The sequence below is a fragment of the Sorangium sp. So ce124 genome (genome assembly GCF_051525235.1).
In the GTDB taxonomy this organism is placed as follows: domain Bacteria; phylum Myxococcota_A; class Polyangia; order Polyangiales; family Polyangiaceae; genus Sorangium; species Sorangium atrum.
In genome coordinates this window covers 13,199,746-13,257,416 of record NZ_CP150312.1, presented here as the reverse complement: position 1 = coordinate 13,257,416, position 57,671 = coordinate 13,199,746, and the positions used below count along the sequence as shown (strand labels likewise).

The 57,671-nt window shown below is 71.4% G+C and carries 42 protein-coding genes and 1 pseudogene (2 of these 43 only partly in view); 17 read left to right on the top strand and 26 right to left on the bottom strand.

What is annotated here, in order from left to right; genetic code table 11:
* A protein-coding gene (locus WMF19_RS49650; RefSeq protein ID WP_437896765.1) for a serine/threonine-protein kinase crosses the window boundary here: on the bottom strand, positions 1-195 show its beginning. It extends 1,353 nt beyond the left edge of the window; only the first 195 of its 1,548 coding nucleotides appear in the window; it begins with the start codon at positions 193-195; its stop codon lies off the left edge, out of view.
* On the opposite strand from WMF19_RS49650, the gene WMF19_RS49645 reads away from it, so the two are divergent.
* The 3 genes from WMF19_RS49645 (at position 194) to WMF19_RS49635 (ending at position 6,930) form a co-directional block, all read left to right on the top strand.
* Positions 194-4,441, top strand: coding sequence for a serine/threonine-protein kinase (locus WMF19_RS49645; RefSeq protein WP_437896764.1), 4,248 nt, complete (start codon positions 194-196; stop codon positions 4,439-4,441). The two genes, WMF19_RS49650 and WMF19_RS49645, sit on opposite strands and share 2 nt — an antisense overlap.
* Positions 4,442-4,726: 285 nt before the next feature.
* Complete coding sequence (locus WMF19_RS49640) at positions 4,727-5,473, top strand: hypothetical protein (RefSeq protein ID WP_437896763.1); 747 nt, start codon at positions 4,727-4,729, stop codon at positions 5,471-5,473.
* Between the two features lie 92 nt (positions 5,474-5,565).
* Positions 5,566-6,930 (top strand): sigma 54-interacting transcriptional regulator, encoded by a 1,365-nt coding sequence (locus WMF19_RS49635; RefSeq protein WP_437896762.1) that lies wholly within the window; start codon positions 5,566-5,568, stop codon positions 6,928-6,930.
* 215 nt (positions 6,931-7,145) lie between these two features.
* Here the strand turns inward: WMF19_RS49635 and WMF19_RS49630 are convergent, their stop codons facing one another.
* From WMF19_RS49630 to WMF19_RS49620, 3 genes are all read right to left on the bottom strand, one after another.
* Entirely contained in the window at positions 7,146-8,612 is a 1,467-nt protein-coding gene (locus tag WMF19_RS49630; RefSeq protein WP_437896761.1) for a hypothetical protein, read from the bottom strand.
* A gap of 474 nt (positions 8,613-9,086) precedes the next feature.
* The gene (locus tag WMF19_RS49625) at positions 9,087-9,809 is read right to left on the bottom strand and encodes a cyclase family protein (RefSeq protein ID WP_437896760.1); all 723 of its coding nucleotides are present in this window, start codon (positions 9,807-9,809) and stop codon (positions 9,087-9,089) included.
* A gap of 154 nt (positions 9,810-9,963) precedes the next feature.
* The gene (locus tag WMF19_RS49620) at positions 9,964-11,358 is read right to left on the bottom strand and encodes a pyridoxal-phosphate dependent enzyme (protein ID WP_437901764.1); all 1,395 of its coding nucleotides are present in this window, start codon (positions 11,356-11,358) and stop codon (positions 9,964-9,966) included.
* A 294-nt stretch (positions 11,359-11,652) separates the two neighbouring features.
* On the opposite strand from WMF19_RS49620, the pseudogene WMF19_RS49615 reads away from it, so the two are divergent.
* The 3 genes and pseudogenes from WMF19_RS49615 to WMF19_RS49605 form a co-directional block, all read left to right on the top strand.
* Positions 11,653-12,108: pseudogene (locus WMF19_RS49615) on the top strand (hypothetical protein); the annotation flags it as partial.
* Positions 12,109-12,532: 424 nt separating this feature from the next.
* Positions 12,533-13,021, top strand: a complete 489-nt coding sequence (locus WMF19_RS49610; RefSeq protein WP_437896759.1) for a hypothetical protein — start codon at positions 12,533-12,535, stop codon at positions 13,019-13,021.
* A gap of 69 nt (positions 13,022-13,090) precedes the next feature.
* The gene (locus tag WMF19_RS49605; protein ID WP_437896758.1) at positions 13,091-15,325 is read left to right on the top strand and encodes a hypothetical protein; all 2,235 of its coding nucleotides are present in this window, start codon (positions 13,091-13,093) and stop codon (positions 15,323-15,325) included.
* Positions 15,326-15,594: 269 nt separating this feature from the next.
* On the opposite strand, the gene WMF19_RS49600 is transcribed toward WMF19_RS49605, so the two are convergent.
* Positions 15,595-17,325: a helix-hairpin-helix domain-containing protein gene (locus tag WMF19_RS49600; protein WP_437896757.1), complete on the bottom strand. Its 1,731-nt coding sequence runs from the start codon at positions 17,323-17,325 to the stop codon at positions 15,595-15,597.
* A 219-nt stretch (positions 17,326-17,544) separates the two neighbouring features.
* Between WMF19_RS49600 and WMF19_RS49595 the strand changes: the two genes are divergently transcribed.
* Positions 17,545-20,769 carry an esterase-like activity of phytase family protein gene (locus WMF19_RS49595; protein WP_437896756.1) on the top strand — a complete coding sequence of 1,075 codons (3,225 nt, stop codon included), beginning with the start codon at positions 17,545-17,547 and terminating at the stop codon, positions 20,767-20,769.
* Between the two features lie 204 nt (positions 20,770-20,973).
* On the opposite strand, the gene WMF19_RS49590 is transcribed toward WMF19_RS49595, so the two are convergent.
* Entirely contained in the window at positions 20,974-21,678 is a 705-nt protein-coding gene (locus tag WMF19_RS49590; protein WP_437896755.1) for a helix-turn-helix domain-containing protein, read from the bottom strand.
* 321 nt (positions 21,679-21,999) lie between these two features.
* Here WMF19_RS49590 and WMF19_RS49585 point away from each other — a divergent pair, with 321 nt between their 5' ends.
* On the top strand, positions 22,000-22,872 hold the full coding sequence (locus tag WMF19_RS49585) for an NAD(P)-dependent oxidoreductase (RefSeq protein WP_437896754.1): 873 nt from the start codon (positions 22,000-22,002) through the stop codon (positions 22,870-22,872).
* A 37-nt stretch (positions 22,873-22,909) separates the two neighbouring features.
* Here the strand turns inward: WMF19_RS49585 and WMF19_RS49580 are convergent, their stop codons facing one another.
* The 4 genes from WMF19_RS49580 to WMF19_RS49565 all read right to left on the bottom strand — a co-directional run bounded on the left by WMF19_RS49580 (position 22,910) and on the right by WMF19_RS49565 (position 26,851).
* Positions 22,910-23,998 carry a formylglycine-generating enzyme family protein gene (locus WMF19_RS49580; protein ID WP_437896753.1) on the bottom strand — a complete coding sequence of 363 codons (1,089 nt, stop codon included), beginning with the start codon at positions 23,996-23,998 and terminating at the stop codon, positions 22,910-22,912.
* 116 nt (positions 23,999-24,114) lie between these two features.
* Positions 24,115-24,696 (bottom strand): metallophosphoesterase family protein, encoded by a 582-nt coding sequence (locus WMF19_RS49575; protein ID WP_272096473.1) that lies wholly within the window; start codon positions 24,694-24,696, stop codon positions 24,115-24,117.
* A gap of 68 nt (positions 24,697-24,764) precedes the next feature.
* The gene (locus tag WMF19_RS49570; protein ID WP_437896752.1) at positions 24,765-25,970 is read right to left on the bottom strand and encodes an FAD-dependent monooxygenase; all 1,206 of its coding nucleotides are present in this window, start codon (positions 25,968-25,970) and stop codon (positions 24,765-24,767) included.
* A gap of 137 nt (positions 25,971-26,107) precedes the next feature.
* Positions 26,108-26,851: a pentapeptide repeat-containing protein gene (locus WMF19_RS49565; protein WP_437896751.1), complete on the bottom strand. Its 744-nt coding sequence runs from the start codon at positions 26,849-26,851 to the stop codon at positions 26,108-26,110.
* A 130-nt stretch (positions 26,852-26,981) separates the two neighbouring features.
* Here WMF19_RS49565 and WMF19_RS49560 point away from each other — a divergent pair, with 130 nt between their 5' ends.
* The 3 genes from WMF19_RS49560 (at position 26,982) to WMF19_RS49550 (ending at position 29,143) form a co-directional block, all read left to right on the top strand.
* Positions 26,982-27,992 (top strand): AraC family transcriptional regulator ligand-binding domain-containing protein, encoded by a 1,011-nt coding sequence (locus WMF19_RS49560; protein WP_437896750.1) that lies wholly within the window; start codon positions 26,982-26,984, stop codon positions 27,990-27,992.
* 258 nt (positions 27,993-28,250) lie between these two features.
* Entirely contained in the window at positions 28,251-28,586 is a 336-nt protein-coding gene (locus WMF19_RS49555) for a helix-turn-helix domain-containing protein (protein ID WP_437896749.1), read from the top strand.
* Positions 28,583-29,143 (top strand): sigma-70 family RNA polymerase sigma factor, encoded by a 561-nt coding sequence (locus WMF19_RS49550; protein ID WP_437896748.1) that lies wholly within the window; start codon positions 28,583-28,585, stop codon positions 29,141-29,143. Before WMF19_RS49555 ends, WMF19_RS49550 begins: the two co-directional genes overlap by 4 nt.
* 103 nt (positions 29,144-29,246) lie before the next feature.
* Here WMF19_RS49550 and WMF19_RS49545 read toward each other — a convergent pair whose 3' ends face one another.
* The 4 genes from WMF19_RS49545 to WMF19_RS49530 form a co-directional block, all read right to left on the bottom strand.
* Positions 29,247-29,735 carry a hypothetical protein gene (locus WMF19_RS49545; protein ID WP_437896747.1) on the bottom strand — a complete coding sequence of 163 codons (489 nt, stop codon included), beginning with the start codon at positions 29,733-29,735 and terminating at the stop codon, positions 29,247-29,249.
* Between the two features lie 6 nt (positions 29,736-29,741).
* Positions 29,742-30,176, bottom strand: coding sequence for a HEAT repeat domain-containing protein (locus tag WMF19_RS49540; RefSeq protein ID WP_437896746.1), 435 nt, complete (start codon positions 30,174-30,176; stop codon positions 29,742-29,744).
* A 167-nt stretch (positions 30,177-30,343) separates the two neighbouring features.
* On the bottom strand, positions 30,344-30,895 hold the full coding sequence (locus tag WMF19_RS49535; protein WP_437896745.1) for a hypothetical protein: 552 nt from the start codon (positions 30,893-30,895) through the stop codon (positions 30,344-30,346).
* 617 nt (positions 30,896-31,512) lie between these two features.
* The gene (locus WMF19_RS49530; protein ID WP_437896744.1) at positions 31,513-32,613 is read right to left on the bottom strand and encodes an IS1 family transposase; all 1,101 of its coding nucleotides are present in this window, start codon (positions 32,611-32,613) and stop codon (positions 31,513-31,515) included.
* Between the two features lie 373 nt (positions 32,614-32,986).
* On the opposite strand from WMF19_RS49530, the gene WMF19_RS49525 reads away from it, so the two are divergent.
* Entirely contained in the window at positions 32,987-33,841 is an 855-nt protein-coding gene (locus tag WMF19_RS49525) for an OB-fold protein (protein ID WP_437896743.1), read from the top strand.
* 98 nt (positions 33,842-33,939) lie between these two features.
* On the opposite strand, the gene WMF19_RS49520 is transcribed toward WMF19_RS49525, so the two are convergent.
* Positions 33,940-34,185 (bottom strand): hypothetical protein, encoded by a 246-nt coding sequence (locus WMF19_RS49520; protein WP_437896742.1) that lies wholly within the window; start codon positions 34,183-34,185, stop codon positions 33,940-33,942.
* A gap of 358 nt (positions 34,186-34,543) precedes the next feature.
* On the opposite strand from WMF19_RS49520, the gene WMF19_RS49515 reads away from it, so the two are divergent.
* Complete coding sequence (locus WMF19_RS49515; protein WP_437896741.1) at positions 34,544-34,747, top strand: hypothetical protein; 204 nt, start codon at positions 34,544-34,546, stop codon at positions 34,745-34,747.
* Between the two features lie 24 nt (positions 34,748-34,771).
* Here the strand turns inward: WMF19_RS49515 and WMF19_RS49510 are convergent, their stop codons facing one another.
* From WMF19_RS49510 to WMF19_RS49470, 9 genes are all read right to left on the bottom strand, one after another.
* Positions 34,772-35,410 (bottom strand): hypothetical protein, encoded by a 639-nt coding sequence (locus WMF19_RS49510; RefSeq protein WP_437896740.1) that lies wholly within the window; start codon positions 35,408-35,410, stop codon positions 34,772-34,774.
* A gap of 123 nt (positions 35,411-35,533) precedes the next feature.
* Positions 35,534-37,150 (bottom strand): hypothetical protein, encoded by a 1,617-nt coding sequence (locus WMF19_RS49505; RefSeq protein WP_437896739.1) that lies wholly within the window; start codon positions 37,148-37,150, stop codon positions 35,534-35,536.
* Entirely contained in the window at positions 37,147-40,242 is a 3,096-nt protein-coding gene (locus WMF19_RS49500) for a hypothetical protein (RefSeq protein ID WP_437896738.1), read from the bottom strand. The genes WMF19_RS49505 and WMF19_RS49500 overlap by 4 nt, the downstream gene beginning before the upstream one ends.
* A 117-nt stretch (positions 40,243-40,359) precedes the next feature.
* Positions 40,360-40,791, bottom strand: coding sequence for a hypothetical protein (locus tag WMF19_RS49495; protein ID WP_437326382.1), 432 nt, complete (start codon positions 40,789-40,791; stop codon positions 40,360-40,362).
* Positions 40,792-41,116: 325 nt separating this feature from the next.
* Positions 41,117-42,535, bottom strand: a complete 1,419-nt coding sequence (locus WMF19_RS49490; protein ID WP_437896737.1) for an SIR2 family protein — start codon at positions 42,533-42,535, stop codon at positions 41,117-41,119.
* A 143-nt stretch (positions 42,536-42,678) separates the two neighbouring features.
* The gene (locus WMF19_RS49485; protein WP_437896736.1) at positions 42,679-43,839 is read right to left on the bottom strand and encodes a hypothetical protein; all 1,161 of its coding nucleotides are present in this window, start codon (positions 43,837-43,839) and stop codon (positions 42,679-42,681) included.
* 191 nt (positions 43,840-44,030) lie between these two features.
* Entirely contained in the window at positions 44,031-46,157 is a 2,127-nt protein-coding gene (locus tag WMF19_RS49480) for a biotin carboxylase N-terminal domain-containing protein (protein ID WP_437896735.1), read from the bottom strand.
* 217 nt (positions 46,158-46,374) lie between these two features.
* Positions 46,375-47,682, bottom strand: coding sequence for a FecR domain-containing protein (locus WMF19_RS49475; protein WP_437896734.1), 1,308 nt, complete (start codon positions 47,680-47,682; stop codon positions 46,375-46,377).
* Positions 47,679-48,431, bottom strand: a complete 753-nt coding sequence (locus WMF19_RS49470) for an RNA polymerase sigma factor (protein WP_437896733.1) — start codon at positions 48,429-48,431, stop codon at positions 47,679-47,681. Before WMF19_RS49470 ends, WMF19_RS49475 begins: the two co-directional genes overlap by 4 nt.
* Positions 48,432-48,764: 333 nt before the next feature.
* On the opposite strand from WMF19_RS49470, the gene WMF19_RS49465 reads away from it, so the two are divergent.
* The gene (locus WMF19_RS49465) at positions 48,765-48,980 is read left to right on the top strand and encodes a hypothetical protein (protein ID WP_272096458.1); all 216 of its coding nucleotides are present in this window, start codon (positions 48,765-48,767) and stop codon (positions 48,978-48,980) included.
* Between the two features lie 293 nt (positions 48,981-49,273).
* The gene (locus WMF19_RS49460) at positions 49,274-50,356 is read left to right on the top strand and encodes a hypothetical protein (protein WP_437896732.1); all 1,083 of its coding nucleotides are present in this window, start codon (positions 49,274-49,276) and stop codon (positions 50,354-50,356) included.
* Positions 50,357-50,411: 55 nt separating this feature from the next.
* Here WMF19_RS49460 and WMF19_RS49455 read toward each other — a convergent pair whose 3' ends face one another.
* Positions 50,412-51,566 (bottom strand): ferritin-like domain-containing protein, encoded by a 1,155-nt coding sequence (locus tag WMF19_RS49455; RefSeq protein WP_437326375.1) that lies wholly within the window; start codon positions 51,564-51,566, stop codon positions 50,412-50,414.
* Between the two features lie 260 nt (positions 51,567-51,826).
* Entirely contained in the window at positions 51,827-53,200 is a 1,374-nt protein-coding gene (locus tag WMF19_RS49450) for a serine/threonine-protein kinase (RefSeq protein WP_437896731.1), read from the bottom strand.
* Between the two features lie 509 nt (positions 53,201-53,709).
* On the opposite strand from WMF19_RS49450, the gene WMF19_RS49445 reads away from it, so the two are divergent.
* Together WMF19_RS49445 and WMF19_RS49440 are read left to right on the top strand one after the other, a co-directional pair.
* Complete coding sequence (locus WMF19_RS49445; RefSeq protein WP_437896730.1) at positions 53,710-54,342, top strand: hypothetical protein; 633 nt, start codon at positions 53,710-53,712, stop codon at positions 54,340-54,342.
* 7 nt (positions 54,343-54,349) lie between these two features.
* Positions 54,350-57,671: the 5' portion of a serine/threonine-protein kinase gene (locus WMF19_RS49440; RefSeq protein ID WP_437896729.1), read on the top strand. It continues 983 nt past the right edge of the window; the window shows 3,322 of its 4,305 coding nt (coding positions 1-3,322); its start codon is at positions 54,350-54,352; its stop codon lies beyond the right edge, outside the window.

Here is a 57,671-nt window from a genome sequence, read left to right as displayed (position 1 = left end):
GACGCGAGCCCCCCGCGGCAGGGTGCGGAGCAGCGGATGGGACGACGGCTCCTCCTGCGTGCGCGTAGCCTCGGCCTCCCGTATCGGAAGTGTGCTGTCGTCGTCGGCGCTCGGCTGATGAGCCACGGCCGCCGTCGCCAGCGCGGAAGGGGTATGTGAGCTGGGGAGCGTGTCGTCTTCCGTGGTTCGTGCCATGCGCCGGGCAACAACGATATCATGGGCCCCGCTCACGGCCCCCGTCCGCGCCCGGCGCGAAGGGAAAACCGATTTGCATCGCTGTCCATCGTGCCACAGGCGGATCGCAGAGGCGGCCCCGTGCCCCCGGCACGGCGGGCCGCCGCCTGGGCCTGCACCCGCAGAGGCCCGCGGGGCAGCGCCGCGCGTCGAGGGCTTCCGTCTGACCGAGCTCCTCGGCCTTGGCGGCTTCGCTGCCGTCTGGGCAGGCTCGCGCGAGCGCGACGAGATGCCGGTCGCCGTCAAGGTCGGCCTGATCGACGCGGAGCAGAGCGAGCCGCGCTTCCGGCGCGAGGCCGGCGCCCTCGAGCGGATCGGCCCCCCGCACGTGCCGCACCTCTACGGGCAGGGGAGGCTCGACGATGGCCGGCCGTGGATCGCCATGGAGCAGCTGAGAGGGCGCACGCTCGCGGCGGACCTCGCGGCGCTGCCAGCGCCGCCGGACCTGGGCTGGGCGCTCGGGCGGGCCGATGCGCTGCTCGTCGCGCTCGAGGCGGCGCATGCCCGGGAGGTGATCCACCGCGACGTGAAGCCGGAGAACGTCTTCCTCGTGCCAGCGAACGGCAGCGGAGCGCGCGCCGGCGCCGCGGGGCGAGGCCTTCCCGGCGCGGAGGAGCGCGTGGTCCTGCTCGATTTCGGCCTCGCCAAGCGGGGCGCCGGCGCCGAGGCGACCAGCGCCGAGCTCACGCGCGCCGGGACCGTCGTTGGGACGCCCGTCTACATGTCGCCCGAGCAAGCGCGCGGGGACCTGGCGCTCGACGCGCGCGCCGATATCTACGCGTTCGGCGTGATCCTGTTCGAGCTCCTGACCCTGCGACCGCCGTTCGTCGGCGACGCGGCCGCCATCGAGCACGGCCACCTCGCGCTGCGTCCGCCGCGTCCGACCGAGCTGGTCGCCGTCCCGGCCGCGATCGAGGACGTCGTGCTCGCATGCCTCGCCAAGGATCCAGACCGCCGGCCTGCGAGCGTGTCGCTGCTCCGGCGCACCCTCGCCGAGGCGGGCGCTTGCCGCGCCAGCGGTGCTGTCGTGGGGGCTGGCCGCGAAGGCGGCGCTGTCGCCGTGGAGGCGGCCCTGCCCGCGGCCCCGGCCGAGCCGCCCGAGAGCGCGGGGAGCGCCCGGCTCATCGCGGACGGGCGCGAGCCGGTCGTGGTGCTGGTCGCCGACGTCAGCGGCGCCGTGCCGTCGGCCGTCGCCGCGTTGGCAAGCCGCAAGGGGCTCGTCGTCCGCCAGCGCGGACGCCGACTCGTGGCGCTGTTCTCGGGCCTCGACATCGAGCATCCGGCGCAGGCGGCGCTCGCCGCCGCGCGGGAGCTCGTCGGCCGGTGCGACGCGCGCGCGGGGCTCCACCTCGCGGGCGTCACCGTGCGCCGGAAGGGCAGGTGCCCGCCGGTCGCCTACGGCACGGCGGTGGATCGCCCGGAAGGCTGGCTGCCGCCCGAGCCCTGGTCCGGGGTCGTGCTCAGCGCGGAGATCGAGCGCGTGCTGGTGGAGACCGAACCCACGCCACCCTCGACAGGCGGCGCGGCCGCGATGGGCGCGGTCGACGGCGAGGTGCCCCTGCTCGGGCAGAGCGAGGTCGTCGAGGCGCTGCTGGCGAGCGCAGCCGCGGCCTTTGACGGCACGTGTCCCGGCCTGATGACGCTGCTCGGCGACGCCGGCCTCGGCAAGACGCGCCTCGCGAGCGAGGCGGCTGCCGTGGCGCGATCGCTCCATCCGGAGGCGCTGGTGCTCTCGATGCGCGCGGCGCAGCCGCTGTCGTGCGAGGTCGCGCGAGAGGTGGAGGAGATCCTGCGCGCAGCGCTGGGCGCGCAGGAGCGGCCGCCGGCCGACGTCGAGGCGTTCTGCGCGGAGCGGCTTGGCCAGGAGATCGGGCGCGCGGCGGGGCCGTCCGTGGCGGCGGCGCTCGGGTGGGGCGCCCCGTCCGGCAGCGCGTCGCACTACCACGAGCTCCGGCGGGCGATCGCGGAAGGGCTCCGCCGGCGCGCGCGCCGCGGGCCGGTGGCCGTGATCCTCGACGACGCGCACTGGGCGGACGACGCGTTGCTCGATGCCCTCGAGGTCGCGACGCTCGACGGCGCCGGCGTGGCGCTCTGGGTCGTGGTCGCCGCGCATCCGCGGTTCGAGCAGCTCCGCCCCGGGTGGGGTACCCGCACGCAACGCTTCGAGAAGAGGGCGCTTTTGCCGCTCGACGAGGGCGCCGGGATGCGGCTCGCGGCGGAGCTCCTCCTGCCGGCGGAGTACCCGCCGGCGGACACGCTGAGGCGGCTCGCCGCATGGGCCGGCGGCAATCCGGCGTGCCTCGCGGCGATCGTCGGGGCGCTGAAGCGGGCCGGAATCGTGCGCCAGCGGTCGAACACAGGCAGCTATTACGCGGCGACCGCGGCGCCCGAAGGCCTGGCGCCCTCGCCCGGGTGGCAGTGGCTGGCCATGCGGCGGCTCGAAGCGCTGCCGCCGGAGCTCGCGGCGTGCGCGCGGCTCTGCGCGGTGCTCGGGGCCTCGTTCACCAGGGCGGAGCTGGAGTGGGTCCAGGACGCCGCCGATCGGGCCGGTGGGGCCGGGTCGCCGGTGGACGCGGGCTTCGGCCTGAGCGCGCTGGTCGAGCGGGGCATCCTGGAGCGCGTGCCGCGCGCGTCGCGCGCGCCAGGCGAGCGGTACGCGTTCCAGAGCGGCGTCTTCCGGGACTCGGTGGTCGAGCTGATCCATCCGGAGCACCGCAGGGACACCCACCGGTACGCGCTGGCCTTCTGGCGAGCGCGGGTCTCCGCCGGGGATGCGACCCCGGAGACCCTCGCCTCGCTGGCGCGGCACGCGAGCGCGTGCGGAGCGAGCGAGGAGGCGGCGGAAGCCTACGTGAAGCTCGGGGACATCGCGCTCTCGGCTCACCGGCACGTCGAGGCCGACCAGCACTACACTGCGGCCCTCGGGCGCATCTCTGCGGCGGACCTGCGCCGGCGCGCGCTCGCGCTCGCGGGCCGCGGCAGGATACGCTACCGAGCGCACCGGACGCGGGAAGCCATCGAGGATCTGACCGCGGCGCGCGAGCTCGGCGAGCGCCTCGCCGACGAGGCGCTCGTCGCGGAGATCCTCCTGGAAGAGGCCACGCTGCTCGACTGGACCGGGGATTACGAGGGGTCGGCGCGGCGCGTGGAGCAGGCGCGCCCCCTCGTCGCGCGGTCGGGCTCACCGCGGCTCGCGGTCCGGCTCGCGGTGGCCGACGGGCGCAGGTGCGTGCGGACGGCGCATGTGGCGCAGGCGATCGCGCTCCTGGAGAAGGGCGCCGTCGAGGCGGAGGCGCTCGGCGATCACGACAGCCGGATCGTCGCGCTGCTGCTCCTGTCGGTCGAGCTGGCGCACGCGGGCTCGTTCAGCGAGGCAGAGGAGCGCGCGCGCGAGGCGATCGACCTCTGTGAAAGGGTCCACGATCTGCCGCACCTGTGCGTCGCGTACATGAACCGCGTCGTGCTCTGGACGCTGAAGAAGTCGCCGTCCCGGGCCACGGAGGATCTCCGGCGCGTCATCTCGCTTGCGCGCGAGATCGGCAACCCATGGCTGGAGCGGGTGGCGACCTACAACGTCGCCGAGCTGCTCTACTGGAGCGACCGGCGCGAGGAAGCGCTCGTGCTCGCCCGCAGGGCGCATGTCCTGGAGCGGCGGTTCATCGAGCGCCCGGTGCCCGAGTGCTCGCTGCTGCTCGCGCGGATCCTGGCCACGGCGGGGCAGCACGACGAGGCGCGCGAGCTCATCGCCTGGGTGGCGGGCTCCTGCCCGCCAGAGCCCGGGGCGCACGCTGCGTTTGCGTGCTTCCGGATGCTCCAGGCGCTGCTGATCGACGAGGTGGAGCGCACCGTCGGTCCCCAGGAGGGGATGGCCCATGAGACGGTGGCCCATGAGACGGTGGCCCATGAGACGGTGGCCCATGAGACGGTGGCCCATGAGACGGTGGCCCATGAGACGGTGGCCCATGAGACGGTGAATGGATCGATGGGCGCTGCTAATAGCGCGGGGAGCCTGCTGTTCGCCGATGAGCTCCTGGAGATCCTGTACTGGCGTGCTCGCCTCGCCCTGCGGGACCGGCGAGATGCCGAGGCATCTGCTGTCGTGCGCAAGGCGCAGGCCATGCTGGAGGAGCACCCGGCGTGGCAGGCTCGCTTCGATGGCCTCGCGCGCGCCCTCGAGAAGGTGCTGGCTGGGCCATGCAGCACCTGAGGGCTTCAACATGCAGGTACCGCCGGATCTCGGCCGCATGGGTGTTGTACGACTCAGGTGCTTCGCGCGGCGGCGCGGCCATTTCTCTTGCAGGGCCTGCTCCCGCCGGGGCGAGCCGCTGAAGCAGAGGGCCGGCCTGCACCTTGCACAGCTTGCTCGCCGAGCACATGCGTTCGGCGCCGCGCGCGCCCCGGGGGGATCATGTCCATTTCACGACCGTTCAGCGCTGTCATAACGGGGTTTTCTCTCTTCATCGCCGGATGTGGTGCGGAGCGGCACAGCGGCATGAGCTCGCGCACCGAGGAGCAGGACGCGATCATCGTCATGAACGGAGACGATCCTGCGTTCTTCTGGCGATCCGCGACGCAGCAAGCCTTGCGCGCCCTGGCTGAGGTCCCGCTCGAGGGAGCGAGCGGCGAGCTCACCGACACCCCGCTGCTCGCGAGCGCAGAGGGGCGGCGGCTCCTCTCCTACGCGATCCTCTGCGCGCTCCCTGGAGGCGAGGCGCTGCGCGGTGAGGCCGCGGGGGTCTCCTTCGAGGGCACGGTCGGCCTCGCGCCACGGTGGATATCGTCGCCTCTGGAGGACGTCGAGACACAGCGGTGGATGACGGCGTGCCTGCTTCAGACGCTCAACGGTCTCAGCATGGAAGTGGAGGTCCGGATGACGGGGAGCCACCAGGCGCTCGCCGGACGCGCGGGGGCCGCGCCGTCCGAGTTCACCACCCCGGATGCCACGATGTTTGGCAACCTCTTCCATCCGGACAGCCCGGCTGCGTTCGCCTGCATCGACAACACGGATGTGGCGGCGTGCGGCGTCGACTGGAGCGGACATTCGGTCCAGCGGATCTGCGGCATCTCGCCCACGTGCGGCGTCACCCTCCTTGGCCCGTGCTCCCTCGCCTGCGCTCGCGACGCGGACGGCCACTCCACGTGTGACACGCCGGGAGGCGGCCGCTACGTGGAGACCATCACCACGAGCCTGCATAGTAGCATCTCTCTCGACTCGTTCGCGCCCTGCAGCAGCCTCTGACGCACCGGGCAGGCGCGGCGCTTGCCTGCCTCGGCGTACGACGACGCGCTTCGGGAGCGCGGGTCGGTCGCTCGTGTGGTAGCTTGAGGTCGATGGCCTCGGAGCGACCCCCCTGCCAGGATGTCGGCGCGACAGCGGTGCTGGAGGCGCGCCCCCGCGAGGTGGCGTTCAGCCGGTTCCGCGTCCAGGTGCAGCTCGGCCCTGATCAGGGCGCCTCGCAGGTGGCAGATGCGCCGGAGCTCGTGATCGGCTCCGCCCGCGGCAACCAGCTTGTCCTGACCGACCAGGCCGTATCGCGGCACCACTGCGTCATCACCGTCACGCCACAGGGGTTTCTGCTCCGGGACCTCGGCAGCACCAATGGCACGAGGGTCTCGGGGATCCGCGTCGAAGCCGCGTACCTCGATCCGGGGGCGCTGATTGGCGTGGGCCAGTCCACGCTCCGCTTCGACGTCCTTCCGGACGAGATCCGCGAGCCGCTCGGCGATGAGGACCTCTCCGGGCGCGTCCTCGGGCAGAGCACCGCGATGCGGCGTATCTTTGCGATGCTGCCGCGGGTCGCGGCGTCCGACTCGACGGTGCTCCTCGAAGGGGAGACCGGCACCGGCAAGGGGCTCCTCGCCGAGCTCATCCACCAGCAGAGCCGCCGCGCCTCGGGGCCATTCGTCGTGATCGACTGCGGCGCCATCCCACCCACGCTCATCGAGTCCGAGCTGTTCGGGCACGCCAAGGGGGCCTTCACGGGCGCGCAGCAGGCTCGGGCGGGCGCCTTCGAGGCGGCGCGCGGGGGGACGGTGCTGCTCGACGAGCTCGGCGAGCTCCGGCTCGACCTGCAGCCCAAGCTGCTTCGCGCCCTGGAGGAGCGGACGATACGGCGCGTCGGCAGCCTAGACCCGATCCGCCTGGACGTGCGGGTGATCGCCGCCACGAACCGCGATCTGCGCCAGGAAGTGAACCGGGGTAACTTCCGCTCCGATCTCTTCTATCGGCTGAACGTGGTCCGGATACGCGTCCCGTCGCTGCGGGAGCGCCGCGAGGACATCCCGCTGCTCGTCGCGCACTTCTACCGGCAGTTCGCCGACGGCGCCAAACCGCCCCTGGGGCTCGTGGAGGCGATGGCGCGCCACGACTGGCCGGGCAACGTCCGCGAGCTGCGCGGCGCGGTCGAGCGGGCCGTGCTGCTAGCGGATCCGGTCCTCTGGCGGGAGGGTGCGGCGACCGAGGGCGAGGCCGCGCAGGGGGAAGCTCGCGAGAACGTGTTCAGGGAGGACGACCTGTCGCTGTCGTTTCGTGAGGCGAAAGAGCGAGTCATCACGCTCTGGGAACGCGCTTATGTCCATGCGTTGATCCGCACCAACGGTAGCAATGTCTCGCGCGCGGCGCGGGCGGCGCGGATGGATCGCAATTACCTGCGGGAACTGCTTCGCCGGCATGGCGTCCTGGCGACCGACGTCTGAGCGTCCGTGGACCATCCCTGGCACCGACGTGCCGGGCGGCCCCTGAAGTATCCCCTCGAATTTTCCGCCGAAAATGCCAACAAAATGAGGGAATTGTCAGGGGTGGCCCGGCAAGCGATCATGACACCGCATCCGACCAGGCGGAGGGCGGGGCAGGAGTCCCCCCGTTCGCCCTCCCCATGTTTACGGTCGAACCCGGCCGCGGCGACCTCGGATCACATCGGCGTGCGGAACATGATCTGTGCGGAGCAGAGGACCTGGGTCACCGCCTCCGCCTGCGCGTCGCTGGCGGCCGCCGCGGTGAGCGTCGGCGCGAGCGCCTCGATCCCCGCCGCGAACTTCGTGTAGGCCTCGACGATGCCGTCCAGCTTGGCGTCGAGGCTGGCTGACGCGCTCGCGCCGGCGTGCGCCTCGGCGTCGAGGTAGGCCGAGAGCGCGGCCTTCAGGTCGGCGTCGAGCTGCGCGTTGAGGTCGACCGTGGCATCGAGGACGGCCCGCAGCGCCGCCTTGGCGTCGACGGTGGTGCCCACCAGGAGGCCGAGCGCACCGTCGGCCTCAGGCTGCGCCTCGCCAGAGAGGCTCGTGACGAAGTCGGTGCGCGCCGTCATGATCGCGTCCATGCTGGCTGCTGCGGCCACGTCCACCTGCAGCTTGGCGCCTGCGTCCGCGATCGCGTCGACGGTGGCCTGCGCGGCGCCGCTCAGCTTGACGATCTCCGTGGTCGCCTGCGCGGTCGCGCGCGCCTCCAGCTGTGCGGCGGCGTGGGCGCAGGCGAAGAGGACCACCTCCACGTCCGCAGACGCGTCGAGCGCAGCGCTGAGCTCGGCGCGGAAGGTCATGCTGGCCGCGGCCTGCGCCTGGGCGCGCACATCGGCGGCGGCTCCTGCGGCGTCCAGTGCGGCGTCGACCTCCGCGAGGAACTGAGCGGTCGCCTCACCGGCGGGGACCTCGCTATCCAGCGCCGCGTTCAGGGTCTGGGCGGCCTCCAGCTCCGCGCTGGCGAGCGCGTCGGCGTCGATGTTCACGCCCGCGGCTGCGAGCGCGCGCAGCTCCGCGTGGTGCGCTCCCAGGGTCGCCCCGGCGATCGCCTTCACGACCGCCTTGGTCTCAGCGCCGGCCGACGCCGCGGCCGCGACCGCGGCGGCGAGCTCCGCGTCGACGAGCGCGCGCACGTCCGTCGCCACGGTGGCGTCCACCGCGACGCTGGCGGCGAGATCGATGAGCACGAGCGCCTCGACCGAGCTCTCGGTCGAGATCGGCGCCGCGACGGCGATCTCGCCCGCGGCGCTCCCTGCCGCATCGAGGAACGCGGAGCCGATCACCTGGCCCGAGCCGTCGAGGGCCTGCACGATGAGCGGCTTTGCGTCGACCGGGACCTCCGCGGAGAAGGCCCCCTCCGCGTCGATCGTGGTCTCTGCCAGCGACTCGAGTGCTCCGCTCTCGAGCAGATGAGAGACGCGGACCGTCTTCGTGCTCGCGACGGTGCTCTCGCCGGCGAGGCTGTGGTCGTGAGACCCAGAGCCCTCGTCGGTCACGTGCCCGTTGACGATCGCGAGCGCGCCGTCTCCGGTCTGCGGATCGCCGTCCGAGGACGAGCCACCGGAACCGGAAGAACATCCCAAGGTCATCGAGACGCCAATCACCAAGGCCAACACGCTGCACTTCGAAGAGATCGTTTTCATGCTCACTCCTGTGTTTGCGGTGTACGCTCCGCGCCGTCGGGCATGTCGTTCCGAGGAGCCGACGACCCTCCCTGCGACGCGATCACGACGTGATCACGAGGCGATTTGCGGAGGTGCTCGCCGGCCGGTGCCGACAGGAATCAGGTTTCGCGCTGCGCGCCTGTTGTCCTGACCTACAAGCAGGCTGCGTGCCGTCGGCGCTGCGCGCCTGGCCGGCGGGGAAGGCACCGCAGGCCCGCGCGTCTTCGGCATGGAATCAACGGATCTGAAGGTGCGAATCGACCGGGTGTGGCGAGCGCGAAGGGGTGTAGGTTGCTGGGGACAGCCAGCAGCGCTGCAGGCTGTCGCAAGCAGCGGCCGTCAACTTCCGTTCCGGATTCGACGTCCATGTAAGTGCGTTGATGTCGAGCTGCGCATACTCGGATGAACTCGGCCACGTCCTCCGCGCCGACGCGACGCGGTGCTGGTGCCGCGCTATCTCGCCGGCTCGCCGGAGGCCGGCACCAGCGCCAGCACCCTGGCGGGCGCGCCGCTGCCGCGCGCGAGCGGCAGCGGCGCGACCACCACGACGGCCCCGGCCTCCGGGAGCTGCTCCAGATTGGCCAGGTTCTCGATGTGATAGCCGCCCGCGCCAAGGAATGCCCTGTGCTGTTCGAATGTCTCGCTCTGCCCGGGGTCGGTCGACAGCGTATCGATACCGATGCAGCGCACGCCGCGCTCGCGCAGGTAGCGGCTCGCCTCCACGGACACCCCGGGAAAGCGCATGACGCCCTGGGCGTCCTGGTTCCTGTACTTCACCGGATCGGACCAGCGAGCCCCCCAGCCCGTCCGGATCAGCACGATATGCCTCGCGCCGAGCGCGCCGTGCCGCGCCTCCCAGCTCCGGAGATCATCCACCGTGACCCGGTGGTCCGGGCTCGCCGCAACAGCCGCCGTCACGTCCACGACCGCCGCCGCCCCCACGAGCTGCTCCGGGGCGATCTGCTCGACGGTCGCTGCCCCGGCCGTGAAGTGCGCCGGCGCGTCCACGTGCGTGCCCGCGTGCTCGGCCATCGAGAACCGATTGGAGCAATACGCGTCCTCCTCGATGGTGCTGAGCGTCTCCGACGCATAGGGCGTGTCGCCGGGAAACAGCGGCATCTCCGGGGTGATCGGGTGCGTCAGATCGACCACCCGCGCCGTGGCGAGGTCGATCACGAAAGCTCCGCGCGCCTCCTGCATGGCGCGCAGCTCACCACGAGCCCGCTGCCCGCACAAGGCGCGCCGACGGGCGCTCGCGGCGCAGCGCGCCCGCCCGACGCGACGACCGAGGCGGGGTTCGCCTGCGCGCGGGCCGGCGCCCGCGCGCGGCTCACACCTCGTGCAGCTTCACCCGGCGTCGCAGGTAGTTGATCAGGTCGATGCGGGTGACCAGCCCGACGAACTCGTCACCATCGGTCACGATCGGCACGAGCCCCGCGTCGAACATCGGGAGGAGATCCCGGATCGGCGTCCTCACGTCGACCGTCCGGAGCCGCGTCGTCATCGCAGACTCGACCGACTGGCGGAAGCGCGTCACGTCGTCGACGGCCGCGAGGAGGAGGTCGGACTCGTCGAGGATGCCGATGATCTTGCCGTCCTCCAGGACGGGCAGCTGCGACACGTCGTAGAGCTTCATCCTCGCATAGGCCACGAGGAGCGCGTCCGATCGCTGCACCGTGACCACCGCCCTGTCGGCGTGGCGGCGGGTGATCACGTCGCGCAGATCCCCTGTGGGCGCCCGATCGGTGAAGCCCTGATCGGCCATCCAAAAATCGTTGTACATCTTCGACAGGTACTTGTTGCCGCTGTCGCAGACGAGGGTGCAGACGCGCCTCGGCGACGACTGCTCGCGGCAATAGCGCAGGGCCGCCGCGAGCAGCGTCCCGGACGACGAGCCGGCGAGGATGCCCGTCCTGGAGAGCAGCAGCCGCGCCGTCTCCAGGCTCTCCCTGTCGGAGATCGTGTAAGCGTGCTTGACATGGGTGAGGTCGAGGATCGGGGGGAGGAAGTCCTCCCCGATGCCCTCCACGAGCCACGAGCCCGCCTTGCCGAGCTTGCCGGTCTTGACGTAGCCCGCCAGCACCGAGCCCTCCGGATCGGCGAGCACCATCTCACAGCGCGGCTGCGCCCTGGCGAAGTAGCGCGAGAGCCCGGTCATGGTGCCGCCGGAGCCGACGCCGCACACCATCGCGTCGATCCTTCGATCGAGCTGCGCGTCGATCTCGGGGCCGGTCCCTGTCTCGTGGGCGAGCGCGTTCGCCGGGTTCTCGAACTGGTTCACGTAGAACGCGCCCTCCTCGCGCGCGATGCGGGCCGCCAGGTCCTGGTAATAGCTCGGGTGGCCCTTCTCGACGTCGGAGCGCGTCATCACCACCTGCGCGCCGAGCGCCTTCAGGTGGAACACCTTCTCCTGGCTCATCTTGTCCGGGATCACGAGCGTGAGCCGGTAGCCCTTCTGCGCCGCGACGAGCGCCAGGCCGAGCCCTGTGTTGCCCGCCGTCGCCTCGACCACGTGGCGCCGCTCGCCCCCGAGCTGGCCGGCGCGCTCGGCCGCCTCGATCATCGACAGGCCGATGCGATCCTTGATGCTGCCGCCCGGGTTCTGGCTCTCCATCTTGAGGAAGAGCTCGCACGGGCCGGCGTCGAGCTGAGTCACCTGGATCATCGGGGTGTGCCCGATGAGAGCGACGATGTTCTCTGCAGGCGCAGGGGTCGGCATGTGCATTGGCATGACAGCTCAACGGTCACACGACGCGCACCGTCTGTCGAGGTGTTCGGCCGGGCATGACGCGCGCGTCAACACGGGCAGACGCGCGTCGACGAGGGCTGCCTTGGAAAATGGATAAAGGTCCGCTAGGATGGACTGCTCCTCGCGGAGCGCGCGAGGGGGCGCGTCAGATAAAGTAAAGAGAGTTTCTCATGCCTCGACCGCTCACAGGGGCCGTGGCGCTCGTCACGGGGGGCCCGCCGCGGCGTCGGCAAGGGAGTCGCGCTCGGGCTCGGCGAGGCCGGGGCCACGGTCTACGTGACCGGGCGGACGGTCGCGGAGGGCGAAGCGGCCATCCCGCTGCCCGGCACGGCCGACGAGGTGACGCGGCTCGGCGGGCGCGGGATCGCCGTCCGCTGCGACCACCGGGACGACGATCAGACCCGGGCCGTCATCGAGCGGATCCGCGCTGAGCAGCACGGGCGGCTCGACGTGCTCGTCAACAACGTCTGGGGTGGCTACGAGCGGCGCTCAGCCGAGGTCGATCCGGGAGGTCGACGCCGGCGGCGGCGCCGCACCCTAGAACCGCGGAACCGCGGATCAGAGTCCTGCGAGAGAAGTCGGTCGGTAACGAGCCGTCGCCGGAAGGCGGTGTGGCGAAGACCGCCGGGATGCTGGCGCAGGTGCTCCAGGTGCAGTAGCTCCAGCGTCGCGTGCGGGATGCACCAGCGCGATCACGAGCGGCGAGCCGCGCGATCAGGACCGTGATCCCGATGATCACGAGGGTGATCCTGGTGATCACGATGCGGTGATCTCGGTGGTCACGATGGCGCGAACTCCGCACCCCACCTCGCGGCGGGCGACGGTGACCCGGCGGATGCGAGCGAGCCCACGCGGCGTTCAGAACGGTGCGGCGAGCCGCACGCCAAGGAATTGGCAGTTTCGCCCGGCAAGTTGCGCCCACCGCTCCGGACATCCAAGGAGGCCCTCGCGCTCACGTGTTCAATCACCTTGAAATGGACGGAAATGAGCCATCTACACTCTCGCTTGACCACCTGCCAAAACAGGTAAAATACAATGACGAGAGACAATGAAAATCGTGATGTCGGGACGAAATTTGGTATTCACTGGACTCGCTTGGACGCTCTGGGCGGCGGGGCCCGGCTGCAATAGACCTGAGCGGACAGAGCCCATGTCCGATTCGCTCATTTCAAGCCCGTTGCCGCCAAAGCGCCTGCAAAACAAAGAACTGGGATATTCATTGCTCTACCCCGCGGACTGGCAGGTCCGGGGTCAGGTCGTGGCGACCGAGTTCGCAAGCGGCGCTCGCTGCGAATCGGTTGAAATCATCGATTCTCCGGTCCTGCCCGAGCCGGGCTCGACCGCCCTCGTGCTGCGCTCGTTCGTGCAGATCTGCAGCAAACGGCTCACGGATACGGCATCGCTCGACGAGTTCATGGGTGAGAGCTACGGCGGGGGGTTCCGCGCCCGGTTTCACCCGGTCGAAATCGGTGGGATCGCCGCTTACGAGATGGTCAGCGGCGGCGCGAACACACTCATCTTTCTACAGACGAACAAACACCGTTTCCAGATCGTCGCGGCGGTCGTGGCCAGAGCCGGCGAGGAGGCCAAACGCGCCGCTCAGGTTCAGCAAACCCTGAGGAGCCTTTCTTTCACATAGCTGCCTTGCCTGCTCGTGAAATATGCCTTGGCCCGCGCCATCGGCGCGGATCTGCAAGGGGGGGGGACCATGAAGAAATATGTTCTCGTGCGTGCGACTTCAATCCTTGGTTCGGCGGCGACAGTGGCGCTCGGCGCGGCTTCCTGCGGTTCTTCTGAAGATCTGGCCGAGGCGGTCTCTTCGGTCGAGCTCGATCAATCGAACAGCCCCTTCACCCAGCCCTCGCCCGCCGGCGAGATGTACCTCGACTCCAGGAGCGCATCGCTCCCGGCACCGCTGCCTCGCGCGACGTCACACGCGGAGGTCGCCTCGGAGCCACCACAGCTGATCTCCGGGGCGCCGGGCACGGACGTCCTCGTGAATGACCCAACCGATGACACACCGGAAAACACGACGCAGAGCGAGACTTCAATGGCCGTGCGAGGCAATACGATATGCGCCGGCTATAACAACTCCGGACCAGGCGGCTTCTCGGGCCTGTCCCGCTCCACGAATCTCGGGACTACCTGGACAGACCTGAACGGCATCGGCCAGAGCGGTGATCCAGTGCTGGCGGTGGATCAGGGCACGGGCACATTTTACTATGGAGAGATCGCGACGATCGGTGGAGATCCCGCCATCGGCGTGGCGCGTTCGACCGACGATTGCCAGACGTTCGGCGCCGCCGTGGACGCCAGCCCCGTGTCTTCGGGTCTCGCCGGTACCATTCTGAACGACAAGCCGTGGGTCGCGGTGGACAACACCGGCGGAGCGAATGACGGCAATGTCTACGTCTGCTGGACCCGCTTCTTCGACACGAACGGCGATGGCAACGCAGACAGCAGCGAGCTGCGCTTCTCGCGTTCGCTGGACGGCGGCCTCACCTACCAGGGTGAACAGATCCTCCAGCCGAACGGGACGGCGCCCTTCGGGTGCAGCGTGGGCGTCGGTCCCAACGGCGAAGTGCACGTGGCGTGGGCGGATCGCGCAGGAGCGACGGCCAACGACATTCGCTTCCGCAGCTCGGTGGATGCAGGCTTGACCTTCTCGACCACGATCTCGGTCTCGACGGGCAACCGGCATCCGGGCACGGACAACATCGTCAACTGCGGCGGCGGCGACATGCGGCCGGCGCTGAACGGCGACATCCGGATGCTCCACCAGGCCTGGATGGCGGTGGACACGACAGGTGGCGCCTTCGATGGCAATATCTACGTCACCTGGGCCAGCGACCCGGCCGGCGGGGTCGACCAGAGCGACGTCTTCCTCAGCCGTTCGACGAATGGGGGCGCTACGTGGAGCGCCCCGCTCCAGCTCGGCGCGGGCGGCGGAGCGACGGACCAGTTCGAGCCATTCGTCGCGGTGGGCGGGGCGGGCGCCGTCGGCGTGGCCTGGTACGACCGCCGCAACGACGCGGCGAACAACCTGAACATCGATGTCTTCCGCGCTTTCTCCACGGACGGCGCTGCTAATTTCGGGGCGCTCGCCCGGGTCACAGACGTAAGCTTCCCTGTTCCGCCCATCAACCCGAACTTCGACCCCGGTGTCGTCAATTGCTATATGGGCGAGTACATCTCCGTCGCCGCAGACGCGAACAATTTTTATTACATGTGGGGTGATAACCGCAATACCCTGGTCACGCCCGCGTTTCCCGGCGGTCGCCCCGACCCCGACGTCTTCTTCGACGCCGAGCTCGCGCCCAACTTCGCCCCCACGGCCGACATCTGCGCGGACGTCTTCGCCGAGTGCAAGGCGCAGAACAGCCCTGTCCAGCTCGACGGTACGTGCTCGTCCGATCCCGAAGGACAGGCGCTGACGTTCCTGTGGTCTTCGCCGACCTGCACCTTCGTGGACCCGACCGTGGAAAGGCCGACGGCTCTCTGCCCCGTCGGCGTCAATACCGTCACCTTGGTCGTGACGGACTCGCGCGGAGCGTCGTCGGCGCCCGACACCGCCACGGTGACCATCGTCGACACCACTCCGCCGGTCGTCGACGTGACGCTGAGCCCCGATGTCCTGCGGCCGCCGAACCACAAGCTCAGGACAATCCATGCCACGGTCGCAGTCACGGACGCGTGTGACCCGAACGCGAGCTTCGTTCTGACGTCCATCACCAGCGATGAACCGGACGAGGGGCTCGGCGACGGTAACTTCCCGAATGACATCCAGGGCGCGCTGTTCGGCACGCCGGACACGCAGTTCCTGCTCCGATCCGAGCGCTCCGGCCGCGGTGACGGCCGAATCTATACGGTCGTCTACACCGCCTCCGACGCCTCGGGCAACGACGCCACCGATTCGGCCTTCGTCACGGTTCCCCACAACTAACTCTATTGGGGGAAGTTGCCCCGGATCAGCAGAGAAACCGCCAAGCCGCCAAGGACGCCAAGGGGAGAGGAGAAAGGGGGCCGTCCGGGCATCCCCCCTGTTCCCCGGTTTTCTTGGCGCCCTTGGCGGCTTGGCGGTTCGCTTCCCCGGCCGACCCCTGCTGGGGCGCAGCGCGACCAGCCCTCGACATCCGGCAACGACGGCGCGCCTATCGGCGCGTCGCGCCCGCGGCAGCGCCGCCGCTCGACGTGCTCCGCCGCATCGACGCGTCAGGCGGCGGGCCGCACCGCCTTCTGGAACGCCGCCAGGCCGCGCGCGTTCAGCACCTCGTCCCGGCGGAGGCCGCCTCGCCGCGCGGTCCCCACGCCGAACCGCAGGTTGTGGAGCGCGGTCGTCGAGTGTGCGTCCGTCGAGATCACGAAGCGGATACCGCGCTTGCGCGCCTCCTTGATCCACCGGGGCTCCATGTCGAGGCGGTACGGGTCCCCGTTCACCTCGACGGCGGCCCTCGACTCGGCCACGGCGTCGAGCACCTCCTCGACGCGGCACGCGAACGGCTCGCGCCGCTGGATGAGCCGGCCGAGCGCGTGCCCCCAGATCTTGAAGACCGGCAGCCGCATGGCGCTGACGAGCCTGCGCGTCATCTGGTCGGCGTCCATCTTCATGCGCGAGTGGATGCTCGCGATGATCACGTCGAGCTGCTCCAGGATGGCGTCCGGATAATCGAGCTCCCCCGATTCGAGGATATCCGACTCTGTGCCTCGGAGGAGCTTGACGCTCACGCGCTCCTGGACGCGGGCGATCTCGTCCCACTGCTTCTTCAGCCGGTCGAGGCCGACGCCGTTCGCGTAATGGGCGGCGGGCGAGTGATCGGTGATCGTGAGGTATTTCATCCCCATCGCCTCGGCCTCCAAGGCCATCTCCTCGACCGTGTTCTTGCCGTCCGAGTACACCGTATGGCAGTGCACCATCCCCTGGATATCGCCCTCCTCGACGAGCTCACCCTCGCGGCCCGCCCGCGCGGCGCGCTCCACGGCAGCGATGATGTCCTCCGCGCTCTCGCGGAGCTCGGGCGCGATGTACGGGACGCCGATGTGCTCGTAGAGATCCTCTTCCGTCTTCACGGAGAGGCGCTTCTTGCCCCGCGAGAGCCCTCTCTCGTCGAGCGTGAGCCCCAGCTCGCGCGCGAGCGAGCCGAGCGCCGAGAGGTAGTCGGGCGCCCCCGTCCGGTGGTGAAGCGCAGCGGCGTAGTCCCGGGGCGGCACGCAGAGGAGCTCGCCGCGCAGGCCTCCCGAGAGCCTTACCCTGCAACGCGCGTCGCCGCGCTCCTCGACCTCGGCGACCTGCGGGGACCGGACGAAACAATCGATCACCTGCGCGGCGTCGTCGGCCGCCGCCACGAGGTCGATGGCAGCCACCGTCTCTTCCCAGCGCCGGATCGAGCCCGCGAGATCGGCCCGCTCGGTCGCGTCGCAGCCGCGCACGTGGGCGAGGAGCGGCTCGGCCGCCTCGAGCGCGTCGACGAGGAGGACGCGCTCGTCGCGCGCCTCGTAGCGGGCGATGCCCTCGAGCAGGCTCGCCTCGGTCTTCGCCCCGAAGCCCTTCACCGCCCTGACCTTCCCGGCGAGACAGGCCCTCTTCAGCTCCTCCACGCTGCCGATGCCGAGCGCCTCGTGCAGCGCCTTCATCCGCTTGAGGCTCATGCCCGGCACCTTGGCGAGCTCCAGCACGCCGCCGGGCAGCTCGGCGCGGAGCTCCTCGAGCTGACCGGAGCGCCCCGTCTGGTAGAGCTCGGCAATCTGGGCTGCGAGCGCCGGGCCGATGCCCTTGATGCCGGTGAGCTTCTTGCCCCTGACGAGCGCGCCGAGGTCGTCCGTGAGCTGCTCCAGCGCCTCGGCCCCCGTCTCGTAAGCGCGCGCTCTGAACGGGTTCTCCCCCTTGATCTGGAGGAGCGTGCCCGTCTCGCGGAGAGCGCGGGCGATGTCGAGCTTGTCGAGCATGGATGACGGCAACTCTAGCACTCGCGGGCCGCCGGAGTTCGTGCCGCGAGGCCCCGTGAAGCGGGGCAGTTTGCCACAGCGTCACCGGCGGAGAGCCGGCGGTCGCGCCCGGCCGGGAGCATCGAAGTACACGTATTTGCAATGAAATATTCGAGCAGCTGTCGCGTCGCCGGCGATCGCCTCGGGCAGTGTGGGCGGCTTCAGCAAGGAGGACGTGACGTGAAGCTGCGCAGTCTCACCTGGATCGGCCTCGGCGCCGCGGCGCTGGCGCTTTCGGGGTGTTCCGACGATGGAGGCGAGGTACCGGACGGCGGCCAGAGGGACGGCGCCATCCTGGGCTTCAGCGACGAGCCGGCCGGCGACCGCTGCGAGAACGGCGGCACCCGGGTCGACTCCGGACGCGACCTCAACGACAACGGCCAGATCGATGAGGGAGAGGTCGAAGCGACCACCTACGTGTGCAACGGGCTCGACGGCAAGGCGGGAGCGGATGGCCCCCAGGGCGACCCTGGCGACGACGGCGCCAACGGCGCTGACGGCGCCAACGGCGCTGATGGCACCGACGGCACCGATGGCGCTGATGGCACCGACGGCGCTGATGGCGACGACGCCCAGCAGGTGCTCATCGACATCGTTCCCGAGCCGAGCGGACCGAACTGCGCGAACGGCGGGCAGAAGGTGACCAGCGGGCTCGACGCCGACGGCGATGGCGTGCTCGATGAAGGCGAGATCTCCGACACCGCCTATGTCTGCCACGGCGAGGACGGCGGGCGCGGCGTCGCGGGGTTCCAGCTCGTGGCCAAATACACGACCCCCGGCGGGCCGATCGCCGAGATCGTGGCCGCCTCTCCGGATGGCAACGTGCTGGCTTACACGAGCAGCGTCACGCACACCGTAGGGTTCGTGGACATCTCGGACCCGAGCCGCCCCGCGCTCCTCGGCACGGTCGACGTCGCCGGCGCGGTGAGCAACGGCAGCGGCGAGGCCACCGCCGTCGCGATCACGCCCGATGGGCGGTATGCGATCGCGGCGGTGAAGGACACGACGGATCCGATCCACAACGCCGATCCCGGCGCCCTGGTGTTCATCGATCTCGCGACCCGGACGATCGCCGGCTCGGTGGCGGTCGGCGTCGGCCCCGACAGCCTCAAGATCACGCCGGACGGCGCCCGGGTGGTGGTCGCCATCGAGGACGAGGAGAACGCCGACGACAACGCGGTCGCCCAGGCGCGCCCCGGCAGCGTCCAGATCGTCACCATCGATCAGGGCGCTCCCTCGGCGTCGACCGTGGCCACAATCGCGCTCACGCCGGGAGTCGGCAACATCCCGGGCGATCCGCAGCCGGAGTACGTCGACATCACCAGAGACGGCAGGACGGCGATCGTGTCGCTGCAGGAGAACAACCTCATCGCGGTCATCGACATCGCCTCTGCGGCGGTCACCCGTTATATCGAGGCCGGCACGTCCACCCACGCTCGCGCCGATCTCGCGTCGAACGGCGAGATCGAGCTCGCGAGCTCGGGCTTCACCGGGCTGCTCGAGCCAGACTCGGTGTGTCTGCTCGCGGATGGGCGGCACTTCGTGACGGCCAATGAGGGAGACACGCCGAACGAGGCGATAGCCGCCGGCCTCTGGTCGGGCGGCCGGGGATTCTCGGTCTTCGACCTCGACGGCGCCCGCGTCTACGACAGCGGCGACGCCGTCGAGCGGCTCGCGGCGCGCGCAGGCGCCTACCCGGAAGGGCGCTCCGGCGACCGGGGCATCGAGCTAGAGGGCTGCGCGACCGGGGTGTTCGGCGGCACCGACTACGCCTTCTTGCTGGGCGAGCGCAACGCGACGCTGCTCGTCGCCGACGTGAGCTCCCCCTCGGCGCCGGTGCTGAAGCAGCTGCTCGGCGCCCCGATGCGGCCCGAGGGCGCGGTCGCGATCCCATCGCGCAACCTCGTGGCGGTCAGCGGCGAGGGCGACGACGGCGTGGGCGGCGGCATCTGGCTGTATCGCTCGGTCACGGATCCGGCCGAGGTCGGTCACGGCCCCGACGTCTACGACGCGCGCTCGGGGGACCTGGGCTTCGGCGCGCTCGGCGCCCTCGCGTACGAGCCGGCCACGGGCTTCCTGCTCGCGACGCCCGACAACGCGTTTGCGCGCCAGCGCATCTGGTCGTTCTGGCCCGATCACGGCGAGCGGCGGATGCAGCTCGTGCGGGAGCTGATCCTGAAGGACAGCGCCGGCGCCGAGCTCGTGGGCTACGACCCCGAGGGCATCGCGGTGAACCCAGAGGGCGGCTATGTCCTCGCCAGCGAGGGGATCGCCGGCAACGGCGGCAGCGCGAGCTGCGTCGGCTCGGTGCTCAGCAACCGTATTCTGTTCTTCGACGAGCGCGGCCAGCTCGATCCCGGCTACGGCCAAGGAGGCATCGTGGATCTCCCGTGCGGCGGCGACGCGAACGCGATCGACTGGTCGAAGGTGCGCGCCAACGGCTACGAGGGCATCGCCGTGATCGACGGCGCGCCGTTTGCCTCGGGCGGCCTCAAGGTCTATGTGGCCATGCAGCGGGGGCTCACGACAGAGGGCCAGAACACCCGCATCGGCGAGTACGACGTCGATACAGGGGCGTGGAGCTGGTACTTCTACCCGCTCGACGCGAACCCCGGCGGATCCCGTGGCAACACGTTCCTGAGCGAGCTCATTCACGTGGGCGGCGACACGTTCGCGGTGGTCGAGCGCGACCAGGGCTGGGCAGGCGAGGCGGGGAACAAGACGATCCGCACCTTCGCGCTGTCGAGCGGCACACCGAACGACATCGCCGATCCGGTGGAGAAGACGCTCGCCTGCGATCTCCTGGAGCACCCGTTCCGCTTCGATCAGGAGAAGATCGAGGGGCTCGCGCTCGGCGCCGGCGGCCTGTGGGTCACGAACGACAACGACGGCGGCGAGGCGATGAGCTTCTTCGTCCGGCTCGACGCGTCGATGCTGGGTATCCAGGGCGGAGGCGGGGAACCGGAGGAGCCGGGCGATCCCGAGGAGCCGGGCGATCCCGAAGAGCCGGAGGAGCCAGGTGGAGATACCGTCGTCATCAACGAGGTGCGCTCGGCGGGAGAGGACTTCGTCGAGCTCTACAACCGCGGCGCCTCGGACGCCGACGTCAGCGGCTTTCGGCTCACGGACAACGATCCCTCGCACGAGCTCGTGCTCCCCGCGGGGACGATGGTGCCCGCGGGCGGATACGTGCTGATCCGCGGCGAGAACAGCGGTGAGCCCCTTCGGCTCACCTTCGGGCTCGGCTCGGCGGACTCGGCCATCCTGTACACGCCCGACGGCGTCGTGGTCGACCAGCACACCTGGACTGCCCACGTCGACACGGCGAGCCGCTGCCCTGACGGGACAGGCGCGTTCGTGGCGCCGGCGCCCGCGACCCCGGGTGCGGCGAACAGCTGCCCCTGAGGGCGGATCGCGGCGCGGCGCCCCGCCGGCGCTGCTCAGGGCTATCCCCGCATTTCCTTTCCCGTTTGTTTCGCTGGTTTCTTGGCGCTCTTGGCGTCATCGCGGTTCGCTCTCCGTCCCGACCTCTCGCAGTCGCGATAGGCATCGACCGGGAACGCCGAGATGGTCCGAAGCCGTGCTCCAAGGACGGGACGCGCGCCTACGTCAGCGCGCTCTGGCCGCCACCTTTGCCGGCGTCACGCCGAGGACGCGGCGCATGCACCTCGCCATGTGGCTCTGGTGCGCGAACCCCGCCTCGATCGCCACCTGGCTGGCGGGCAGGTCGCCGCGCAGGAGCAGCGCCTTCGCGCGCTCCACCCGGCGCTGGATCACGTACTCGTGCACCGGCACGCCGGTCGACCGCTTGAACAGCGTCTTGAGGTGGGACGCGCTGACCCCGGCGACGCCGGCCAGCCGATCGAGCGACAGGTCGTGATCGAGGTGCTCCTCGATGAACGCCGTCACGCGCCGAAGCTGCGGCGCAGACAGGCCTCGCCGCAGGCGGCCCGGCGCCTTGTAACGGCCGAGGAGGTGCGCGGCGAGCGCGACGCCGAGGCTCTCCCTGTAGAGAAGCCCGGTCGGATCGCCGGCCCTGCGCTCGGCGTCGAGCGCCCAGGCGATGTGCTCGATCTGCGGGTCCCTGATCTGGTGGCGCGGCTCCAGGCCGGCTTTGTCGGGATCGAGCCCCATGTCCGCCGCGACCCGGCGCAGCAGCGAAGGGGACAGCGCCAGGATGAGCGAGGTGCCCGCGTCGTCCTCCTGCCAGACGTCCGAGGCTCCGGCGGGGATCAGGTCCACGTCGCCGCGCGTGTAGACGAACCGATCGGCGCGGCAGGCCCCGCGCACCGGCGCGCCCGCATGGATCTTCACCCGATGATCCTGCGAGGCCTCGAGCGCTATCACGCCAGGCTGGGTCGAGTGAACGCCGACATGTACCCCGACGTACGGGCGCGGCGCGCCCGCGGACGGCTCCAGTCGGATGGGAGCTCGGGTCGGTCCGATGACCTGCATCCCCGCCAGTATCCACCGCGGCCGAGCGGCGCGCCACAGGGCGGCTCCGCGCTCGCCGCCGTCCGAACGTGCTCTCCGGGCGTCCGATCGTGCGCGACGGCCCGGGTCGCAGGCCCCTACCTTGGCGGCCACGAAGGCGCGCCCGTCATCGGCAGACGGGCCGCAAACGAAGGAGCTCACATGCGTGAAGTCACTGTCATCGGTCTGGGTCTCATGGGCACCGCGCTCGCTCGGGAATTGCTCCGCAGCGGCTCTCGCGTCACCGTCTGGAACCGCTCGATCGCGAAGGCCGCGCCGCTCGTCGCGGAGGGAGCGGTGCTGGCCCCGAGCGCGGCCGCAGCGGCGCAGGCGAGCGGGATCGTGATCACCTGCATCACCGACTACCGCGCGACGTACGGCGTGCTGGAGGGGCGCGACGTGATCTCCTCCCTCGCCGGCAAGGTGCTCGTCCAGCTCAGCACGGGCAGCCCCGAGGACGCGCGTACCCTCGAAGCGTGGGCGAAGCAACGCGGCATCGACTACCTCGACGGTGCCATCCTCGCCACCCCGAGCCAGATGGGGAAGCCGGAGAGCAGCATCCTCGTCTCGGGCTCGGGCTCGGCTTACGAGAAGAGCAAGCCGCTGCTCGAGAGCACGGCCGGGACCGTGAGCTACCTCGGGGAGAAGGTCGGCTGGGCGGCGGCCATGGACCTGGCGTTCCTATCGCACCTGTTCGCGGGGCTCCTCGGCTTCTACCACGGCGCCCGCATCTGCGAGGCCGAAGGGATCCGCGTGGCCGACTTCGGGGCCATGGCCGCCGTCGTCGCTCCGGCGATCGGTGGGATGGTCAAGCACGACGCGGACTCGATCCAGTCCGGAGCGTACGAGGCCTCGGAGGCCACGCTGGAGATCTGCGCGCAGGCCGTCGAACTCATCCAGCGGCACGCGCGGGAAGCGAGGATCAACGCCGAGCTCCCGGCCTTCGCCGCGGCGCTCTTCAGGAAGGGAGTTGCCGCGGGCCACGGGGCGGAGTCGCCAGCCGCGCTCATCAAGGTGCTTCGCGAGAGCGCTTGAAGGTGGCGATCCGCGCGCGCGGGCAGAGGAGGAGGGCTCACGGCCCTGACAGGTCGCGCGCGCACATCGCCGATACATAGTAGTGGCGGCCATCGGTCTCGTAGGGTGCGCGGTAGGTCGTCGTCTGCCTGTATCCGGCGGCGACGAAGCTCCCGCCGTGCGTGACGCGCAGGGCAGCGTGGTTGTCCAGGCGGGAGCAATCGGCGCACGGCACGAGCGGGCGGTCGTCGTCGGCGGCGTCGCGCGTGATCTTGTAGGCCTCGCCGGCGAGATCGAGCTGACCCCAGCGCCCCGCTCCCCTGGGAAAGGAGCCGACGGGCGCGAGATCGTCCGTGGTGCAGTGGATGAGGCTCCACGGGGGAAACGCGTCCTCGCAGGGCAGCGACGTCGAGCCTTCGCCCTGGCAGCAGTAGGCCGCGTCTTCGGAGGTGATGGGGGAAGCGCCCCACGGATACAGCCGTTGCTCGTCGCCGCCGGCGGCCGCGTAGTTCATCTCGGCCTGGGTCGGCAGGCGCCCGCCGTCCCACGCGCAGAACGCGAACAGCTCGAGCCACGTCGCGCACACGATGGGTTTGTCCTCGTTCGCGGCCGGAGCGTCGGTCCACGTCGGCCAGCCGTAAGGATCGCAGACGAGCGCCCGCTTCATCGCGGCCGTTGTCGCCGGGAGCATCGTGTTCCAGGCCGGGTCCCACCCGCTGTCCGGGATCTTCGGGTGCGCTCCTGCGCCGGCCGGCGGCGGGCTCTCCTGCGTCGGGCCGCCGGTCTCTTCCAGGTAGCGGCGAAACCGCCCGACGGTGACCATGTACTTGTCGAGGTGGAAGCTGCTCACGCTCGCCGGATAACGCGGGTCGTTGAGCCGGTTGAACGTCCCGCCGGGCACGAGCAGGCTGGCGCAGCAGTCGTCGTCATGGCCGAGGCCGCAGCGGTCGTCGGCGCCGGGCGTGCCGCCCGCGCAGCTCGGCGGAGGCGCCGACGCGCGGGCGCGCCCAGCCCCGGTCTGAACGGAAGCCCCCGCGTCCTGCCCCGCTGCGCCGCCGCTGTACGCGTGGCTGGATCCCAGGATCACCGCGAGGGTGCAGAGGCCGAGGAGGACCGAAGTCGGCTGTCGAGGTGGTCGTGTCGCCATTGGAGCGGTTAGGTGCGAGCGCCGCCGCTTCGGTTGTGCGACATGGCGTCGCGGCGCGGGTGGTTCCCTCTCCTCGCTCCGAGGATTGCAGAGCTCGGACAGCACGGAATTTCCGCTCACCCCCTGCCCACGGCCGGCGGCATCCAGGTCTCCCCCGTCTCGCAGTCCACGTGCCGGAGCGCCACGCGTTTGCGATCGATCTCGACCACGCCGAAGACGATCGGCAGCATGAATCGGCGCGGCCCGATGGATCCCGGGTTGAACGCCGTCAGGCCACGATCGCGGCCCATGAAGGGAACATGGGAGTGCCCGCACAGGACCAGCGACGCGCCCACCTCGGCTGCCAAGCGGATCACCTCGGCTCGGAGCTTGCCGCCGTAGAGGGCGATGTGGAGGAGCAGGGCGGTGAGCACCGTCTCGTCCCCGTCGCGGATGTCGAGCGCGATGGAGTCGGGGATGTCAGGCGCATGGACATCGATGTTGCCGCGCACCGCGGAGAGCGGCGCGATGCTCCGGAGCCCATCGAGGACCGTGAGCGCGCCGATGTCGCCGGCATGCACGATGTGATCGGGCGTGAGCGCGGCGATCCGCCGGGCGCTGTCGGCGTGCGGGTGGCTGTGGGTGTCGGCCACCGCGACGAGGCGCAGGGACCCATCGCGGAGCTGGATCGCCTCTCGGCGGTGCACGCGCTTGGCCATGCGCGGGTTTGTAGTCGTGAAGGCCGCGCCCGACCATCCCGTCGCGCAGCACCGGGGGAGCGCTCCCGTCAGCCCGCGTACTCCGGCAGGGAGATGGCCTGGGCCGCGTCGCGGATCGGCCGCAGCATCTGCCGGATGATGCTCTGCCGCCACGGCACGTGGGGCAGCGCGCGCATGAGCAGGATCTGCAGCCAGATCAAGGCCCGGTGGCCCTGCGTCATGTGCTTGGCGGCGCTGCGGCCGAGCTTCTGGTTCCGCTCCACGTAGCCGCGCATCTGCGCTTCGTAGCGGGCGAAAGCGACGCCGTGATCGCCGCCGCTCGCGGCCAGCTCGCCGGCGAGCACGTAGGCGCCGACCAGCGCCAGGCTCGTCCCCTGCCCCGAGGCCGGCGAGGGGCAGTAGCCGGCGTCGCCGAGGAGCACCACGCGCCCTGCCGACCAGCGGTCCATGTCGATCTGGATCATGCGATCGAAATAGAAGTCGGGCGCGTCGGCCATGGCCCCGAGCAGCCGGGGCACCTCCCAGCCCACCCCGGCGTAGACCTCGGAGAGGAGCTTCTGCTGCCGCGCGGGATCTCGGCCGCCGTGGCGCATCGGCGCCGCGACGAACGTGAAGAAGGCCTTCGCCTGCGCATCCCCGCGCGTGCTGTAGAGGCCCGCGATCTTTCCTGGGTTGTGGTGCATGAGCTCCCAGCGATCGAGGTCGAGGTGGTTGGGGACGCTGAAGATCGAGACGTAGGTGCCGAGATCGAGGGCGAAGCGGTCCTCGTCGCCGAAGGCGAGCGCGCGCACGTTGGAGTGCAGGCCGTCGGCGCCGACGACGAGATCGAAGGTGCGGGGCGCGCCGCTCTCGAAGGTGACCCGCGCGCCGCCGGCGTCCTGCGCGATGGATGTAACGGAGTCGCCGAAGACGTACTCGACGTCGCCCCGCGTGCTCTCGTAGAGGATGCGCCCGAGATCCCCGCGCATGATCTCCACGTCCTCGCCCGACCGGAAGCCGAATGTCTCGCCATCGATGGTGGCGAGGCGCCTGCCGGCGTCGTCGACGAGCGAGCCTCCCTGCATGTCGGTGCCGGCCCGGCGGATCTCGTCGGCGAGGCCCATGCGCTTGACCACGTCGACGGCCACGCCGCGGATGTCGATCTTGTAGCCGCCCGGGCGCGGCGCCGGCGCCCGCTCGATCACGGTCGGGTTGAAGCCGTAGCGGCGCAGCCAGTACGCGAGCGCGGGCCCGGCGATGCTCGCGCCCGAAATCAGGATGTCTCCGTTCTTCACGTGCTTGCTCCCTCGGGTTGTCGAAGGCCCAGATGGCGCAGCGGACGCTCGCCATCGAAGGCCGGGCACACGTCGGCGCCTCGGCGGCAGATCCGCCGCGCCGCCGTACGTGCCTGGTCGGATGATCTAGGGTTGGCTCAGCGGTAAGGGCCGGAGCTCTCGCGCGCGCGGAGGCGGCCGCTCATCCCCTCGATGTTGGCGCCGGCGAGCTTGGCGCCGTCCAGGCAGGCGCCCTCCACGTCGCACTTCTCGAGGTTGGCCTCGCTCAGGTCCGCGCTCGACAGATCGGCGTTGCGCAGGTCGACCTTGACGATGTCGGCGCCGGCGAGCACCGCCTCGATCAGGCGGGCGCTGCGGAGGTCGCTCTTCTCGATGTTCGCGCCCGTCAGATCGGCGCCCGACAGGTCGGCGCCGCAGAGATCGCTCTTCTCGATATTCGCCCACTGGAGGACGGCGCCGCGCGCGCACACGCGCATGAGCCTCGCGCGCTCGATGTTCGCCCGCACCGCGCGCGCGCCTTCCAGCGCCGCGCCTTCGAGATCGACGCGCTCGAGGTTGGCGCCGTCGAGGTTCGCACGCAGAAGCGAGGCGCCCGCGAGCGATGCGCTCTCGAAGTTGGTCCCGCGCGCCGAGGCGTCGTCGAGCTTCGCCCCCGCGAGGTCCGCGTCCTCGACGTTCGCGCCGTCGAGCCGGGCTCCGGTGAGATCCGCGCCGGCGAGGCGCGCGTCCTCGAGGTCGGCGCCCTGCAGGTCGGCGCCGGCGAGGCGGGCGCCCGCGAGGTCGACCCGCTCCTCGACGGCGCGCTCCACGGCGTCGCGCAGCTCGTGGACGTCGGCGCGGTAGAGCGTGGTCCCGTCGGCGCGGACAATCTGGATCGGCATCGAATCTCTCCTCGCCGAGACTCTACCCGGCCGGCGCGCGACAACCATGGCGATCCGCGCCAGATCGATTTGCCGATCGCGACGAAACGAGCGGCGCCTCTGCGCGCGACTACCCTCTCCCGAGCTCCCGATGGCCCGGCCTACCAAGCAGCCACCCGCTTCGTCGTCGATCCTCCCGGCGATCCTCCGTCACGCCGAGGCGCGCCGGCTCGACGTGGAGGCGCTGGCGCTGCGCTTCGGGCTGCCGGCGGACGCCGCGCAGCGCGATGAGGTGAGCGTCGCGGCCGACGTGCCCGACGAGCTGCTCCACGCCGTCGCGCGCGCCGCCGCCGAGCCCGACGTCGCCTTGCGCGTGGCGGCCCGGCTCGAATCGCGGCGGCACACGCTGACGGAGCTCGCGGTCCGGGCGAGCGCGAACGTGCGCGAGGCGCTCCACCTGCTCGCGCGCTGGGCGCCGCTCCTGCACGAAGGGCTCGCGGCCACCGTCGAGGAGGACGCGCACGAGGCGCGCTGGCTGCTCCGCACACCGCGCCGCCCGCGCGGCGTCGGCCGCTACGTCCACGAGCTCGCGCTCGCGCACGCCCTTCATCACGTCCGCGCCGGTGCGGCTGACCTCGCGCCCGCGCGGGTGTGGTTCACCCATGCTCGCCCGCCGGATCTGGCGGTCCTGCGCGCGTTCTTCGGGACGGGCGCGATCGCCTTCGGGGCGGAGGCCTGCGGCTTCGCCGTGCCGCGCGCGGACCTCGATCGCGCCATGCGCCTCGCCGACGCCCGCGCGCTCTCCACCCTCGCGCCGCTCGTGGACGCCGAGCTCGGCGCGCGGCCGCAGGGCGCCTCGTTCACCGAGCGCGTCGCCGCCCACGTCGCCGACTCGCTGCCGCGCGGCACCGACGTGCACGAGGTCGCCCTGGCCCTGCACATGAGCGCTCGCACGCTGCAGCGCCGCCTCGATCAAGAGCAGACGCGCTTCTCCGACGTGCTCGATCACACGCGCCTCGCCGTCGCCCGCCGCCTGCTCGCCGACCCCGCGCTCACGCTCACCGACGTCGCGTTTCGCCTGGGCTTCGCGGATCTGGCGACGTTCACCCGCGCCTTCAAGCGCTGGACCGGCAAGCCGCCGGGCCAATGGCGGCGATCGTGAGGCGCGCTCGTACCCGCCCATCTCTCGCTGCACGCCCCTCGAGCAAACGACGGGACGCACCCATCTCCCGCTGGACATGCCTCTAACAAAAAGACGGGTTGCACCCATCTCCCGGGGTGGTGTCCTAAGTTCAGGACTCTTGTCCTAGTTTGACCTCGGACCTCGCGTGAGCGGCTAAGTTCGGCCGGAAGTAGTGCAGCCCGCGACGGCGCCAACCGTCCGGGCTGCGTGGCCGAACCCCGTACCACGAGGTCCGACATGAAGGTTGTACCTATCCGCGGAGGCGGAAGGCAAGGCGGAGATCCGCCCCCTGCCCGCCCGCGCCCCACCCTGTCCATGGGAAGCGAGGAGGCGCAGCGCCTCCGTGCCGCGCTCCGTTCGCTCCGATCCATGGCCGGCTCGACCCGTTGCCTTGCCGAGATGCTGGGCATGGGCGAGGGGCACCTCCAGAACATCATCTGCGGCCGGCGCCCATCGTACGGCGTCGCCGTGCGCGCCGCGAAGCTGGCCGGCGTCACCGTCGAGCGGCTCCTCGGTGGGCTGAGCGCCGCGGACCGTTGCCCGACGTGCGGCGCTCGGCGGGGTGCCCCATGAAGCCCCGGCGGAAGGGGGCCGGACGCCCGCCTGCCGCGCGACATCCCAGGAAGAAGCCGACGATGGAGGCGATCCTCGCGGAGCGCGGCATCGTCCTGGCGACGCTCGCTGGCATCCCGAAGCGCGACCGCCGCGACGTGGAAGCCGAGGTGTTGCTCAACGCATGGAACGCCGTCCGTCGGGGGCTCTACAGACCAGACCCGCGGGACAAGCCGCGCGACGCGCTGAGGAAGTGGTTGCACGGGATCGCGTGGCGCCTCGCCTCGCACTACATCCACAGCGCGTGGTCGCGGCGCGCCGTGATTCATCCGTCGCCGCTCGGGTTGCTGCGCGAGCCCGTCGGCATCGACATGCACGCCCAGATCGAGGCGCGCGAAGTGCTGGACGCCATGACCGAACTCCCGGACTGGCAGGTCGACGCGCTCCTCTCCGTGGACGACCCGGAGAGCCTTGCCGCCTACGCCCGACGGCGTCGGATGAACCCGCACACGGCAGCGTCGCGGCTCCGCATCGCTCGGGAAGCGCTCGCGCTGCGGCTCAAGAGGTGGCGGCGGTAGCTACCGAGCCGAGAAAACGACGCCGCAGAACGCTCAGGATGGACGATTTTGCGCCACTCACGCGATCATCCAACCGCATAAACGACCGCTGGCGCTGGCACGATTAGACGCCGGCGTACTTGCGCCACTCCTCAGATGCCGACGCCAAGAACAGGCTCCACTCGCCGTCGTTTGCGTGGAGCTTCACATACTCGCGAATGTCCTTCTTCTCGACCCTGACGCACTTCGCCACGCCGGACTCTTTCAATTCGTGCAGTCTTCCAACAAAGGCCCGAAGCGCTGCCGCATCAGAGAACCGCAGCACTCTATGCGCTGTTCTTATATGATGAAAGACTGCGCCAGTCTCCTCTGGGTAGTACCGCTCTTCAGTGCTACGCACATCAATCCCAGACTTCTTTCTGGGCGGATCCATTGGGGCTGCGGCGGCATGCTCCGCAAACGTCTGCACAACAGCCCCCTGGTGTACTTCGTACAACGACGGCTCAAGGTCCGGAATACCATTCCTGTCTTCAAACTCAGCGTCGTATAGACTCTGCGCGTCCGGGGCCGTGTCCGCGGTATTGAAGGAGTAGAACACCCTAAAGAGCAGCACTGGCTATCAACCCAGGTCGAGCGCATCCATCGCCGCTTCGCGCACGCCGCTATGCACCTTACTGTCATGCGCGACTTGCTCAAGTATGCGCTTGGCTTCATCAGTGCCATTCGCCGCAAGTCCTTGCACGGCCCCCTCTTGCACCATCGGTTGTGCATCATCGAGCAGGCTGCGCAAGACGCGAAGCGCGAACGCGCTGTCTTTGATTCGACCCGCAGCGCGTGCGGCTCTGGCTCTCATGCCAGTGCTTATTGCTCGAGAGTGAAGGTACTCGATTAGCTCTTGTGGGTTATGCTCCGCGAGGTGTACAAACATCGCCTCGCACGGCTTTGACCACGTTACACGGGCGACTTTCCTCTGCGGGACATGGACGGCCGTATTACATTCGCTCGCTTTGAGCGCGGCCGTAGTGTCGACACTGAGCTCATCGGAGTTGACCATGACAACGCTCCATAAAGGAGCGGCATGAGGCAAATGTGCTGTGGTGGTCGAGAGTCTGGCGGCGGTGCTTCCTGTCGACCCGTGACCATACCGGCACACAATCGTGTCGAGCTCATCCGAACGCGGCGCGCGTGAGCCCATCCCATCGATAAATCGCGTGTGGGTACTCATGTCGACTCCATCGATACGCCGTAAAGCGCAGACACAATCTCGATCGAGTTTGCCCTGCACTGAAGAAACGTATTGCCACTAAGAATATCAGCCGCGCTCTCCGCTCCGGCGACGTCCCAGTGATGATTGACGTCGATACGCACCGGTTCGCCTGGCGCAAGCGACAGCGACAACACAATCAAGTGGTCCCTGTCGTTGACTCTACGAGTTACAGTGTTTGACACTGTACTTAAGCCGAGATGCTGCAGTGGACGATCGTCTGTGCCCAGTAGCTGGTTTAGCTCTTCGGATGGCTCATCAACATCGAATCCGATGTTGAAACCGAGACCCTTAACAGGAGTCTCGGACAGGCGCCGCAGCACTTCCTGTGCAACACTCTCCGCTCTGACAAAGGCGTCGTCTTCCGCCACGTTTGGCACGACATTTACGTGTGTCGCAGTTGCGGCGAAGATGCACGTTTCCGTCGTGTACACATACGTGAGGCCGTGGGGCCCGCTGTTCGCGATGTCTTTCTGCAGGTTCTCGCCGACAAACAAGCGGGAAGCCACCCACTGTGGTACAAATATGGCCTGATTCCACGTCCCTGCCAGGACGATTGGGCAACGATGCGGGTCAAGCTTCAATGTGGGCCTCGGGCGCTTCGTAGGGCTAACGGCTAACAGCCGCAAGCCTCGTAAGATTCCGCGGCTGGAGCTGGGACAGCTGAATGTGCACACGTGTAGCGTGCACAAAGTATCTCTGAGTATACGCTCCAGCGTATGCGGTGCAAGTGGAAAGCTAAGCCGGTCAGCTGAGCAAGTTCAGCGACTCAACCGTCGCGGCCGATGTCGTTCGCCTGGGAAGTCGGCGCAGCCATCGCCCGAGAACTATCCGCCGGATCGCCGGGATGTTCCGATCTACCAGAGCTGCGCTTCCGAGATATGTAAGGAATATCGCTAAAAATTCCAGTTGCACCACCACGCGCGGTCGAGGTGCGGGGGTAAGTAAATAAAACAGCAAGTAAGTTACGGCTCCACGCGGTTCGCCCGGCTCGCCGGACAAGTTCAGCCGCACCATCCGCCTGGGTTGCGGCGAGGTGTCCAATTTCGCTGATGACGGAATTTTAATAACTAAGTAAAATTGCTAAGTAAATTAAGTAGAGTGGATGACGTGCGCGTGTCGCCGGTTACTCCGGCTCGCCGAACAGGCTGAGCTGGACCATCCGGCGCGACACCGGCGCAGGTGGCGGCGCTGACGGAGGAGGCTCCGGTTCCGCCGGAGCCTCCGCGGACGCCACGGGCGGTGGCTGCGGGGCGGATGGCGCGGACGCGGCGGACCCGCCCGGGAGCACCCGAAGCCAGCCCCGGCCGCCGGGGAGCTCGCGAGCGGGCCCCTCCGGCTTCGGGATGGCGAGCGGCTGCGGCTCCGGCTTCTCCCCCGCGGGCTCGGCCAGGGCGGCGTCCATGAGCATCTCCAGGGTCCACACGTGGTCGGTGACGCCCGCGGCCATTGCCGGGGTGATCCGCATGTTCCGCGGGATGTGGCAGAGGTTTACGAACGTGTAGTGCAGCGCGACCGCGGCGCAGTGCCGCGTGAGCTTCTTGCTGAAGGCGAGCGTGCGGCGCCGGAGCCGCGCGTTCCACTGCCGCGCCGTGAGGTTGCTCCGCTCGATGGCGTAGGTCGTGGTCTTCTCGTGGTCCGGCGTGCCGTAGATCGTGCGCTTCTTGATGAAGTCCACCCCGCGCTCGACGGCGAACTTCTCCGACGTCCCAGGCTTGCCGGGGCGCGCCGTGAAGTTCTTGATCATCTGCCCGTAGGGCACGGCGCGCCCGAAGTTCACCGCGATCGGCTGGGCGTAGAGGCCGAGCCCGTCGGTAGTGATCTGCGGCATGACCGTGAGCCGCGCGCGCACGTCTTCGACGAGAGCATCGGCGCTCTCCTGGTCGCGCTTCCCGACGTGCCACGCGAGGATGAGCTTGCTGGTGCGGCAGATCGCGGCCCATGTCCACTGCTCGCCCACGCTCGCCGCATCATCCTTCGCGGCGTCCACCTTGTTCTGGCGCTTGCGGCACCAGCTGTGCTGCTCGTCGAGGTCGACAAGCGCGCACGTCAGATCGCGCACCATGCGGTCATGAAGCCGCGCGCAACCCTCGCCGATGGCCTGCGCGAAGCGGCCGATGGTGTCGCGATGGACGCCGGTCATGCGCTCCGTCGCTCGGACGCTGGTGCCGTTCACGAGCGCGGCGAGCACCTCTAGCCGCCGCTCCGCTGGGAGCACGTTCGCCATGGGCTTGCACCTCTCCGGACGCGTGCCCATGATCGCAACGCGACGTGCGACGGGTGGGCCACCATCCGGCGTTCCGCAGCCCCGTCTCGGGTACCAGCCGAGGCGGGGCGCTTTGCCTGTCCCACCAAGGTAGCACCGAAAGCCTATGTTTCCCGGCATTTTTGAGCGCTATGACAGTGACTGTCACGGCCGTGGTGGGCTGTCGCAGCCTGTTTAGCGGCTCTTCCTCGCGGTCGGTTGCGAGCGGTGACCGAGGCGGGACAAGAGGGCGGCGCGGAGTGGGCGGGCGTAGTGAGGCCGCGGTGCGTGCGGAACTGCGCTACCCGGTGGCCATGGCGGGAGTGTGCGGACGCAGCTTGCGCGGTGACCTAGCGTGCGCGTAGCCTCCGCGGCGGAGGTGCGGATGGTCAGGTGGATGGGGGTCGCTGCAATGCTGCTGCTCGCGGTGGGGTGCAAGGGGCAGGAGCGTGGTGGCGAGGCGCGACCCGTGACGGAGGCGCCCGGGGCCGCGGCGACGACGGCTCAACCAGCGGCGGCGCCTGCCCCGGCGAAGCCCAAGGAGCCGGCGCGGGAGGCTGCCCAGCATGTCGACATCAAGAAGCTGCTCGGCGAGTACCACGACAACGAGGTGCGCGCGGACGGCGCCTTCAAGGGCAAGCTGGTGCAGGTCACGGGCCTCGTTGGCGACGTCAAGAAGGACATCACCGGCAGCATCTACGTGACGGTTGGGACGGGCACGATGCTGGAGATCCCGACCCTCCAGTGCTTCGTCGCCGAGGGGGAGACCGGCGCCGCGGCGGCGCTCTCCAAGGGCCAGAAGGTCACGGTGCGCGGGCGCGTGGACGGCCTCATGATGAACGTCCTCGTCAAGGACTGCGAGATCAACCCGGTGATGAAGCTCTGCAAGCGCTTGCAGGGCGCCCTCGGCGCGAAGGAGTGCAGGTCGAGCGATGAGACGGGTGACGCGAACGCTCTAGTGGTCAAGGAAGACGGCAAGGCCGCGACTGTAGGGTTTCTGGACTGCGTTGCCCCGAAAGAGCACGTGCCCCTCGCGGAGGTCTACGACTTCATGACGACGAAGCGCCAGCTGAAGGAGCATCAGGTCGTCATCGGCTCCAAGGCTGCCGGTTGTTACGGCGTCTTCTGGGCGTCAGACGCCAAGGGGGCAAAGGTGCCGCTCCCCGACGACATCAAGACCAAGGCGCAGGCGTTCTTCGATACGCTCTAGCGCACATCCGTGCGCTGCATGCGTGGCTCACGCACCGCATCAACCGGCAGGACGAGGACGAGCCCGTCGAGTTGAACTGACCCGACCGAAGCGGTCGCCTACAGCTTGGCGAGCTGCTTGAAGCGCTCAGCGCCGGACGGACGCTCGACAATGATGGGCCGTTTGAGGAAGAACATCATGCCGCCGCGCTCCCAGGTGACGACCGAGTATGCCTCCCAGCCTTCCTTGCCGAGCACCTTGAGGTGCTCCTTGTAGCCCGCCTGCCGGACATATTCGTCTGCCGTGTCGAGCTGCGTGTACTCCCACTGCTGGTACTGGGTCTTTTCGGAATCTTTCTCGCTCATCCGCGATGGATAGCACACTGGTGCCACCTAAGCACACCATGTAGGCATGGCACGGGGCGGCCAGGGTGCGCGTCCGGCGAGAAGCCCGTCGCTCACGCCGAGCCAAGCGCCGCGGCGACGAGACTTCCGGCCGTCAAGCGGTCGGCGGATCGTCTGTCCTAATTAGGACACCACCTCTCCCGGTGGACGTGCCTCCACAAAAAGATGAGTCGCACTCGTCTCCCGCTGGACGTGCCTCCACAAAAAGATGAGTCGCACTCGTCTCCCGCTGGACGTGCCTCCACAAAAAGATGAGTCCACTCGTCTCCCGGTGGACGTGCCTCCACAAAAAGATGAGTCCACTCGTCTCCCGCTGGGCGTGTCGGGAACGACCGAGATCGATCTCTCGGACGCCACCGGCCAGTTCTTGACCGCCGAGTGGCGCGGCGACCTCGACGGCTGGCGCACCGGCGCCACGATCAAGGACGTTCGCGTCGGCAACGCCGACGGGCAGTTCGGCTCGGATATCGTGTGCAACGAAACCAACGGCACGCTGAACGTGGCGAAGGTGCGGATGGAGTGATCGCTCGATCCCCCGTCCGGCCAGTCACTGCGCCTCGCCGCCAGGGTTGAAGTCAGCGCATGACGGGCACCCGGACGCCGCGCAAGCCAGCTCGGGGCACGACGTCGGGCAGCTCGGGTCGTCCGGGTCGCATTTGATGAGCTGCCAGGTCAAGGAGCTCATATCCTTTGGATCTGCCGGGCACACGTCGACGTCGAACGCATGCGACGCCACCATGGTGAGCGTGTGGCAGCCCGCCGTCACGGAGGACGAGTCCAGGAACCAGCGCCTCACGAAGGGGCGCTGCCCTTCATCCATCGTGCCCGCCTCGATGGCCTCGAACGGGTAGACGCGGTCCCGGTAGGGCTGCCCGGCTGAGTTGCGGGTGCCGTAATCGAGGTAGAGCGCGAGCTCGACATCCACGCTGTTGTCCTCGGAGAGCACGGCAGCGCCGAAGTCCACGAAGACGTCTTGCTCATGAATGTAGACGACCTGCAGCTGGCTGGGAGATGCCGCAGACGCGATCAGGTACGGCGCCGTCTGCGGAGGCGTCTCGTGATCGGGCTGCGAGAGGAGGAGGCAGCCCGACGCGAGCAGCCCGAGGGCCGTCAGCGCGGCCGACGAGAGAACGCGCGCCACCGACGCCGCAGCGCCCATGGGTGGACCGAAGGACGGGACAGACATGGTAAGATGATCAACAGGTTACCAGGACCATTCTACGAGGGGGGCGGGCCGCCTCGGTACGCGGAAACTTGCGGCATCACCTCCCAGCGCGGCCACGGAGGAACCTGGCCGACGCGGAACCAGCTAGTTGCATCCCAGCCGGCACACCATGGCCGCCGTGTAGGAGCACCCGTGGTCGCCCCACAGCGACGAGCTCGGCCCCGTGCACCGGAACGCGCACCCCCGCCCGTCCGCGGTCGCCTCGGCCGTCAGCCGGTATCCCTCGGCGTTGCAGCTCCCCGTCGATGACAGGCAGCTCGCCAGCTGCGGCTCGCACTGCTCGACCACATAGCCGGCCGGGCACGTCCAGTCCGCGCTCGCCCGCGCGTAGTCCGGCGACCGCCCCGTCTCGGTCGCGATCGGCTCATGCTTCGAGAAGGTCGGCATCCCCGTCGTGACCTGGAGCGGCACCACGACGGCCCGCTCGCGCGGCACCACCGGGGCGGACGCGTCCTTCGGCTGCACGACGAACGTGTCCCGCCGCGTCTGCCGCTCGCAGCCGGCCGTCGCGCCCTCCGGCGTCCACGAGAACGTGAGCTCCGCGCTCCCGTGCGCGGGCACCTCGACCGTGCGCTCGCCGTGGGTCACCCGGACATCGACCTGCGCCCTGTTCGTGATGAGCGCCTGCGCCGTCCCCGCGGCGCCGTACGGCACCACGCCCAGGTCGACCGGCAGCGGCGCGATCTCCGGCTCGGCGAGCGAGAAGCGGCACACGTCCGCCACCGGATAGATCGCGTACGCGAGCGGCACCGCCTTCTTGACCTCCATCCGCAGCGCGCCGAACGCCTGCCCGCCTCCCTTCGCGCCCGCGACCGGCGCGCCCTCGACGCCCTCGATGGCCAGCTCCCCGACCGAGGTCATCGTCACCCGGCGGTCCCCCGCCTCGATCCGGGCCTTGAACAGGCCGAGCGCCGTGCCGTGCGCCTCGCCGGCCGTCACGTCCGTCTCGTAGGCGACCATCGCGCCGCGCTTCACGGCCCCGATGAAGTGCGTCGCGCGACCGCAGGCGCAGCCGCCGCCCGCCGCCGGCACCACGCTCTCGGTCGGCTCGAAGAACTGCGGATCCTCGTCCGCGACAAGCGCCATCGCGACCAGCCGCAGCCGGCGCCGATCGAGCGTCCCTCCGGCGCTGAAGTACGCCGGCAGATCGACGTCGGCGCCGACGAGGACCGAGTCGACGGCGATGCCCACATAGCGGAAGTCGATCGCCCGCTCGCCCGCCGCGGGCGCGGGTGCCCCCGGCGCCGCCGTGGCCGCGGGCGCCGCCGTGATCGCGGCCACCGTCTGCGCCGCGGGCGCTGCCGTCGCCGCGGGCGCTCCCGCCACCGCGGGCGCTGCCGCCGCCGCGGGCGCTGCCGGCTCCGCCTTGGGACGGGCGCAAGCAAGGCCGACCGGCGAGAACGCGCCCGCCGCGCTCCGCGACAGCCCGCGGCCCGGCACCATCGCGCTCGACGTGTCGAGGAGGTAGTCGTGCCGCACGTCGCTGAACGCCCGCGCGGCCGCGAGCAGCGCCCCGGCCTGAGAGCAGCCGCTCTCCTTGCAGGCCGGCAACGCCGCCGCGCCGGCCGGCTTGCGCGGCGGCGGGACCGGCACCTCCGGCGGCCCAGGGCAGCCGAGCGCGGAGGCCAGCGCCCCGAGGAGGAGCCCGCCCGCGCGCAGCGGCGCGGCGCGGCGCGGACGAGCGCGATCTGCTCCGCTCACGGCCATGCGATCGTCATCCACCGGACGCGCCCCGAGCCGCTCACCGCGTCGTCCGCAAAGAACAGCGAGGCGCCGGACCGCCCCGCGAACGCCGGCGACACGTCCTGCGACGCGCCGCCGGTCAGCCACGCCAGCGGCTTGAGCGAGGGCGCCGACACGTCGCCGGGCGCCAGCGTGAAGGCGTTCAGCTCCACCGAGTCCCCCGGGGCCGACGCGAGCACGCCGCGGCAGACCTTGTCGCACGCGAGCGCGAGCGACGACACCGCCGCGCCGTCCGGGCCGCTCACCACGACGGGCGGGCCCTGCACCGCTCCGCTGCCGTCGAGCCGCACGAGCCGCGCGCGCCCGCCGGCCGCCGCGCCCCCGCCGGCCTCGTCGGCCGGCTCGTCGATCCAGCCGACGAAGAGCCCGCCTTCGAGCGGCGCGAGCACCGGGCTGCGCGAGTGCTCCGGGGATGCATGGAGGCGCGATTCGTCGCCGATCCGCTGCAGCGTCTTCGCGTCGAGCCGCGCGAGGAAGATGTCGCCGCCGGGCTCGTCGCCCTGGCCAGCCGCGCCGACCGCAGCCGCGCCGCCGCCCGCCGCCGCGCCGCCCTGGCCAGCCGCGCCACCGCCCGCCGCCGCGCCGGCCCCGCGGCCCTGGCCAGCCACACCGGCCCCGCGGCCCTGGCCAGCCGCGCCGCCTCCCGCCGCCGCGCCGCCCGGGGCCACTCCGCCTCCCGTAGCCGCTCCGCCGGCCGGGCGCGCGTCCGACCACACGAGCCACGCCTCCTGGCCGCGCACCGCGATCTGCACCTCGGCCGCGTCGAGCGGCGCGTTCGTGATGCGCCGGTCCGGCGCCATCCGGTTCAGCGCGCGGTCCACCCGCGCCGCATACACCTCGGCGTTGCCGTCGCGCGTGTCGATCCACGCGACGATGAAGCCCCCCGCGCCGTCGTAGGCGATCGCCACGTCGGACGCCTCGCTCGCGGCGCCGCCCTGCTTCTTCCGCGGCGCCGTGGTGAGCTTCTTCTGCGCGACCTTCGCGCCCGTCGCGTCGACCTTGGTCAGGTAGACCTGCGTCTCGCCCCGCTCGCGCGCGACCCACGCGATCACGCTCTCGCCCTGCACCGCGCCCTTGCCCTTCGCGTCGGCCGGGAGCGGCGGCGCCGCCGCGATCGCGACGCCGCCGAGCGACGACGCCTTCTGCGAGAGGACGTTCAGCTTGCCGAGGCCGCCCGGAGACGCGGCGCGCACCGCGAGCGTCGCGGAGACATCCTGCCCGCGGGGCGCGCCGTCCGACGCGCCCTCGACGAAGTACGTGACCCACGCCGAGAGCGCCGCGCCGCCGTCGAGCTCGACCGCCGCGACCTTGGCGATGGGGTCGCCCTCGGCGAGGGCGCGCACCGCGGTCGCGCGCGGCGGCGGGTCCTTGTCCTCCCGGAACGCGGGCGCGCGCCACGCGCTCTCGCGCACCGGGAGCGACACCAGCGCGAGCGCCGCCCGCGCGCCCGCCGCGCCGCCAGGCTGCGGGCCGGGCGCGGCGCTCGCCAGCGTCGCGCACGCGCCCGCGTGGCACGTCAGCCCGCGCACGAGGTACGGCACGCCGTCCGTCGCCGCGAACGGCGCGGCGCGCACCGGCTCCGCCGCCCGCACCGAGAGATCCGGGCCGAAGCGCACGAACGTCGGCCAGACCGGCGGCGCGGCCGCCCCGTCGCGCGCCATCTTGAGCGTGGCGGGCGCGAGCGTCACCGCGGCGAAGCCGTCGCCGTCGGCCGCGAGGTCGGGCGGGCCGCTCGCGCTGAAGACGAGCGCCGCCCGCTCCGCGCCGAGCGTCCCGTCCGGGCCGACCGACGCGAGGTGGATGAGGCGCCCCGGCCCGCGCGCCCCTGCGCCGCCGACGTCGCCGCCGCGGGCGCGCAGCAGGTCCTCCCACGCGAGCAGCGCCCGTCCGCCTCCGCCCTGGGAGGGAGCGACGAGCGACACCAGCGCCTGCTCGCCGGACGGCGGCGTCGCCTGCCGCGGCGCCACCGCCACCTTGCCGCCCGGCTCGACCGCCGCGAGGTAGACGGCGCTGTCGATGTCCCGCTCGTCCGTCCAGGTGAGCAGGTAACGCCCACCGACGGAGGCGATCTCGACATCGATCTGCGCGGTCGGCTCGGGGCTGACGACCACCGGCGAGGACACCTTCCCGGCCGCATCGATCTCCACGAGCGCGACGGGTCCGAGCTTCGCGTCCTCTGCGGCGTCCTCCGCCGCCGCCTTGCGCGCGGGCTTGCCCTCGCCCCGGCCGCGCGGCGCGGCCGGCGGGAGCACGAGGGCGACCGCCGCGCCCCGCTCGGTGGCGACCGCGTGCCACCCGAGCACCTCGCGCGCGACCGACGCGGGCGCCGTCGGCTTGATCGCGGCGCCCTTGCCCTGCGCCACGACCGTCATGACCACGTCGACGCGGGCGACATCGGCGCGGGCGGCGTCGCCCTGGGCCTCGCGCGGCATCTCCCACAGCACGAGCGCGCCCTGCGCGTTCGGGAGCACGTCGAGCCAGGAGATCTCCTCGGCCGTCTGCGCGACGAGGCTCGCCGGGGCGCTCGGCTTGCCGGCGGGGTCGAGCGCGAGCACGCGCACCGCGCGGCTCCCGTCGATCTGCTCGATCCAGGCGGCGATGTAGCCCTGCGGCGTGGCGCGCAGCGCGGCGACGGGCACGTCAGCGGCGACCGGCCCCGCGTCGACGGCGTCCCCGCGCGGCGCGCCGTCCGCGCCGAGGGCGCGCGTCCTCCAGCGCCCGCCCGCGGCGTAGAGCAGCAGCGCCTCGTCGCCGCGCCGGGCGAAGTAGGACGTCGTGTCCTCGTCGTCGAGCTCCGCGATCACCCGGGCCGGCAGGAGCGGCGGCCCTTCCGGCGCCTTCGGCTGCGCGGGCGGCGTCTTCACGACCCGCGGCGCGCGCGCGACGGGGGCCGGCGCCGCGCCGGAGCACCCGAGCGAGAGGGCGAGGGCGGCGCCGAGCAGCGCCGGCGCGCGGCGCCCGAGCGCGGGGCCGGTCGGGCGGCGTGCGTCGCGCCGCGAGCCGCGTTGAACCCAGGGGAGAGCGCTGCGGACGAGCATGGCGGCGACCATGCCAGAAGCGAAGAGCCCCCGCTACAGGGCGCCGCGCAAGCGGAGCGCTCGCCCCGGTCGTCCCCTCGCGAGGGCCAGCCTGGCCGGACTCCCGACCCGGACTCCTGGCGGGCGGAACTAGAACGCGAGCAGGCGCCCGAGCAGCGTTCTGTACCTGCGCAGGGCGAGCCGGAGCTCCTCTGTCGACGCCTCCGCTCGCCCAGGCTCGCCGTCGACGAGGCGCTGCAGCGCGGCGCGCTCCTCCCGGAAGCTCTGCGCGACCCGCTGGATCGCCTCGTTCACGAGCGCGTCGGCCTGCTCGACCGAGAGGCGTGGCGCCTCGATGAAGCCCGCCTGGATCGCGCTCCAGCGCTCGGACAGCTCGCGCGCCTCTTCCGGCGTGAGCACGGGCGCGCGCTCCGGCCAGGGCTCTCCGGTGGGTCCTCCGCGCGCCGTGTAGACGGCCGGCTGGCGGCCCGACTCGGGCGGGGTGTCTTCTTCGGCGAACCGCGCCTCGGGCTGGCTGCTCTCGCGCGCCGTCACCATCCGTTCTCTGTGCAATGGGCTCACGATGGCCACCTCTCCGCTCGTTGGCGCTGTGCGCCCAGCGGGCATAGCAAGCCGCATGCGCGTCCCGATGTGCATCCGCGCCCGCTGCGGCGCGCGCAGCGCGACAAGGCCAGAGGCCCGGAAGAGCCCGAGAAAATCCAGAGAGCCCTCCGGCACGCCGGGCTGCCCGGCGCCGATCACGCGGAGCGGCGATCCTTCATGGGCCGAGGAGGCGGAAGAGTACGGAATACGCCCGGCGCCGGCGGAGCCGCCGCTCGCCGTTCGCGCTCCACAGAGCCGCCGCCCGAGCCCGGCAGGGCCGCCGCTCGGGCGATGGCGCGCAGATTCACCTCAGCGACGGGCGCAGCTTCGTCACGACCGCGCGGATCTCCCGCGCCACCTGGAGGAGCGCCTCGTCCTCATCGGGCCACTTGGTCACGGGCTTCTTGTCCCGCGGCACCGCCTGGAGCTCGGCGAAGCGCGTCGTCTCCCAGTCGCAGGGGCGGAGCAGGATCGGCACGACCACGGCCTGCCGCGCGGCGCGCCGCTCCATCGCGCGCGCCACCTGCGCGTCGCCCTGCTCGGACGCGAGGTAGCTCGCGCTCACCAGGAGGAGGACGAGGTCGGCCGCCTCGAGCTGCTCGCCGATCGCGCGCTCCGTGTCCTCGCCAGCGCCGATCTTCCCGCTGTGCCACGGCGCGATCAGCCCCTCCCGCCTGAGCGGGGTCATGTGCGCCTCGAGGCGCGCGAGGAGCTCCTCATCGCGCGAGGCGTAGGAGAAAAAGACGCGCACCGGCCGCGGCGTCGCCGTTGCGAGCGGTGTCGACGTCGGCGGCGCCGCGATCGCCTTCACGAGCGACGACGGCAACGTGGGCGACGACTGCTGCTGGGCCCGCACACCGGCGGGCGGCGGCGCAGCGGCGGGCGGCGGCGCAGCGGCGGGCGGCGGCGCCGCCGCGCCCGGCTCCAGGCCGAGGAGGACCTGGGCGACCTCCGCGTGATCGCCCGCCTGGTTCTCGTAGACGATGAGCCGGACGCCCGACTCCTCGAGCAGCCGGCGGCGGAACGGCGGCACCCCCTTCGGGAGCAGCGCGAAGTGCATGGGCGGCTGCCCGCCGGAGAGCGCGCGCACGCGGGCGAGCGTCTGGTCGATGTTGTCGTCGGCGAGGCCGAAGCCCACGAACAGGATGGAGTGCGTGTGGTAGAGGGCGCCGAACGCGTCCTGAAGCAGGGGCGAGCCGAAGATCGCCCGGTCGTACTGGTCGCGCGAGAACACCCAGGTGTCCCACGCCCGCAGCGTGCCGTGCAGCTTCAGGATGAAGCACCTGTCCATGGCGATGTCGCCCGCCGGCCGATCGACCATGCGCCACTCGCCCTGGAACGCGCGCTCCAGGAAGCGGTCGATGTTCGTGGTCAGCACGGCCTTGAGCTTCGGCTTGAGCGCGGCGATCGCCCGCGCCAGCTCCGGCACGTCGCGGCCGGTGTCGTCGAGCTCCTTGTCGACCGTCCAGTTGAAGTCCTGCGGCCCGAGCGCCAGCCTCGCGGCGGAGAGCGCGTTGATGAGCTGGTTCGAGGAGATGTACTGCTGGATCTCGTCGATGACCGCCGGGTCCGCGCTCCGCCGCCGCGCGCGGTCGCGCAGCTTCTCGGCGAGCTGCTTCCAGGTGGGCATGCCCGCGGCCGCCGAGACGCCGGCGCCTGCGAAGACGATCAGGTTCCCTGACGTGTAGCGCTCACGCAGCTGCTCGAGGATCTCTTCATCCATCAGCGATCACGATACCGCGGATCTGCGCCAGCGGGCGGCGCCCCGCTGCATCCTCACCGCGCTGCACCCTCACCGCGTCTCACCCTCACCGCAGCGACGCGGAGCGCCGCATCCTTACCGCAGCGGCGCGGAGCGCCGCATCCTCACCGCAGCGGCGCGGAGCGCCGCTCCGTGGCGAGCGAGAGGCCGATCCCCAGCCAGGTCCCCTCGACGGCGCCCGCCTGGCCACGGGCGTCCTCGTAGGGCGCCGGCCGGAGCACGATCCCCGGGTCCAGCGTGAGCCCGAGCCACACAGGACCGCCCAGCCGGGTCTCCACGCCGAGCCCGAGGCCGGCGCGGGCGGACCACGTATCGCGCTCGCCGGCGATGCCATCGACGGAGACGGCGGCGGGCAGCCTGAGCGACGCGACGGAGGCGGTGGCGCCGATGGAGAGGCGCCACGAGGCGGCCAGCCAGAAGCGGTAGTCGCCCGAGAAGCCCGCCTCGAGCCAGCGCAGCGGCTCGCCGCCGGACGGCGCGGCCAGCAGGCGGGCGAACAGCGACTCCGTGAGCCGCAGGCGCCGCAGGCCGAGCGCGAGGCCCGCCCCGCCGAGCACCCGCGGCCCGCCCGAGACGACCGCCGCGTAGGGACCGGCCGAGACGGACAGGGTGTCGAGATCGCGCGAGGCGAGCTCGACCTCGTCCTGGGTGGGGCGCCGCGGCGACGGCGGCCGCCGCGGGGCGCGCGCGCGGCGCATCTCGGCGACGATCATCTCGGAGGCGGCGATCGCGACGAGCCGCGCGGCGACGTCCGATGTGAGGCCGGAGACGGCGATCTGCCGGCGCACGACCGCGCGGCCGTCGAGGCGCACCTGGATCTCGAGGCGGGCCGCGGTGGGCCGATCGACCCACACCGTCGCGACGCGGTCGCCGAGCGGGCCGACCGGCTCGGCGGCCAGCGCCGCGCCGTCCGGGAGCTCGATCTCGAGCAGGCGCCGCACGCGGACGCTGGAGACCTCCTCCGCCGCGCCGCGCGACAGGGCGACGCGCACCTCGATGGGCGCCGCCGCGTCGGGCAGCCGAGGCGCGGCCGGCGCAGATGCGCGGCTGGTGCTCGCCACGACGGCGCGCGGCTCGGCAGCCGCGGCCGGGAGGGCGAAGCTCAGCTGGACGACGACCGCGGAGACCAGGAGGGCGACCGCGGGGACGGCGAGCACAGGCAGCCCGCGGCGCGGGGCGCCCGCCGGGGGCCGGCGGCCAAAGCCCGTCCTCTGCGGCGGCGTCCGCGCCGGAGATGATCCGCTGGGCATCGTCTCACGGGCCATCGGGGTACTTGGCCACATACCCTGTTGCCATCTGAATTGCCTCTTTCTTGTGGTTCGAGACCACCTCACCGAGGCTGCTCTGGCCGGACGAATCCGCCGCGGCGCGCTCTCGAACGAGAGCGGCCGCGCGTTCGCGTAATATTTCGCTGCCAGCGCTCACCACACAGGGGAGCGCGACTGCCTGCCCCGGCTCACGCCTCCTGGCGGAACGCGGCCACGAGCCAGTTGACGTGACGACCTGTGTCGTCGTCGTTCGAATGGCGCTTGAACAGCGGCATCCTCAGGATGCGCACGTGATCCTGGAGGTTCGTCTTGAAGGGCGAGCCCTGGATGGGCGTCCCGTCGGGCCGCACCTGCCGCCCCTCGATCTTCATCTTCTTCAGCACCTCGAGGGACGCGAGCCGCAGGAGCTCATAGGCCCTGTCCGGGTCCTTGCAGCTCACGGAGACGATGAGCTTGCCGAACGTGGGGTCCTTGTTCACGAGGACGTCCCCCGCCTCGAAGCCGCAGTCGAAGCGGACCTTCAGGTCGGTGAGGCCCTTCTCCTCGAGCGCCTCGCGGATCGCGTCGGTGTCGGGGAGCGCGATGCGATCGAAGATACCCGCGTTGGGCAAGAACAGCCCTTTGCCGCCGTCCCGCGAGTCCCTGAGATCGGGATTCCAGCTCTCCGCGTTGATGCGGAACTCGCGGCTACAGTGGGTCTGCACCACGTGGTCCTGCTCGAAATCGATGGGCTGCCCGTCCGCGATGCGCATCTGCCACGCGACGAGGTTCACGGGGACGCGGCTGCGCTTCCGCTTGATGGCGTAAGTCTCCTCGCTGACGGGGTGCTCCACCTGGATCCGCGTGTTCATCTCGAGGAAGTAGAACTTCCCTTCCTTGAACATCAGCTCCACCGTGCCCGCGCCCACGTAGCCCACGCGGTCCGCGATCTGCACGGCGAGCCCGCAGATGCGCTCTTCCAGGCCCGGATACCGCCGGAGCAGGGCCGGCGGCGCCTCTTCCTGGATCTTCTGGCTCGCGCGCTGCTCGCTGCAGTCGCGCATGCCGAAGTGCCGCGTGTTGCCGTAGCGATCCCGCAGCACCTGCACCTCCAGGTGGATCGTCTCCGGGATGTTCTGCTCGAACATCACGCCCGGCTGCCAGTTGTACGCCTTGATCTCGCCAAGGACCTTCTGGATGGCCTGCGGCACCTGCTCCACCGTCGGGATGACGGCCTGCCCGCGGCCGCCGCCGCCGTTGGCGGCCTTCAGGCGCCCCGGGAACGTGAAGCGCCCAGCCGCGTGCGCCTCCAGGACGACCCGCTGGATCTCGCCCGGATCGTCGCTGTCGATGACGATGCCCGGCGTCACAGCGGTCGGGTCGAAATCCTGGGCCATCAGGCGGAATTTGCGCTTGTCGCCGGCGCTCTCCACCACATCCTGCATCGGGCCGACGAAGACGATGTTCTTCTGGCGGAAGTGCCGGATGGCCGCGGCGTTCTCCGCGAGCGGGCCGTACCCGGGATAGAGCCCCGCGCGCGACAGCTCGTCCTGCCAGCCGTCGCCGAAGCGCCGCTCGAACTCGGCCCGCACCTTGTCCGCGATCTGGGTGAAGTTCGCGTAGCTCTCGCGGAAGCTCCCCTCGAGCCCCACCCCGAACCCGCCGCCCTCCCGCGCGATCCGCAGCTGCAGCGCGTTCGCGTCGTCCTGCAGGCTGTAGAGGACCACGGGGATCTTGCCGAGCGCGATCGCCTCCCGCGTGGCCCGCACCCCCATCTCCCCCTTGTCCGCCACAAGGATGTACCTGAGCTGGCCCGCGCTCACCGTCGTGGCGGGGTAGCTGTCCAGGCGATGAACGGCGGCGTACAGGAGATCCAGCACCTGCGCGTCCTCCCGCAGGAGATCGCCGGCCCGGGAGCGCAGGTGCTCCGCCGCCTGGTCGCGGAGCGAGGGCTCGTCCTGCTCCAGGATCAGGAACTTGAGGAAGCGCTCGTCGTCGAAATCACGGCGCTTCAGCGCCCGGAGCAGCCCAGCCTCCAGGTATCGAGCGAACCCGTCTCGGTCCGCGGCCGTGATCGCCGCGCGCGTGTCCCTGATCCGCGCGAGCAGGCCCTCCGCCGCCGCGAGGAGCTCCTGCACCCGCTCCTCGTCGAGCAGCGCCCTGCGCAGCGCCGCTTCCAGGGGGCGCTGCCAGCCGAAGTGCGTCCTCCACACCTCGCCGTTCGCGATGAGGTACCGCAGCCCGAGGAGGCGGTGCGCGTCCTTGCCGCCGGCCAGCGTGCCCAGATCGAGCAGCATGAAGCCAGGGACACCCATCGCCGTGGTGAACGCCTCCATCGAGGACACATAGCCGCCTCGGGGCAACACCAACTTCCACGACGGGAGCGATTGAACGTCGTTACGAGCGGGTAGAGAGCTGGTGCGGACGGCGGTGGTCATCCTGAGCGGTTCTCCGGCGCGGCGAGCGACCAAGCAAGCGCAGAACCGCCAGGGGTGTCAAGCATGTCCACCGCGCCCGGCGGAGCGCGATCGACGTGGACGGGCGCCCCCCGCTCTACGGCGTCGGGCTCGCGTCCGGGGCCGGCGGAGGCTGGGGCGGCGGGGCCGCGTGCTCCTCTTCCTCGGCCGCCTCCTCGCCGGACTCGCCGGAGACGATCCGCTGGACGTCCTCGCACCGGCCGTCCGGGTACTTGGCCACATACTCCTTGGCCATCTGCGAGGCCTCTTCCTTGTGGCCGGCGACCACCTCGGAGCGGATGCGCTTGCAGAACGAGTCCTCCGCGAGGTTGCCCTCGGGCGACAGCGAGCGCGCCTGCTCGTAGTACTTCGCCGCCAGCGCCTGCTCGCCCATGCTCGCGTACATGTCGCCGAGCTTGTAGGCCGCGATCGGCGCGTTCGCGTCGCTCGGGAAGCCCTCGACCACGCGCGCGAACGCGCGCATCGCCGCGGCGCGATCGCCGCCCTTCCCGCGCAGCAGATCGCTGAGGTCCATCAGCTCCCTCGCCGTCTTCGCGGAGGCGATGGCGCCGTCGATGCCGCCGCTCTGCTGCTGCAGGCTCTGCAGCGCCTCGGCGACGTTGCCCGCGTTGTACCGCGCGCGCCAGTCCGGCGCGGCGGCGGCCTGCGCGGCGGCGGGCGGCGGCTCGATCGGCGCCACCTCCGCGCTCGAGCGCGGGAGCGACGAGGCGCGGGCGCGCCGGGGCTCCGGCGGCGCCACGACCGCGATCCGCTGCCGGATCGGCACGCCCTCCTCGGCGTCGCCGCGCCCGAGCTCCCGCGAGCCGGCCGGCGACGTGAGCTTGACCGAGCCATCCGCGACGTTGACGTCGATCGCGTCGACGTTGTGCTTCACGCGCAGCACGCTGCCCGCCGCCGCCGCGAGGCGGGCCTCGCCGGCGACGATCGCGAGCGCCGCCGTGCGCGTCCCGCTCACGGTGTCGAGCCACGCCTCGCCCTGCACGAGCCGCAGCGTCAGCGCGCCGCCGTCCGCCTGCTCGACCTCGACGGTCGTGCCCGCCGTCAGCGAGATCGTTCCGCCGCCCGGCAGCTGGAAGGTGCGCCCCTGCGAGCCCGCGGCGAACACGTCGACAAGCGACGGCGCGTCGTTGGCCGGCGCCACGGCGGTGGGCGCGGGCGCGGCGCGCTCGTCGCTCCAGATCGCCTTGCCGAGCCACAGGCCGCCGCCGAACGCCGCGAACGTCGCCGCCGCGAGCATCGCGGCCATGCCCGCGCGCCGCGGCGACGAGCGCTCGCGCGCCCCGAGGTCGTGCTCGATGCGGTCCCAGACGCGCGCGATCCGCTCCTCGGTCGCGTGGTCGCGGAGATCTGCCGGGGCGATCCGGGGTAGCCCTCGCCGGCTCATGATGAGGCCTCGCTGCTGGTTGAATCTACAAAGTGACCGTCGAGGAAGTGTTGCGCCCGCGAAATGCGCCGCTTGACGGTCGCGAGCGAGCAGTCCGTCATCTGCGCGACCGTCTCGAGATCGTGCCCCTCCACCGAGCGGAGGATCCACGCGATCCGGTCGTCGGCCGGCAACGTCTGGAGCAGGGCGTAGATCTGCGCGATCTGCGCGCGCGCGTGGGGCGACGCGGCCGGGCTCGCCAGCGCGTCGAGATCGACCGGCTCGCTCGACTTGCCCATCCCGAGCACGCCGAGCAGCCGCGCGCGCCGCATCCGCGAGCGGACCTTGTGGACGATGATCGACCCGAGCCACGCGCGGAACGCGGCGGGATCCACGAGATCGTCGAGGCGCTCGTAAGCGCGGAGGAACGCGTCGTGAACGATGTCCTCCACGTCGCGCGCCGAGCCCTCGATGCGCGTCGCGAGGTGGATGGCGAAGGCGACGTGCCGCCGGTAGAGCTGCTCGAGCGCGCTCACGTCCCCGCGGGCGCCGAGCACCACGAGCTGCGCGTCCGGGAGCTCCGCGAGGCCTGCTCCGCGCTCGGCCGGCGCGATCGCGGCGGAGGACCGTCTGTCCTGCGCGCGCGCCCCCCCGAACCGGCCATCGCCGCGGCCCCGCTCCTCCGGAGCGAACGCGGGCCCGGCGTCGCCCATGTCCTCCTGGGCCTCCGCGGCCGGGGCAGCCGGGACGACCGGTTCGACAAGGCGCAAGCGCCCTCGCTGAGGTCTCAGAGCCATGCGTTCGTACCAGGGGACATGACTGGAAATGTACAACAGAAGGTGATCGCGATGCCCTCGCGGGAGGCGGGTCGCCGGCCCGGGCGGAGCACCGAGCCCTCGGCTCCTGTCCAGAGCGGCATCAGGAGCAGCCCGAATTTCCCACACTTTTCTAGACGCCTGATCGGGCCCGGGCGGCTCATCGAAAAAACTGTGAGCCGTTCTGGCTCCCCGCGGCGTCTGGGTGGTGGCCGCCGGATTTGCGTGCGGTTCACACGCCTGTTGGTTGTGAGGGTGGTCTGACCGCCCTCTTTTTCGGAGGATTCCATGAAGAAGCTCGTTCTTGCGCTCGTCGCCGTGTCGTCCCTCGTCGTCGCCTGCGGCGGCAGCGCCCCGGCCCCGACCGACCCGGGCGCGGCTCCGGCGGCTGACCCGGCGGCGGCCCCCGCGGCTGACCCGGCGGCGGCCCCCGCGGCTGACCCGGCGGCGGCCCCCGCGGCCGACCCGGCGGCGGCCCCCGCGGCTGACGCCCCCAAGCAGTGAGCTCTCTGCGCGGCACGTCGCTTCCTTGGTGAAGCGCGCACCGCGGAGCGCTTTGGGCGACGCCTCTCCGGAGGCGCCGCCCTCTTTCATTTTGTGCCTCGCGCTCCCGCCGCCCCGCCCGCCGCGGCTCCAGCGCCGGCGCGCCTGTGCTTTGGCGCCATCCGAGGGCCGTCTCCATGTATGTTCCGTCCGCGCGCCTTCCCGTGGACGGCTCGGCGCGGCGCCGCTGCAGCCCGCGAGCCGGTCCCGCTCCCTCCGACAACCAGACCTCTCGTGTCCCCGGGGCTGATCGTATGGGTACCACAAGCCGGCTGAGCTCCCTGCTGCGGTCCGGGCGGCATCGCCCTGGCTTCCTCTCCTCGCGCGCCTTCGCCTGGTCCGCGCTCGTCGCCCTCGCGGGGGCCTCGCTCGGGGCGGGCTGCGGCCGCACCGAGACGTGGGAGTACGAAGGCTCGTCCGGCGCCGAGCCCCCGGCGGCGTGCGGCGACGGCGCCTGCAACGGCGCGGAGGACTGCCGGAGCTGCGCCGCCGACTGCGGCCCCTGCCAGGGGTGCGGCGACGGCGCCTGCAACGGCGCGGAGGACTGCCGGAGCTGCGCCGCCGATTGCGGCACCTGCCAGGGGTGCGGCGACGGCGCCTGCAACGGCGCAGAGGACTGCCAGAGCTGCTCGGAGGACTGCGGCCCGTGTCCACGCTGCGGCGACGCCGCCTGCGATCCGGCGAGCGAGACGTGCTCGACGTGCCCGGACGACTGCGGCGTGTGTCCGAACTGCGGCGACGGCGTGTGCAGCGGCGCCGAGACGTGCGCGACGTGCGCGGGCGACTGCGGCGTCTGCCAGGGCTGCGGCGACGGCGTCTGCTCGCCGCGGGAGGACTGCCGCTCATGCGCCCCCGACTGCGGCGTCTGCGAGGCCTGCGGCAACGGCGTGTGCAACACCGGGCTGGAGAGCTGCTTCTCTTGCCCGGACGACTGCGGCGCCTGCGCCACGTGCGGCGACGGCATCTGCTCGGGGACGGAGACGTGCGCGTCCTGCCGGCGCGACTGCGGCGTGTGCGCGGTGTGCTCGAACGGCGTCTGCGAGAGCTTCGAGACCTGCAGCCTCTGTCCCCAGGACTGCGGCGCGTGCGAGCCCATGGACTGCCAGGAGGTGGTCACCTGCGCCGCCCGGTGCATCGACAGGGAGCGGATGCCGCCGGAGTTCAGCGTCGCGTGCGTCTCCAGCTGCGTCTCGCGGGGCTGCCCCAACGCCCAGTTTTTCGCCGATCAGGTCCTTGGGTGCGCCTTCAGGTCGCTCGCCGTCTGCAACGGCGACTTCGGCTGCATCCAGAGGCAGTGCGGCGTCGAGCTCTCGGCCTGCGTCAGATCCACCTGCTGATCTCTCCCCGGGCCGGCGCGGGCGTCCGCCTCTTTCGCCCTCGGACGCCCTCGCCTCACGCGTCGTCGAGCAGCTCCTTGGCCGTCAGCTCGCTGGCCGCCCGCCCGTGCTCGTACTCGAGCAGGCCGAGCGAGGCGTAGCGCGGCCGCATCCGCGCGGACAAGAGGCCGATCCGCTTCAGGTTCGGCACGATCCGCCGGAACATCGTCCGGCGGAAGAACCCCATCAGGTCGCTCTGGAGCATGAGCTCGTCCCACGCGAAGCGCGTCATGCGGTGGGCGTAAAACTCGTCATAGAACTCGTGCGCCAGGAAGCGGTTGCGCAGGAGCACCGACAGCTCGAACGCCCAGTCCTCACGCTCCCTCCGCGCCCGCTCGTCGATGCCCTCGCGGTAGAACCTGCTCAGCGCGAGCACCCCGTAGTGGACGTGGCGCGCCTCGTCGGTGATCACCGACCGGAGGACGTCCTTGAGGAGCGGCTCGCTCGTCACCTGTCGAATCGAGCCGAACGCGCCGAGCGCCAGGCCCTCGATCATGATCTGCATGCCGAGGAACTTCATGTCCCACCGGCCGTCGCTCATGATCGCGTCGATGACGACATAGAGGTTGTCGTTGATCTCGTAGAGCTTCTCCAGCTTCTGCGTCAGGTACGCGTGGAACACCTCGACGTGGCGCCCCTCGTCGGCGACCTGCGTGCTCCCGTAGAGCTTCGCGTCGAGCGACGGCACGCACTCCGTGATCTGCGACGCCGCGAACAAGGCGCCCTGCTCGCCGTGCAGGAACTGGCTCAGCATCCAGGAGAGCAGCCCGTGGCGCTGCGTCGCCCGCTCCCGCTCGGAGAGCCTGCCCCAGGCGGGCAGCTTGGACGGCGGCATCCAGCTGTCGGGCAAGAGCGGCATTGCCGGGTCGAGCCAGTCGACGCTCCGCGACCAGTCGAGGTCTGTCGCAGCGTTCCACTGGGACGTCTTGGCGAGGTGGTAGAGCCGCGCCATGTCGGGGTCGTCCCGCCCGTAACTCCAGTTAAAGCTGGCCTCGTATCCAACCGAGATATCGGTCGAGACCACGCCCTTGCCCCGCCGCTGGACGAAGCCGCGAAAGGCGGGCCCGAGGAGCGAGGCGAGCACACGGACGTTACCGCTGCTCGACGCGTCGCGAAGGAGAGGGGCGGAATCGAGGAGGGTCTGGAGTGCTTGCTGGAGGCGCATGGACATGAGAGCTTTCCGGAGCGGCGAGGCGCGGACGCGACGTCGAGCGACCCGCGGGCGGCCCTTATAATGGCACCTATCTTCGAGCGGCAATCGCCTCTCGCTCGTTTTTGCGTCGTCATATCGACTCCGGGAGCTCCCGAGTCGGCCAGGGGGTCCACGCCGAGCGCGCGCCCGTCGCCCGCCTGACATCGCACGTCGCAGGGGCGCGGCGCGCGCGGCGCGCGCATCGCTGAAGGCCCGACGCTGGCCGCGCGCCCTCCGCGTCAGAGCGCGCGGCACCGCAGCGTGGGCGCCGGCGAGGAGCAGTGCCCGGAGAGCTCGCCGATCAGCAGGAGCCCGGGCGGCCCCGCGGAGAGATCGAGTCCGCCGATCCCGCGGACCGCCGCCTCCGTCGCGCAGAGCCCTTGCACCGAGTCGACGGGCGCCCACGCCCCGACCCGGGCCAGGTCGCCGCCGATGATCTCCGGGAGGTTCGCCGAGCGCACGACGACCTGCCCGGCGTGCAGGCACAGGTTCGTGTGCACGCGCGTGTCCGGGCCGCTCCTCAGCGCGATCTCCTCGTGGAGCGAGGCGGCGATCTCGATCACGGCCGCGCGCTCGAGCAGCGACTCCCGCAGCTCGCTGGAGAGGAGGCGCACGGCGAGGATCTCGCTGCCGGTCACGGAGACGAGCGTGAGCCCGGCGTCCCGGAGGCGCTCCTCCGCGAGGTCGAGCACGAGGCCGAGCTCCTCGGCGAGCGCGTCGTCGAGATCGTCGGCGTCGGTGCGCACCCGGAGATCGAGGTAGATCGCGATCGCGTCGGTCTGGAGCTCCGGCACGCTGCTCCGCCCCGACGTCGGCTCGCCGGCCGCCTCGCGGAGCGTGTAGAGGAAGCTCTTCACCGAAGGGTAGCGGTGCTCCGGCTGCTTCTCCATGCAGCGCAGCACCACCGCGTCGAGCGCGGGCGGCAGCGGGGTCCGCCGGCTCGGGCGCGGCGCGGGCTCCTCCAGGTGCTGCCGGAGCAGCTCGGTCGCGTCCGGCGAGTAGAACGGGAGCTTGCCCGTGAGGAGCCTGTGCAGCAGGACGCCGAGCGCATACACGTCCACGCGCGCGTCGAGGACGCCGCCGAGGATCTGCTCGGGCGCCATGATCGTGAGGGTGCCGGGCGCCCTCCCCGCCGTGGTGAAGCCGCTCGCCCCCTCGTCCGGCTCCATCAGCTTGGCGATCCCGAAATCGAGGAGCTTGACCGCCCGCGGAGCGCCCCGCGAGACGAAGATGTTGCTGCCCTTCACGTCGCGATGGATGATCCCGGCCGCGTGCGCCGCGTCGAGCGCCGAGCAGACCGGCTCGAGCAGCTCGAGCGCCTGCTCCGGCGACAGCCGCCCCTCCTGCCGGAGGAGCACGTCGAGCGTCACCCCGTCGAGGTGCTCCATCACATAAAAGGGCCGGCCGTCCGCGAGCTCGCCGGCGTTATGAATCTCGACGATCCCGGGGTGGTTGAGCAGCCGCACCACCTCGACCTCGCGCAGGAAGCGCTTCACCATCTTCGGCGACGCGGCGAGCGTCCCGTGGAGCACCTTCATCGCCACCCGCGCGCCGGTCCGGAGGTGAATCGCCTCGTAGACGGCCCCACATCCGCCCCGGGCGATGGGCGACACAATGCCGTACTCGCCCGCCCGCGAGCCGCACGGCAGCTCGCCTCGGGAAAAGGACCTCTCCTCCAGTGAAAATGCCCGCGTCTCGTTATCTCGTGTATCTCGCGTCGCCAAAGCATCCATCGTCATAACCCCCCCGATGCGACTAAGGGCTCACCCGAGCGATGATTTTCTCCGCGCCAGACGGCCGGGTCGGCGCTACACGTCGCTTCGCCAAGTGGTACAGTAAATTCATCGTTATCCTTACGGTAGCCTATTCCATCTGCTAGCAGAACGGGCGGGGAGGGGGACAGATGAAGAGGCGAATCCGTGCGCTGTGCGCGCACACACTTCTGTTGGCTTCATTGCCGTGCTGCGGTGGCAGCGACGGATTTCCCGCGGAGTGGGGGTCGGTCGACGAGGTCTCAAGTGCGCTCCTGAATCACAACGCGCTGAATCCGAACGCCCTCAACCCGAACGCCCTCAACCCGAACGCCCTCAACCCGATTGCGCTCGCCCCGAACAGACTCGCCTTGAGCGCCCTCTCGTCGGCGGTCCGCGCCGCCATCACCCGCCCAGGAGAGCTCGGCGCGATGTCCAGGCAGCTCCTTCAATACATCGTCGGCTGCGCGCTGCCCCCGTCGCAATCGTTCAGGTTCTCATGGCGCGACGAGCTCGGCGAGCTGCGCGAGGAGGTCTACCCGGGGTACCTCGGGCTCGCTGCGAGCTGGGCCATCGCGCCGCTGAGCGAGTCGCGGGAGCAGTGGGTCTCGGCCTGCGTGGCGTCGCGCGCCAACCGGACCGGCGTCTCCGTGATGATCTCGTCGCGCGCGGCGCACCTCGCCCTCAGGCACCCGGACGCGAGCGAGGTCGAGTCGTATCCGATGGAGGAAGGCGCGTTCTGGGGCAATCTGTTCACGTCACCCCCCCGCCTCTATGCCTGCTACAAAGAATCGAACGTGGAGAGCTCTCGGGCCCTCAGCAGGGACTGCGCCGCGGGGCTCCCCGAGCCCGAAGGGGGCGTCCGGGAATGCCCGAACATTCACATCGTGGGCTCATGCGATCTCGCGTGTGACGCGCTCAGCGCAGCCGACGGCTATCGCCCGAGCTGCACCGACGATCGAGGCGAGTCGTGGCCCGCGGTGATTACGACGTTCCTGCCATGAGGCCCCCATGTTTCCCGATGCTCGTCGAGGCGGAAGCGCGGCTCGCTCCGGGGCGCCCACCGCGCGGTGCAAGGAGTGCGGCAGGCGCGTCGCGCACGCGGATCCGGGGTGTCCGGAGCACGGCCCCGTGGCGCGGCAGGGCAGCCCAGAGCCCGTAGCGCCCGGCGGCGCGGACGAGCCCAGCGGCAGCTGGCTCAGCGCGGCCGCTCTGCCCAGCATCGAAGGCTACCGGGGCGTCCGGCTCGCCGGCGCAGGCGGGTTCGGGGCCGTGTTCGCGGCCGAGCCCGAGGACGGCGGCCCGACCGTGGCGATCAAGGTCGCGCGCGCCGACCGGGCGGACGCGAGCGCCCGCCTCGTCAAGGAGATGCGGGCCCTCTACGACGTCGGGCCGCCCCACGTGCCCGCCGTCTACGGGTGCGGCCAGCTCGCCTCGGGCGCGCCGTACTTCGTCATGGAGTACCTCGACGGCCCCACGCTCGCCGACCGCCTCGTGGCGCGCGGGGTCGCCGGGCCGATGCCGGCGCGCGAGGCGTGCGCCCTCGCGCGCGCCGCGCTCCGGGCCCTCGAGGCGATCCACGCGCGCGGCTACGTGCACCGCGACGTCAAGCCGGAGAACATCTTCGTCTCCGGCGCGCCGCTCGCCGCGCGCGCCGGAGGCAGCGGGAACCGCGCCACCATCATCGATCTCGGCCTCGCCGCGGGGCACCACGAGCCGTCGCCCCGCCTCACCGCCGAGAGCGACGCGCCCGGCACCGCCGAGTACATGGCCCCCGAGCAGTGCGACGGCCGCGGCGACGTCGACGCGCGCGCGGACGTGTACGCCCTCGGCGCCGTGCTGTTCGAGCTGCTCACGGGCAAGCCGCCGTTCTGGGGACCTCCCGCCCTGGTGCGGCAGGACCACATGAGCCGCCGCCCCCCGCGGCCCTCCCTGATCGCGCCGATCTCGCGCTCGCTCGAGGAGATCGTGCTCCGGTGCCTCGCGAAGGACAGGGGCCAGCGCTTCGCGAGCGCCGCCGCGCTCGGCGCCGCCCTGGAGAGCTTCGAGCGCGGCCAGGAGCGCCGCCCCTCGCGCCTCCGGCGTCCCACCACGGAGCCACCGCCGCCGAGCGCCCGCAGCGTCGAGCGGCGCGCCGTCGCGCTCCTCTTCTTCGAGGCCGAGCTCGACGTCGTGGCCCTCCAGCGGAGGCTCAGCGCCCTGGGCGGCGAGCTCGCCCACGCCGCGGGCGGCCGCTTCGTCGCCGTCTTCGATCACGCGGACGGCGCGAGCCCGCTGCGCCGCGCGGTGTACGCCGGCGGCGAGCTCGAGCAGCAGCGCGTCCTCTCCCGCGGGCTGCTCGACCTCGCGACGGTGTCCGTCCAGCCGCGGCCCGACGGCACGCGGCGGTTCCTGAGCCCGCTCTTCCACCGGGAGGACCGGTTCGCGGCGGGCGGCCCGCTGGGCCTCACCCTGTCGCCGGCGGCCGCGGCGGCGCTCGGCGACGACGCCTCCCAGGCCCAGGGCGACGGCCTCCCCCCGCCAGGACCGGCCTCCGTCCGGCCCGGGCCGGCCGCCGCCCAGCCCGACGCCGACACCGCGTTCGACTCGATCTCCCAGCCGCTCTTCGGCCGGAGCGACGTCCTCGACGCGCTGGTCGCGGGCGCGCGCGACGCCGTGGCGACCGCGACGCCCACCATCGCCAGCGTCATCGGCGTGGCCGGCCACGGCAAGAGCCGCCTCGCCGGCGCGCTCGCGCAGCGGCTGCGCGCGATCGAGGGGCGCGCCGAGGTGTTCGAGCTCCGGACCGGCGAGCCGGTCGCTGGCGGGGCCGATCGCGTCGTCCGGGAGATCCTTCAGCGGGCGCTCGCGCTGCCGTCGTCCCCTCCGGCGGACGGTGGCAGCGCGCTCCTCCGGCGCCGCCTCGCGGGCGCGCAGCAGGCGCGGCTCGGGGCCGCCGTGGCGCTCGCGCTCGGCTGGATCGGCGACGACCCGCTCGCCGAGGAGCGCTACCCGGAGCTCCGCGCGCTCTCCGCGGCGCCCGGCGCGCTCCGCGCCGCGCTCTCCGTGGCCGCCGGCGAGGCCCTCCGCCGGCGATCGCGCCGGACGCCGCTCTTCGTGGTGCTCGACGACGCGCACGTGGCCGACGACGCGGCGCTCGCCGCGCTCGAGTACGCGGCGCTCGCCGAGGCGCAGGCGCCGCTCTTCATCTGCGCGTTCGGGCGGCCGAGCTTCGAGAGCGCGCGCCCCTCCTTCGGCGAGCGCGCCGCGCGCCGCGAGACCTACCGCCTCGAGGCGCTCGATCGCGAGAGCGCGATCGCCCTGTGCCGGCGGCTGCTCCTGCCCGCGGAGGACGTGCCCGAGCCCGCGGTCGCGCACCTCGTCGAGCGCGCGCAGGGCGTCCCGCTCCTGCTCATCGAGCTCGTGCGCGGCCTCAAGCGAGGGGGCGTCGTGCGGCGGCACCCGCGGGGCAATGCGTGGTACCTCGCCACCGACGAGCTCGATCGGCTCCCCGACATGCCGCTCCTCGACTGGCTGGCGCTCGGCGAGATCGACGCGCTCCCGCCCGCGCTCCAGGCGCACGCGCGGCTCATCGCGCTGCTCGGCCCCGACGTCGCGATCGCGGAGGTGGCCGGCGTGCTCCACCGGCTCGACGAGCGCGGCGAGGCCGACGACCTCCCGCTCGACGCCGCGGTCGCCGTGAAGCGGCTGATCGCCGCGGGCCTCCTCGTCCAGGACCGGCGGGGCCGCATCGGCTTCCGCCACGCGCTGGTCCGCGAGGCGGTGGCCCGCGGCGCGCCCGAGCCGCTCCGCCGGCGCGTCCACCTCGCGGCGTTCAAGCTGCACCGCGACGCCGCGGGCGACGAGGCCGGCGAGCGCGACGCGCCGCACCTCAAGAACGAGCGCCTCATCCCGTTCGCGTACCACGCCGCCCAGGCGGGCCTCGGCGAGATCGCCGAGATCGCCTACCTCACCCTGGCGGAGCGCGCGCGCGCCCGGCACGCCTACCTCGACGCGGAGACGCTCTACAGCCGCGCCCTGGAGCAGCCGATCGAGCCGACGGCCCCGGGCGGGGGCCCGCCGAGCCGCCGCGCGCCGGGCGGGGGCCCGCCGAGCCGCCGCGCGCCGGGCGGGGTGCGCCCCGATCGCGCGGCCGCGCACCGCGGCCGCGGCCTCATGCGCTACCGCCTCGGCCGCTACCACGACGCGCTCGCCGACTTCGCCAGCGCGCGGGCCATCGCGCGGGCGCGCGGCGACATCCCGGCGCAGATCGACATCCTGCTCGACGAGGGCACGGCGCTCGACTGGATGGACGAGTTCAAGAGCTCCGAGGAGCGCGTCGAGGAGGCGGGCG

What these genes read in the sequence shown, in the direction of transcription:
- WMF19_RS49510 (WP_437896740.1), bottom strand. Translation starts at nt 35,410, where the DNA reads ATGTCTGTCCCGTCCTTCGGTCCACCCATGGGCGCTGCGGCGTCGGTG.
- WMF19_RS49630 (WP_437896761.1), bottom strand. Translation starts at nt 8,612, where the DNA reads ATGAAAACGATCTCTTCGAAGTGCAGCGTGTTGGCCTTGGTGATTGGC.
- WMF19_RS49585 (WP_437896754.1), top strand. Translation starts at nt 22,000, where the DNA reads ATGCGTGAAGTCACTGTCATCGGTCTGGGTCTCATGGGCACCGCGCTC.
- WMF19_RS49490 (WP_437896737.1), bottom strand. Translation starts at nt 42,535, where the DNA reads ATGGATGAAGAGATCCTCGAGCAGCTGCGTGAGCGCTACACGTCAGGG.
- WMF19_RS49600 (WP_437896757.1), bottom strand. Translation starts at nt 17,325, where the DNA reads ATGCTCGACAAGCTCGACATCGCCCGCGCTCTCCGCGAGACGGGCACG.
- WMF19_RS49565 (WP_437896751.1), bottom strand. Translation starts at nt 26,851, where the DNA reads ATGCCGATCCAGATTGTCCGCGCCGACGGGACCACGCTCTACCGCGCC.
- WMF19_RS49575 (WP_272096473.1), bottom strand. Translation starts at nt 24,696, where the DNA reads ATGGCCAAGCGCGTGCACCGCCGAGAGGCGATCCAGCTCCGCGATGGG.
- WMF19_RS49520 (WP_437896742.1), bottom strand. Translation starts at nt 34,185, where the DNA reads ATGAGCGAGAAAGATTCCGAAAAGACCCAGTACCAGCAGTGGGAGTAC.
- WMF19_RS49560 (WP_437896750.1), top strand. Translation starts at nt 26,982, where the DNA reads ATGGCCCGGCCTACCAAGCAGCCACCCGCTTCGTCGTCGATCCTCCCG.
- WMF19_RS49550 (WP_437896748.1), top strand. Translation starts at nt 28,583, where the DNA reads ATGAAGCCCCGGCGGAAGGGGGCCGGACGCCCGCCTGCCGCGCGACAT.
- WMF19_RS49465 (WP_272096458.1), top strand. Translation starts at nt 48,765, where the DNA reads ATGAAGAAGCTCGTTCTTGCGCTCGTCGCCGTGTCGTCCCTCGTCGTC.
- WMF19_RS49645 (WP_437896764.1), top strand. Translation starts at nt 194, where the DNA reads ATGCGCCGGGCAACAACGATATCATGGGCCCCGCTCACGGCCCCCGTC.
- WMF19_RS49530 (WP_437896744.1), bottom strand. Translation starts at nt 32,613, where the DNA reads ATGGCGAACGTGCTCCCAGCGGAGCGGCGGCTAGAGGTGCTCGCCGCG.
- WMF19_RS49500 (WP_437896738.1), bottom strand. Translation starts at nt 40,242, where the DNA reads ATGGTCGCCGCCATGCTCGTCCGCAGCGCTCTCCCCTGGGTTCAACGC.
- WMF19_RS49480 (WP_437896735.1), bottom strand. Translation starts at nt 46,157, where the DNA reads ATGGAGGCGTTCACCACGGCGATGGGTGTCCCTGGCTTCATGCTGCTC.
- WMF19_RS49455 (WP_437326375.1), bottom strand. Translation starts at nt 51,566, where the DNA reads ATGTCCATGCGCCTCCAGCAAGCACTCCAGACCCTCCTCGATTCCGCC.
- WMF19_RS49620 (WP_437901764.1), bottom strand. Translation starts at nt 11,358, where the DNA reads ATGCACATGCCGACCCCTGCGCCTGCAGAGAACATCGTCGCTCTCATC.
- WMF19_RS49540 (WP_437896746.1), bottom strand. Translation starts at nt 30,176, where the DNA reads ATGGTCAACTCCGATGAGCTCAGTGTCGACACTACGGCCGCGCTCAAA.
- WMF19_RS49580 (WP_437896753.1), bottom strand. Translation starts at nt 23,998, where the DNA reads ATGGCGACACGACCACCTCGACAGCCGACTTCGGTCCTCCTCGGCCTC.
- WMF19_RS49635 (WP_437896762.1), top strand. Translation starts at nt 5,566, where the DNA reads ATGGCCTCGGAGCGACCCCCCTGCCAGGATGTCGGCGCGACAGCGGTG.
- WMF19_RS49475 (WP_437896734.1), bottom strand. Translation starts at nt 47,682, where the DNA reads ATGAGCCGGCGAGGGCTACCCCGGATCGCCCCGGCAGATCTCCGCGAC.
- WMF19_RS49640 (WP_437896763.1), top strand. Translation starts at nt 4,727, where the DNA reads ATGAGCTCGCGCACCGAGGAGCAGGACGCGATCATCGTCATGAACGGA.
- WMF19_RS49485 (WP_437896736.1), bottom strand. Translation starts at nt 43,839, where the DNA reads ATGGCCCGTGAGACGATGCCCAGCGGATCATCTCCGGCGCGGACGCCG.
- WMF19_RS49460 (WP_437896732.1), top strand. Translation starts at nt 49,274, where the DNA reads ATGGGTACCACAAGCCGGCTGAGCTCCCTGCTGCGGTCCGGGCGGCAT.
- WMF19_RS49555 (WP_437896749.1), top strand. Translation starts at nt 28,251, where the DNA reads ATGAAGGTTGTACCTATCCGCGGAGGCGGAAGGCAAGGCGGAGATCCG.
- WMF19_RS49605 (WP_437896758.1), top strand. Translation starts at nt 13,091, where the DNA reads ATGAAGAAATATGTTCTCGTGCGTGCGACTTCAATCCTTGGTTCGGCG.
- WMF19_RS49610 (WP_437896759.1), top strand. Translation starts at nt 12,533, where the DNA reads ATGTCCGATTCGCTCATTTCAAGCCCGTTGCCGCCAAAGCGCCTGCAA.